This window comes from Dawidia cretensis (genome assembly GCF_018598175.1).
Taxonomy (GTDB): Bacteria; Bacteroidota; Bacteroidia; order Cytophagales; family Cyclobacteriaceae; genus Ohtaekwangia; species Ohtaekwangia cretensis.
Window position 1 is genome coordinate 115343 of sequence record NZ_JAHESE010000004.1, and the last position, 57671, is coordinate 173013.

53 protein-coding genes (1 of these 53 cut by a window edge) are annotated in these 57671 nt (G+C 52.2%); 37 read left to right on the forward strand and 16 right to left on the reverse strand.

Annotation, left to right across the window (positions count from 1 at the left end; all coding sequences use genetic code 11):
• The 4 genes from KK062_RS06800 to KK062_RS06815 form a co-directional block, all read left to right on the forward strand.
• Positions 1-1492: the 3' portion of a PAS domain-containing sensor histidine kinase gene (locus KK062_RS06800; protein ID WP_254083511.1), read on the forward strand. Its footprint begins 470 nt before the window's first position; 1492 of the gene's 1962 nt are visible here — the last part of the coding sequence; its start codon lies off the left edge, out of view; the stop codon is at positions 1490-1492.
• A 68-nt stretch (positions 1493-1560) separates the two neighbouring features.
• Complete coding sequence (locus tag KK062_RS06805; RefSeq protein WP_254083512.1) at positions 1561-1968, forward strand: hypothetical protein; 408 nt, start codon at positions 1561-1563, stop codon at positions 1966-1968.
• Positions 1962-3023, forward strand: coding sequence for an SDR family NAD(P)-dependent oxidoreductase (locus KK062_RS06810; protein ID WP_254083513.1), 1062 nt, complete (start codon positions 1962-1964; stop codon positions 3021-3023). Before KK062_RS06805 ends, KK062_RS06810 begins: the two co-directional genes overlap by 7 nt.
• A gap of 375 nt (positions 3024-3398) precedes the next feature.
• A complete protein-coding gene (locus KK062_RS06815) occupies positions 3399-5489 on the forward strand; it encodes a PAS domain-containing sensor histidine kinase (RefSeq protein ID WP_254083514.1) in 2091 nt (696 codons plus the stop codon).
• A 56-nt stretch (positions 5490-5545) separates the two neighbouring features.
• On the opposite strand, the gene KK062_RS06820 is transcribed toward KK062_RS06815, so the two are convergent.
• On the reverse strand, positions 5546-6097 hold the full coding sequence (locus KK062_RS06820) for a sugar O-acetyltransferase (RefSeq protein WP_254083515.1): 552 nt from the start codon (positions 6095-6097) through the stop codon (positions 5546-5548).
• Positions 6098-6117: 20 nt separating this feature from the next.
• A complete protein-coding gene (locus KK062_RS06825; RefSeq protein ID WP_254083516.1) occupies positions 6118-6999 on the reverse strand; it encodes a helix-turn-helix domain-containing protein in 882 nt (293 codons plus the stop codon).
• 341 nt (positions 7000-7340) lie between these two features.
• Between KK062_RS06825 and KK062_RS06830 the strand changes: the two genes are divergently transcribed.
• The 6 genes from KK062_RS06830 to KK062_RS06855 all read left to right on the forward strand — a co-directional run bounded on the left by KK062_RS06830 (position 7341) and on the right by KK062_RS06855 (position 11948).
• The gene (locus KK062_RS06830; protein ID WP_254083517.1) at positions 7341-8531 is read left to right on the forward strand and encodes an NAD(P)-dependent alcohol dehydrogenase; all 1191 of its coding nucleotides are present in this window, start codon (positions 7341-7343) and stop codon (positions 8529-8531) included.
• 9 nt (positions 8532-8540) lie between these two features.
• Positions 8541-8990, forward strand: coding sequence for a cyclophilin-like fold protein (locus KK062_RS06835; protein WP_254083518.1), 450 nt, complete (start codon positions 8541-8543; stop codon positions 8988-8990).
• Between the two features lie 53 nt (positions 8991-9043).
• Positions 9044-9526 (forward strand): cupin domain-containing protein, encoded by a 483-nt coding sequence (locus KK062_RS06840; protein ID WP_254083519.1) that lies wholly within the window; start codon positions 9044-9046, stop codon positions 9524-9526.
• Between the two features lie 653 nt (positions 9527-10179).
• Positions 10180-10671 (forward strand): RNA polymerase sigma factor, encoded by a 492-nt coding sequence (locus KK062_RS06845; RefSeq protein WP_254083520.1) that lies wholly within the window; start codon positions 10180-10182, stop codon positions 10669-10671.
• A complete protein-coding gene (locus KK062_RS06850) occupies positions 10668-11324 on the forward strand; it encodes a hypothetical protein (protein ID WP_254083521.1) in 657 nt (218 codons plus the stop codon). The genes KK062_RS06845 and KK062_RS06850 overlap by 4 nt, the downstream gene beginning before the upstream one ends.
• 63 nt (positions 11325-11387) lie before the next feature.
• Positions 11388-11948, forward strand: a complete 561-nt coding sequence (locus KK062_RS06855) for a hypothetical protein (protein WP_254083522.1) — start codon at positions 11388-11390, stop codon at positions 11946-11948.
• Between the two features lie 6 nt (positions 11949-11954).
• Here KK062_RS06855 and KK062_RS06860 read toward each other — a convergent pair whose 3' ends face one another.
• Positions 11955-13505: a sensor histidine kinase gene (locus tag KK062_RS06860; protein ID WP_254083523.1), complete on the reverse strand. Its 1551-nt coding sequence runs from the start codon at positions 13503-13505 to the stop codon at positions 11955-11957.
• A 259-nt stretch (positions 13506-13764) separates the two neighbouring features.
• Between KK062_RS06860 and KK062_RS06865 the strand changes: the two genes are divergently transcribed.
• The 3 genes from KK062_RS06865 (at position 13765) to KK062_RS06875 (ending at position 18497) form a co-directional block, all read left to right on the forward strand.
• Positions 13765-17571, forward strand: a complete 3807-nt coding sequence (locus KK062_RS06865) for an ATP-binding protein (RefSeq protein ID WP_254083524.1) — start codon at positions 13765-13767, stop codon at positions 17569-17571.
• Position 17572: 1 nt separating this feature from the next.
• Positions 17573-18022, forward strand: a complete 450-nt coding sequence (locus KK062_RS06870; protein ID WP_254083525.1) for a response regulator — start codon at positions 17573-17575, stop codon at positions 18020-18022.
• A 76-nt stretch (positions 18023-18098) separates the two neighbouring features.
• A complete protein-coding gene (locus tag KK062_RS06875; protein ID WP_254083526.1) occupies positions 18099-18497 on the forward strand; it encodes a response regulator in 399 nt (132 codons plus the stop codon).
• A gap of 84 nt (positions 18498-18581) precedes the next feature.
• Here the strand turns inward: KK062_RS06875 and KK062_RS06880 are convergent, their stop codons facing one another.
• The 4 genes from KK062_RS06880 to KK062_RS06895 all read right to left on the reverse strand — a co-directional run bounded on the left by KK062_RS06880 (position 18582) and on the right by KK062_RS06895 (position 21652).
• Positions 18582-19439 carry a nucleotidyl transferase AbiEii/AbiGii toxin family protein gene (locus tag KK062_RS06880; protein ID WP_254083527.1) on the reverse strand — a complete coding sequence of 286 codons (858 nt, stop codon included), beginning with the start codon at positions 19437-19439 and terminating at the stop codon, positions 18582-18584.
• Complete coding sequence (locus KK062_RS06885; RefSeq protein WP_254083528.1) at positions 19436-20074, reverse strand: type IV toxin-antitoxin system AbiEi family antitoxin domain-containing protein; 639 nt, start codon at positions 20072-20074, stop codon at positions 19436-19438. The genes KK062_RS06880 and KK062_RS06885 overlap by 4 nt, the downstream gene beginning before the upstream one ends.
• A gap of 186 nt (positions 20075-20260) precedes the next feature.
• Entirely contained in the window at positions 20261-21061 is an 801-nt protein-coding gene (locus KK062_RS06890) for a hypothetical protein (protein ID WP_254083529.1), read from the reverse strand.
• A gap of 393 nt (positions 21062-21454) precedes the next feature.
• Complete coding sequence (locus KK062_RS06895) at positions 21455-21652, reverse strand: hypothetical protein (protein ID WP_254083530.1); 198 nt, start codon at positions 21650-21652, stop codon at positions 21455-21457.
• A 217-nt stretch (positions 21653-21869) separates the two neighbouring features.
• On the opposite strand from KK062_RS06895, the gene KK062_RS06900 reads away from it, so the two are divergent.
• A complete protein-coding gene (locus KK062_RS06900; protein WP_254083531.1) occupies positions 21870-22631 on the forward strand; it encodes a hypothetical protein in 762 nt (253 codons plus the stop codon).
• Between the two features lie 154 nt (positions 22632-22785).
• Positions 22786-23037, forward strand: coding sequence for a hypothetical protein (locus KK062_RS06905; RefSeq protein ID WP_254083532.1), 252 nt, complete (start codon positions 22786-22788; stop codon positions 23035-23037).
• A gap of 41 nt (positions 23038-23078) precedes the next feature.
• On the opposite strand, the gene KK062_RS06910 is transcribed toward KK062_RS06905, so the two are convergent.
• Complete coding sequence (locus KK062_RS06910; RefSeq protein ID WP_254083533.1) at positions 23079-24062, reverse strand: NAD(P)H-dependent flavin oxidoreductase; 984 nt, start codon at positions 24060-24062, stop codon at positions 23079-23081.
• Between the two features lie 20 nt (positions 24063-24082).
• Positions 24083-25771: a CotH kinase family protein gene (locus tag KK062_RS06915; RefSeq protein WP_254083534.1), complete on the reverse strand. Its 1689-nt coding sequence runs from the start codon at positions 25769-25771 to the stop codon at positions 24083-24085.
• A gap of 217 nt (positions 25772-25988) precedes the next feature.
• Here KK062_RS06915 and KK062_RS06920 point away from each other — a divergent pair, with 217 nt between their 5' ends.
• From KK062_RS06920 to KK062_RS06930, 3 genes are all read left to right on the forward strand, one after another.
• On the forward strand, positions 25989-26843 hold the full coding sequence (locus KK062_RS06920; RefSeq protein ID WP_254083535.1) for an AraC family transcriptional regulator: 855 nt from the start codon (positions 25989-25991) through the stop codon (positions 26841-26843).
• A gap of 61 nt (positions 26844-26904) precedes the next feature.
• Positions 26905-27894: an aldo/keto reductase gene (locus tag KK062_RS06925; RefSeq protein ID WP_254083536.1), complete on the forward strand. Its 990-nt coding sequence runs from the start codon at positions 26905-26907 to the stop codon at positions 27892-27894.
• Positions 27895-28165: 271 nt separating this feature from the next.
• Positions 28166-29008, forward strand: coding sequence for an MBL fold metallo-hydrolase (locus KK062_RS06930; protein WP_254083537.1), 843 nt, complete (start codon positions 28166-28168; stop codon positions 29006-29008).
• Between the two features lie 77 nt (positions 29009-29085).
• On the opposite strand, the gene KK062_RS06935 is transcribed toward KK062_RS06930, so the two are convergent.
• The 3 genes from KK062_RS06935 to KK062_RS06945 form a co-directional block, all read right to left on the reverse strand.
• Entirely contained in the window at positions 29086-29694 is a 609-nt protein-coding gene (locus KK062_RS06935) for an ATPase (protein WP_254083538.1), read from the reverse strand.
• Positions 29695-29706: 12 nt separating this feature from the next.
• Positions 29707-30576, reverse strand: coding sequence for a hypothetical protein (locus KK062_RS06940; RefSeq protein WP_254083539.1), 870 nt, complete (start codon positions 30574-30576; stop codon positions 29707-29709).
• Positions 30577-30729: 153 nt separating this feature from the next.
• Positions 30730-31197 carry a hypothetical protein gene (locus KK062_RS06945; RefSeq protein WP_254083540.1) on the reverse strand — a complete coding sequence of 156 codons (468 nt, stop codon included), beginning with the start codon at positions 31195-31197 and terminating at the stop codon, positions 30730-30732.
• Between the two features lie 667 nt (positions 31198-31864).
• Between KK062_RS06945 and KK062_RS06950 the strand changes: the two genes are divergently transcribed.
• From KK062_RS06950 to KK062_RS06960, 3 genes are all read left to right on the forward strand, one after another.
• Positions 31865-32209, forward strand: coding sequence for a hypothetical protein (locus KK062_RS06950; RefSeq protein WP_254083541.1), 345 nt, complete (start codon positions 31865-31867; stop codon positions 32207-32209).
• 88 nt (positions 32210-32297) lie between these two features.
• The gene (locus KK062_RS06955) at positions 32298-34655 is read left to right on the forward strand and encodes a TonB-dependent receptor (protein ID WP_254083542.1); all 2358 of its coding nucleotides are present in this window, start codon (positions 32298-32300) and stop codon (positions 34653-34655) included.
• Between the two features lie 5 nt (positions 34656-34660).
• Complete coding sequence (locus KK062_RS06960) at positions 34661-36253, forward strand: PepSY domain-containing protein (protein WP_254083543.1); 1593 nt, start codon at positions 34661-34663, stop codon at positions 36251-36253.
• A gap of 5 nt (positions 36254-36258) precedes the next feature.
• Here KK062_RS06960 and KK062_RS06965 read toward each other — a convergent pair whose 3' ends face one another.
• Positions 36259-37146: a DNA-processing protein DprA gene (locus KK062_RS06965; protein ID WP_254083544.1), complete on the reverse strand. Its 888-nt coding sequence runs from the start codon at positions 37144-37146 to the stop codon at positions 36259-36261.
• Positions 37147-37507: 361 nt separating this feature from the next.
• Here KK062_RS06965 and KK062_RS30900 point away from each other — a divergent pair, with 361 nt between their 5' ends.
• The 3 genes from KK062_RS30900 to KK062_RS06980 all read left to right on the forward strand — a co-directional run bounded on the left by KK062_RS30900 (position 37508) and on the right by KK062_RS06980 (position 41435).
• Positions 37508-38191 carry a DUF421 domain-containing protein gene (locus KK062_RS30900; protein WP_254083545.1) on the forward strand — a complete coding sequence of 228 codons (684 nt, stop codon included), beginning with the start codon at positions 37508-37510 and terminating at the stop codon, positions 38189-38191.
• Positions 38192-38194: 3 nt separating this feature from the next.
• Complete coding sequence (locus KK062_RS06975; RefSeq protein WP_254083546.1) at positions 38195-38884, forward strand: DUF421 domain-containing protein; 690 nt, start codon at positions 38195-38197, stop codon at positions 38882-38884.
• A 67-nt stretch (positions 38885-38951) separates the two neighbouring features.
• On the forward strand, positions 38952-41435 hold the full coding sequence (locus KK062_RS06980; protein ID WP_254083547.1) for a hybrid sensor histidine kinase/response regulator: 2484 nt from the start codon (positions 38952-38954) through the stop codon (positions 41433-41435).
• On the opposite strand, the gene KK062_RS06985 is transcribed toward KK062_RS06980, so the two are convergent.
• A complete protein-coding gene (locus KK062_RS06985; RefSeq protein WP_254083548.1) occupies positions 41436-41783 on the reverse strand; it encodes a response regulator transcription factor in 348 nt (115 codons plus the stop codon).
• A 177-nt stretch (positions 41784-41960) separates the two neighbouring features.
• Between KK062_RS06985 and KK062_RS06990 the strand changes: the two genes are divergently transcribed.
• The 4 genes from KK062_RS06990 to KK062_RS07005 all read left to right on the forward strand — a co-directional run bounded on the left by KK062_RS06990 (position 41961) and on the right by KK062_RS07005 (position 47864).
• A complete protein-coding gene (locus tag KK062_RS06990; protein ID WP_254083549.1) occupies positions 41961-43004 on the forward strand; it encodes a chemotaxis protein CheB in 1044 nt (347 codons plus the stop codon).
• Between the two features lie 73 nt (positions 43005-43077).
• Entirely contained in the window at positions 43078-46704 is a 3627-nt protein-coding gene (locus KK062_RS06995; RefSeq protein ID WP_254083550.1) for a CheR family methyltransferase, read from the forward strand.
• Between the two features lie 300 nt (positions 46705-47004).
• Positions 47005-47400: an SPW repeat domain-containing protein gene (locus KK062_RS07000; protein WP_254083551.1), complete on the forward strand. Its 396-nt coding sequence runs from the start codon at positions 47005-47007 to the stop codon at positions 47398-47400.
• Between the two features lie 281 nt (positions 47401-47681).
• On the forward strand, positions 47682-47864 hold the full coding sequence (locus tag KK062_RS07005) for a hypothetical protein (RefSeq protein WP_254083552.1): 183 nt from the start codon (positions 47682-47684) through the stop codon (positions 47862-47864).
• Positions 47865-47968: 104 nt separating this feature from the next.
• Here KK062_RS07005 and KK062_RS07010 read toward each other — a convergent pair whose 3' ends face one another.
• Positions 47969-48505: a YciE/YciF ferroxidase family protein gene (locus tag KK062_RS07010; RefSeq protein WP_254083553.1), complete on the reverse strand. Its 537-nt coding sequence runs from the start codon at positions 48503-48505 to the stop codon at positions 47969-47971.
• 223 nt (positions 48506-48728) lie between these two features.
• Here KK062_RS07010 and KK062_RS07015 point away from each other — a divergent pair, with 223 nt between their 5' ends.
• From KK062_RS07015 to KK062_RS07055, 9 genes are all read left to right on the forward strand, one after another.
• The gene (locus tag KK062_RS07015; RefSeq protein WP_254083554.1) at positions 48729-49412 is read left to right on the forward strand and encodes a DUF2243 domain-containing protein; all 684 of its coding nucleotides are present in this window, start codon (positions 48729-48731) and stop codon (positions 49410-49412) included.
• A 44-nt stretch (positions 49413-49456) separates the two neighbouring features.
• Positions 49457-50119 (forward strand): DUF6766 family protein, encoded by a 663-nt coding sequence (locus KK062_RS07020; RefSeq protein ID WP_254083555.1) that lies wholly within the window; start codon positions 49457-49459, stop codon positions 50117-50119.
• Between the two features lie 84 nt (positions 50120-50203).
• On the forward strand, positions 50204-50971 hold the full coding sequence (locus KK062_RS07025; protein WP_254083556.1) for a hypothetical protein: 768 nt from the start codon (positions 50204-50206) through the stop codon (positions 50969-50971).
• A 19-nt stretch (positions 50972-50990) separates the two neighbouring features.
• Entirely contained in the window at positions 50991-51953 is a 963-nt protein-coding gene (locus KK062_RS07030; protein ID WP_254083557.1) for a TIGR03885 family FMN-dependent LLM class oxidoreductase, read from the forward strand.
• Positions 51954-52049: 96 nt separating this feature from the next.
• Positions 52050-52478, forward strand: coding sequence for a response regulator (locus KK062_RS07035; protein WP_254083558.1), 429 nt, complete (start codon positions 52050-52052; stop codon positions 52476-52478).
• A 57-nt stretch (positions 52479-52535) separates the two neighbouring features.
• Positions 52536-54440 (forward strand): PAS domain-containing sensor histidine kinase, encoded by a 1905-nt coding sequence (locus KK062_RS07040; RefSeq protein WP_254083559.1) that lies wholly within the window; start codon positions 52536-52538, stop codon positions 54438-54440.
• A gap of 66 nt (positions 54441-54506) precedes the next feature.
• Positions 54507-54992 carry a DinB family protein gene (locus KK062_RS07045; RefSeq protein ID WP_254083560.1) on the forward strand — a complete coding sequence of 162 codons (486 nt, stop codon included), beginning with the start codon at positions 54507-54509 and terminating at the stop codon, positions 54990-54992.
• A 248-nt stretch (positions 54993-55240) separates the two neighbouring features.
• Positions 55241-55585: a hypothetical protein gene (locus KK062_RS07050; RefSeq protein WP_254083561.1), complete on the forward strand. Its 345-nt coding sequence runs from the start codon at positions 55241-55243 to the stop codon at positions 55583-55585.
• A 5-nt stretch (positions 55586-55590) separates the two neighbouring features.
• On the forward strand, positions 55591-56601 hold the full coding sequence (locus KK062_RS07055) for a type II toxin-antitoxin system antitoxin SocA domain-containing protein (protein ID WP_254083562.1): 1011 nt from the start codon (positions 55591-55593) through the stop codon (positions 56599-56601).
• A gap of 8 nt (positions 56602-56609) precedes the next feature.
• Here the strand turns inward: KK062_RS07055 and KK062_RS07060 are convergent, their stop codons facing one another.
• Positions 56610-57527: a bifunctional helix-turn-helix transcriptional regulator/GNAT family N-acetyltransferase gene (locus KK062_RS07060; protein WP_254083563.1), complete on the reverse strand. Its 918-nt coding sequence runs from the start codon at positions 57525-57527 to the stop codon at positions 56610-56612.
• Positions 57528-57671 lie beyond the last annotated feature (144 nt).

Here is a 57671-nt window from a genome sequence, read left to right on the forward strand (position 1 = left end):
CGGCGACGTTGCTGCGGACTTTCTGCATCCCGAGGATGGCAAACCCACGCTGGAAGCATTTATGCGTGCAAGCAAAACGCATACTACTTTTCGTGTAGAGCATCGCATTAAAGCTGCCGACGGGACGTACCGGTGGTTTGATGTGCGTGCAGAGCCGCACATCGACGCGCGCACCGGGAAAATAAAAAGATGGTATGGCGCCTCCGTTGATATAACCGAAAAGAAGCAGGCTCAACAGCAACTGCAAGAATTCAACTCACGGCTCGAGCGGCAAGTGGAAGAACGCATGCACGCCATCCGGGAACAAGCACATTTTATAGTCTCCGTGGCGGAAACAATTCCGGATATGCTGAGTGTTCGCAACCTGTCAACCGGCGCAATGGAGTACGTGAACCATGCGCCGTTCACAGCGAATGGTTATGATAGCGAAAAATTGCGCCGCATGACCTCCAGCCAGCGACGGGCCATGGTGCATCCCGACGATTTGAAAGCCGTCTCGGATTATTTTCACGGGTTTCACGAAATGAGCGATGAAGACATCAGTAATGTCGAGTACCGCAGTGAGAATGAAAAAGGGGAGTGGTTGTGGTTCAATGCGCGGGGAAAAGTCTTCAAACGCGATGTCCACGGGCGGGCTACCCACTCGGTGAGTGTAGTGCAAAACATTTCGGCGATGAAGAAGTCCGAGACAGCGCGCATTCAATCGCAGGAAGCCCTGGTGAAGGCAAACGATTCGTTGCTACAGAAAAACCGGGAATTGAAAGCGATGAATGGCGAGCTCAACAACTTCGCTTTTATTGCCAGCCACGATTTACGGGAACCGCTACGGAAGATCCAGTTGTTTGCAAACCTTTTAGTCTCTAAGGAAGGCGATCAGCTTTCGGAAAAGGGAAAAGAACATGCTAAGACAATTGTAGCGTCGGCCGCGCGTATGAATGCGCTGATAGAGGACGTTCTCTCCTTTTCAAAAATCAATACCGGCGTTCCGGGCAAACCGGTCGACGTTGATCTGAATGAAATTCTGCAAACAGTCCTGGACGACCTTCAGCCTGTCATACAGGAAAAAAACGCCATCGTCCGGTTTGATGCGCTGCCGAAAATTAAAGCATACTCCGTGCAGCTTATACAGCTGTTTCAGAACCTCGTCAGCAACGGCATTAAGTTTCAACCCGAAGGCCAGATCCCACACATAGGGATCACGGCAGCGTACGTTTCGGGGCAAGACATTGGGTTGGACTCCGCTGTGAAAGATTTTGAATATCTGAGAATAACGGTAGAGGATGACGGTATAGGCTTTCATCAGGAGTACGCGGACAAGATCTTTGACATGTTTCAGCGGTTGCACGACCATCGTGAGTATCCGGGCACCGGCATGGGGCTTGCCATCTGCCGGAAAGTATTAAAAAACCACGGAGGTTTTATGACAGCAGCCGGAAAGCCAGGCCAGGGTGCGTCCTTCTTTTGCTTTTTTCCCGTAGCTGATTCCGACTAATTATTCAGGCATAATTCTTTCCCTGACATTAGAAGAAAAGTCGGACGAAGGCATCAAACTTTATCGACATGAACAAGCTATTCAATACGGTCGTCGTGGCGCAGGCTGCTTATATTTTTATCACGGGCATCTGGCCGCTGATAGACATCAACAGCTTTATGGCAGTCACGGGCAAAAAGACAGATCTCTGGCTGGTGAAGACGGTAGGAGCGCTGCTGTTGCCGGTAGCAAGCTGTCTGGGCATGTATCGATATTTAAATGCCGACAAACGTCCGGCGATCCTGCTGGGCGGCGCCATCGCAGTCGCCTTTATAAGCATTGACTTTTATTATGCGCTCACAGATGTGATCTCAGACATCTACCTGGTGGATGGGATAATAGAGGTCGGTTTTCTTCTGGTGTGGATAATAGTAGCGATCAACGTTAAACGTCCGGCAGGGAGTGAATCGCATAGTATATCAAATCCTGTTTGTTAACTATATTCTTCATGAAAAAGAGCAACAAGTTGGAGCGCATGGCCGGGTGGCTCGCGGCAATGCTGATAATCGCGGGCATGTCCGGATGTGCGACGGGCAAGCTGAGCAAGCGCGGTCAGGCAAAGGTCTCGCAAAAAACCTTTGTCATAGTCGGTGCGTCCAGTGGTTTAGGGCGCGGCGTTGCCGAGCAGCTCGGCGCCTACCATGCACAGGTGGTTATTGCCGCGCGCCGCACGGAGCTCATGGAAGACGTCGCCCGGCGCATTACTGCCGCCGGCGGAAAAGCTGTCGTCGTAACGATGGATATAAGCCGGCCGGAAGACGTGCAGCGGCTCGCGGACGAGGCAGTGAAACATTTCGGTAAGGTTGATGTTTGGATCAACAACGCGGGTGTCGGTGTCATTGGAAGATTCTGGGAAATACCGCAACAAGATATGGCTCGTTTGATTGACATCAATTTAAAAGGCTTCATCTACGGGACACATACTGCGCTGAAGTTGTTCCTGGCGCAGGGGCATGGCACCATCATCAACCTGGGATCCGTGGAAAGTGAGGTACCACAGGCATATCACTCCGCCTACGCGGCCTCCAAGGCAGCGATCAGAAGCCTGGGCATAGCGATCAACCAGGAGTTGAGACTCCATGATAAAAAGAAGATCAAGGTAGTAACCGTCGAGCCCTGGGCAACAGATACTCCATGGTTCGCGCATGCCGCCAACTACAGCGGGGGCACGCCCCAGATGATTGCGATCGATGGCCCCGAAAAGGTCGTAAATGCCATAATCTGGTCGAGCTTACATCGTCGCAAGGAACTGCCCGTGGGCGGCAAGGGAAAACTGGCCCACCGCATGCATCAGCTTTTTCCCCGCACCGTTGAACGTCTTACGGCCAACGTCGCCCATAGACGTCAAATGAAGCTGGCGCCGCCCGCGCCGGATACAGAAGGATCGTTATATAAATCGACCGACAAAGGCAGCGGCATCAGTGGTGGAATGCGGCAACGTTTAAAGCAGGAAAGAGCCGACCGTAGGGAGCAAAGACGCAAGGACAAATAGACGCCCGGTATAAACGGAATCGGGCCGCGTTTGCCGGGCGTCAAGGATGTTTGCAACGTTGATGTATAGCGAAAAGCGCTAAAAACGTGAATGTCAAACGAAGAATGCGCACACATGCAGATTCGTAATTTCTTGAAATCGATGGATTTTTATGCGGCTGCGGGATAGCCGCGACGAAAAATAATCTATTCTACTTGCTTGGCTGTTAGCTGGTTATCAAAATGCCGAATATCGTCCCGCCATAAAATCCCGCGCAAAGGCCGGGGCTGGAACGACTTTTTAGCCTGAGAAATATAATCAAGGCAATCTTGCCAGTCGTTCTTAATGCAAATATCTCAAGCGAATAAACCCCCGTTCTTTAAAGGGGGTGGTAAAATGGGTGAGCAAACCCGCAATTTCAACTGGTCAACAAGTTCTCTGGGCGTGATTGAACAATGGCCATACAGTCTCCGCACAACGGTAAGCAATATGCTTTGGAGCGGTCATCCGACCCTCGCTTTTTGGGGACAAGATTTCATCTGTTTTTACAACGATGCTGTTATGTCTAGCCTCAGCGGCGATATACATCCTTCGGTAGGGCGAAAGGCAAAGGATGTTTGGAAAAATGGGTGGGACACCGTTGGCCCATTACTCCAATCCGTATTGGCGACAGGTACAGGCGTCACCGTGAAAGATCAACCGGTATTTTTTATCCCAAACAGCGATATAGAAGATGTTTGCTGGACCTTCATTTTTAGTTTGATAGAGGACGATGACGGCGAACCAGGCGGAGTCTTGGTATCCTGTATAGAAACCATGAAGGCTGTCGCTGCGCGGAAAGCAACCGAGATAAGTGAAGCCAAGCTGCGGTCGATCATTGCTGCGGCTCCTGTCGCCATAGGTCTGTTTGTGGGACGCGACCTCATCATTGAAAATCCGAACCAGGCTTTTATTGACATTGTCGGAAAAGGACCGACGATCGTTGGAAAGCCCCTTCGGGAAGCAATGCCCGAGCTGATTACAGAGGGGCAGCCATTCCTGAAAATCCTCGATGATATATTTACAAATGGAAAACCTTTTACATCTCCGGCTTCCCTTGTAAGGATTACCCAGAACGGAGTTTTAAATGACAACTATTACAATATCTCCTACGTGCCCCTTTTCAACGCGGAGGATGACGTATATGCCATTCTCGACATTGCAGTGGATGTTACCGGGCAGGTGAAGGCTCAACAAGCCGTAAGTGAAAGTGAGTCGCGGTTCCGTAATTTGGTTATGCAAGCGCCCGCAGCCATGGCAGTGTTTCGGGGCGAGCATTATATCACCGAGATTGCAAATGATAGTTATCTTCAGCTTGTCGATAAAAAGGCATCCGATTTCGTGGGTGTTCCACTGTTCGAGAGCCTTCCTCATGTGCGACCTTTCATAGAGTCGATCGTGCGGGATGTAGTAAGAACCGGCAAACCGTTTTATGGTCGCGAGTTCGAGGTGATACTCGAACGGAACGGGGTAAAGGAGTCTGGCTTCTTTAACTTCGTGTACTCATCCCTCTACGAGTCGGACGGAAAAGCACATGGATTCATCGTCGTGGCGCACGAAGTGACCGAGCAAGTCCATGCCCGGCATGAGCTGGCCGAAAGCCGCGCTGCGTTGGAAATTCAGGTACAGTTGCGTACCGAGGAACTGGCTGCCACAAATGAAGAGCTTCAGGCAACAAACGAAGAGCTTGCGGTCATAAATGAAGAACTATCGGATTCCACCAAACGGCTGTCGCTTAGTAATGACGAGCTGCGGCAATTTGCCTATGCCGCCAGCCATGACCTTCAGGAGCCGCTGCGTAAAATCCGGACGTTTGCAGATCGTCTGTTGCACGTCGACGGGATACCGGAGATGGGCCGGAATTTGTCGCTGAAAATTGCCGAATCATCGGAGAGAATGAGTTCGCTTGTTAACAGCCTGCTGGAGTTTTCGCACATTGCCGAGTCGCAGCGTCCCTTTGAACGGGTGGATCTGACAACGCTGGTAGGCGATATCTTGAAAGATTTTGAATATACAATGGAGGAGAAAAATGCAACGATCCAGTGCAACGATCTTCCTGTAATCGACGCGTCAAGGCTCCAAATGCAACAGCTTTTCGGAAACCTCATTAGCAACGCACTGAAGTTTTCCCGCCCCGACGTACGTCCCAATATTATAATTCAAGGAAAGCTGGTGGATGCGAAGAATGTCAAAGAATATATAGATCGTCCGAACCAGCTGCAGTACGTACATCTTTCTGTTGCAGACAATGGGATAGGTTTGGAAATGCAATATGTCAATCAGATCTTCGAGATTTTCAGAAGGCTTCATACCCAGGATAAATACAAAGGCTCCGGCATAGGCCTGGCGCTTTGCAAAAAAATTGTTCTGAACCATAAGGGACATATCAAAGTGCAATCAGTCGTTGGCGAGGGAACCACTTTTCATATTATTTTGCCGGTAGCGTAGCGAAAGTCCACCTGCCAATCTACGCCTTCTGCAGCCTTCCGGTCTGCGTGGGTCACCTAAGAAATCGTTTTTAAAAGCCTTGCGGGAACACCGCCCACAACGGCATTCGCGGGAACATCTTTATTGACCACCGCCCCCGCAGCCACGATCGAGTTTTCCCCCACCGTAACACCCGGCAAAATGACTGCACCAGCTCCGATCCAGACGTTTTTCTGTATAACAATCGGCTTCAGATCGAGGAATTTCCGCTTCGATGGATCAGCCGGGTGATTTTCCGTAATGAGACTCACCTTCGGCCCTATCAGTACATCATCTTCGATCGTGATGCCGCCCATATCGAGAAACGAGCACGCATGATTGATGAACACATTTTTACCGAGCTTTATATGCTTTCCGAAGTTGGTGTGAAAAGGAACAAATATCGTCGTGCTCCTGTCGATCTCACATTCAATGATCTCACTCAGGCGTTCACGCATCTCGTCGATTGTCGTTGACGCATTAAGCGCCGGCGATAACCGTAGTGCGCGGAAGACAACGTCCCAGGCTTCGCCCATTTCATCATTCCGGATTATCTCCCCGGCAAGCATTTTTTGGAAAATATTGGCCATGGCTAAACGTGCTATTTATCCTATGCTCCTGCAGGTCGCAGTGACATCGGGTTTGTTCCTGTGATACGCTTAAAGAAATTATTAAAATACGTTGGATACTCGAATCCGAGTGCATACGCTATATCTGCGACATTCCAGTCTGTATGAAGCAGTAATGCTCTCGCTTCGCTTACGACGCGCTCACTGATATGTGTAGTAGTTGCCTTGCCAGTTATTTCCTTCACCGCCTTGTTCAGGTAGTTAACGTGTATATTCAAACTGCTGGCATAATCCTGCGCCGTACGTAGCTGAAGCGGACAGTCTTTGCTTTCTATCGGGAATTGCCTCTCCAGTAACTCCAGGAAGACATTGGTTATCCGGTGGGCGGCATTTTTTACCTGATCAAAATTCTCCGCCGGCTGAAGTTTCAAAGCCTCGTGAATAATGAGATTAATATAATTCCGAATAAGATCATCTTTAAAAGTATAGTTGCTGGTTTGTTCCACCATCATGTTTTTGAAGATCCCGTTCAGGAACTCCCGCTTCTCTTCTGAAATGTGAAATATTGGTGTACCGCCAATCCGAAAGAGCGGTGAATGTTGCAGGCTTTCCGTTCGATCGGCGGGTTTATAAAAGTCTTCGGAAAACAGGCATGTATAACCGACATAACTTCTTGAAATGGTTTCCCAGGAATACGGAACGTTCGGGTTAGCAAAAAAGAGAATCGTCCCGGTCATCTCAAAACTACGGTCAGCATAGTTAATGATACTTTCGCCCGTCGTCAGGCATATCTTGTAAAAATCTTTCCGACTATATGCGCGAACCGCACTTGAGTCATCCTCGATCTGGAAAACGTTGAATCCTTTCAGCTTGAGTTCTGTGTTGAAATTCGAAACCGATCGATCATGGCTTTTCTTTTGCATAATTCTCACGTTACGGATACAAACTTACCTAACATAACCACGCGCTGCCTTAAGAAATTCAAACTGATCCTTAAGAAAATCAAATACTCCCTTTGGCAGAAGGTAAGGCTATTGAACCCAACACGTGAGCCAAACCCTTGCCTCCGATTCTTTCAACCAGTAAGCACTTTAAATACCAATAGGCTCATGAAAGGTCATTTTTTATCCGTTTTAAGGACACTTACCGTTTAATGGCGAACCCCGGTTGATTTGAAAGTCTTAAGGATCGGTTTGAAAGTCTTAATCCCCCGACTGCCCAGGTCGATACCTTTGTATTCAACAAATCAACACAAAGCCACAATATGAAACCTAACGATAAAACGCCCAACAACGGAAGACGGGAGTTCATCCAGAAAAGCGCTTTGGCCGGAGCCGGCCTGGCGTTTTTGAGCACCGGCGGCGTACTGGCCGGTCAAAATAGAGAGAAGCCCGCAGCGCCAAATATCAAATCAAAAGGCTATGCTGCAAAAGATGCTTCTGGCAAACTCAGCCCCTGGCAATTTGAGCGCCGGCCGCTTGGTGACAACGACATTCTCATTGACATTAAATATGCAAGCATCTGTCACTCCGACATCCATCAAATGAAAGGAGACTGGGGTCAGCAAAAATATCCACAAGTCCCCGGCCACGAGATTGCAGGCATCGTTGCCGCTGTCGGCAAAAACGTAACCAGGTTTAACGTTGGTGACCGCGCCGGTGTAGGCTGTATGGTTGACAGTTGCATGACCTGCGAAAGCTGCAAACATGGCGAAGAGCAGTTTTGCGACAACGGTGCCACGCTGTTTACCTACGGCTATCCCGACAAGACATCTCCATCGGGCATCACCCAGGGGGGATACTCCAATAATATAGTCGTAAGAGATCACTTTGCTGTACACATCCCGGATCACCTCAGCCTGCAGGAGGCAGCGCCATTACTCTGCGCAGGGATCACCACCTATTCACCGTTAATGAACGCAAACTTCAGAAGAGGTGATAAAGTAGGTGTTGCCGGTATCGGGGGACTCGGGCACCTGGCGATCAAGCTGGCCGTATCGAAGGGTGCGGATGTATATGCCTTTACAACATCGGCGGACAAAGTAACAGACATCCTGTCATTCGGCGCCAAAGAAGCAATAGTGGTCAATGATCTTTCTAAACTCAAACCCTACAAAGGCAAGCTTGATTACCTGATTTCAACCATTCCCGCGCAGTTCGACGTAGCCGCGTATGCATCGGTGGTGAAACGAAACGGCTTTTTTACGCAGGTCGGTATGCCCGCAGGATTCCAGCTTACCGTGAGCAACATTGCCCTGGCCAACACGCATGTCAATTTCAACGCATCGCTGATCGGCGGAATTCCAGAAACCCAGGAAGTGGTTTATTATTGTGCGGACAACAAGGTCACTCCCAAAATCGAGATTATCAAAGCAGAAGAGATCAACGATGCCTGGACAAAGGTGATGAACAAACAAGCGAGATATCGGTTTGTAGTTGACGCCGCCACATTTTAATTCAACACCATGAGATACTCATTTGCCATCGTGCTATTGATTTCGCCGTTATTGTTTGGGGCAGCCTGTAATGCAGAAAATCCAGAACCCGCTATCATCGATCCCGTGAAAAATTCCATAACCATTAAGATCGGAGAGAAGGTCTTCACAGCCACACTCTTTGATAATTCCACCGCAACAGCATTCAAAGCCATGTTGCCATTAACGCTTTCCATGACGGAGCTAAATGGAAATGAAAAACATTTCCGGTTGGCTCAAAATCTCCCCACCCGTGCGTCCAATCCTGGAACAATCCATTCCGGAGATTTGATGCTTTGGGGAGCCAACACATTGGTGCTGTTCTACGAAACATTCTCCACTTCGTACGGCTATACACCACTTGGAAAAATTGATGATCCGACCGGCTTGGCCGCAGCAGTGGGATCGGGCGACGTAACGGTGAACATCGACTTACAATAGGGGCGTGGTCCGGCACAGAATATGAACCGAAGCATTACACGAAAGTATAAACTATGAAGAGTGTTCAGAAAATTATAACCGTAGGTATCGTCGGGTTCCTCCTGACGTCGCTCTCAAGCGCTGGCCAATCAATTAAACCCGCAGAACATCTGATCTTCCCTCGGGGCGACGCTGGCCCATCAACGACGTTTACAGGCAAAGCCTACAACTACAACCTTGTGGCAACCGATTCAACCTACAGCACACTGGTTGGTAATGTGTACTTTGAACCCGGTGCCCGTTCACACTGGCATATCCACCCTGCAGGGCAAATTTTGATCGTTACCGATGGAGATGGCTATCATCAAATTGAAGGACAACCGAAGCACATTGTGAAAAAGGGTGATGTAGTGAAATGTCCTCCAAATGTCAAACATTGGCACGGAGCAACCGAATACAGCAGTATGTCGCAGTTATACATCATTCCGAATACAGAGAAGGGCATAGTCAACTGGATGGACAAGGTGACGGATGAACAATACAAGTCGAAAAAGTAACATTGCATTATCGACGAATTCTGCATTCGCGGCGTCGCTCCCGGGAGTTCTGTGATAAACGCTGTCCTTTCTTGTGACCCCATTTACCGTTATGACATTATCATACGGTAACATAAATCGCGGATACCGTCTTGTTCGTATGACACGCGAAACCTCACCATTTTCCTTACTCCTTTGGGCGCTTCTCAGCATTTTTACGGCGTTCGATCTTTCCGGGCAATCGCGGGAGAGCAGTCGATATCTTTCCCGACAGTACAATCGGCAGGTTAAAAAGAGAGTTCGCCGGCGTACTCGCTGAACAGGAACACCCGCCGCGGGAATCGCGCTCGTGCATAGATCCGGGAGGATATTGGTAGAAGGGTTTGGCAAGGCTGACATGGAGCACGACGTCGACGCTGATGCCGCGACCGTTTTCCACTGGTCACAGCGTACCTGATCTTCTTCAAGGTAATTCCAGTCATAACCTGGCCAAAACCGACCGACTACTCGCTCCTCGAATTCCTGGCAGGATCTTCAAGCGCGGCACGCCATGTTTGAGAGAGAATCGTAACCAGGCCAATCGTTAGACCGGCCGGCTATTTTTGAACAGTATTTAAAATAAACTGGTTTGGCTCGTAAGATTTTGAACATCGCAGGCGACTGATCTGGCAACTATGGAAAAAGACTTTATCGCCCTGGTCAATCAAAATCGTGGCCTTCTTTATAAGGTTTGCCATGTTTATGAGCGGGAGCGCGAATACCAGCAGGATCTCTTCCAGGAGATCGTGCTCCAGCTGTGGCGTGCCTACCCTACGTTCCGAGGGGAGGCGCGCGTCACAACATGGATGTACAGAATCGCATTGAACACGGCCATTTCGTACGTCCGGCAGATCCTGCGGCGCCCTGCATTACAGGCATTGACTTCCGACGAAGCGCTGGTGCCTGCATGGGAAAGCCTGGAGGATGAAAGCGATTCAGTCGCCATGTTGAAGGAGGCCATTCAACGGCTCACCAACATTGAAAAGGCGCTCATGATGCTGTACCTCGAAGAGAAGAGCTATCGGGAGATTGCCGACATCCTGGGCATCACCACATCGAACGTGGGGGTAAAACTCAATCGTATCAAATCAAAACTCGAACAAATCATCAAAACATTACCGTCATGAATCTCGAAGAAATAAAAACAGCCTGGAAAGCTTATGACACGCGACTGCAATCATCGAAGGCACTCAGCGACAGGCTTATTGTAAGTATGATTACCGAGCGCTCCGGTTCGCGCTTCGCGACGGTCAAGCGCAATTACCTCGCAGGCTTCGCGTGGATGACCGTATGCCTTGCATTCGGGATTGCCATCATCACGGGGAACCCATTCGATTATGTGTACACGTCACAATACATTCCCGCATGGATCTATTGCGTCTGCCTGCTCATGATGACCATCACCACCGCAAGACACTATAGAAGTCTCGATAATATTACCCTATCGCAGGCAACCCTAAGCAGCGCGTTGAAAGACATCATAGCCGTGTATGAAAGGCCTCGTAAGTTTATCACGTATATTATACGTGTGTTTGTGTTTTCACAGCTTGTCCTTTTTCCGCTATCATTTCTTCCCAAGAATATCGAACGTTTGGGCGTATGGCCCGCCCTGGCGGAACGTCTTATCCCGATAAGCATTGCCGTGGCCTTATTTTACATTGCGCACAGGGTAGGAGCCTTTAAGCAACGCCATGTGCAGAAATTCAAGGCAGACCTGACAGAGCTCGAACAGCTGCAGGCTATGAACGATGAACTGAACGCCGATTCAGAGGTTTCTTAACTAAGCCGGGGGGAGGTTTTTATAGAAAGATCGTTTAGTTTTGACCTGATTATGATTAAGTGCTTGCCTGAATTTCTATTCCATTATTACGAGATCGACCATGGACCATTCCGAAATATTACTGAACATGGGTACGAAAAAGCAGAAAATATCCAGCGTCGTATCTCGAAAGGATGGAATAGTAAAAGGCCGGCCAACTATATCGATTTAAGATTTTCATTGGAATCCAGAATTAAAGAGCAGTTTATCCTGAAAGGTGGGAGGCCAGGCAGAAATGACCCTTTCTATTTTACGCTGGGAGAATGTGATTGGGCAAAATCATGGTATGTAAATCCCGGCGTAATAAAAATTCCGTTAGCGGACTTTCAACCCGATCATATAAGTTTTACGTATCCCGATAGCATGGTGTCGTTTCAGTTTTACGATGAGCCAAAACTTGCAACGTATAGAAAAGATTGTAACGGACGGGTTTTTTTGTTAAGTGAAATAAAGGATCTGATCGATGAATACGGACTGCCGTCAGAGGAAAAATCACATGCAGTGGAAGAATGTAAATATGATAAATACATAGAAGCCCAGGTATGGGATGACGCAGTAATAAACCAATATAAGAGCAAAGCCTGAGTATACTCACGTCTGCTGATCCTTCGCCATAAGTGGAAGCAATAGATGAAACACAGCGCCTTGCCCAAGCTCGCTTTCAGACCAGATATAACCGTCATGCGATTCGACTACCTTTCGTACAATCGACAGGCCAATACCTGACCCGCGGTATTGCTCAGACGAATGAAGCCGGGTAAATACCATAAAGATCTTGTCGGCATCCTTTTGGTCGAAACCAATGCCGTTGTCAGTTACCTTGATGTGATGAAATACCTTTTCATAATCGCCTGCCGCACAATACGCCTGAAACTCGCCGCCGGTAACCACGGTGGACGTTACGGAGATCGACGGCGCCACGGCCGTCTTGCTATATTTCAATGCGTTGCCGATTAAATTCTGAAACAATTGATGCATCTGGCGTTTGCTTGCAAGGAGTATAGGGAGCGGATGGATATCGACCGTGGCGCTTCTCGTTTCAATTTCCAGCTCCAGGTCCTCCAGCACTGTCTGAAGAACCTTGTTTAAATCAACCTGTTCTTTTTGCGATGTGCCTTTTGCAGCTTGTGAGTAGTCCAGCAGATCTTCAATTAAGTTCTGCATCCGCCGTTGCGAATTTTCGAGACGCTCGAATAGTTGCAGCTGATTTTCGTTCAGCTGCGACCTCAGCCCTTCTTTTAAGCGATCGAGATAGAATTGGGATTTGCGAAGCGGCTCGCGTAAATCATGTGACGCAGCATAGGCAAACTGTTCAAGGTTCGCATTGGAATACTGCAGCTCCTCGAGTGTCTTTTCAAGTTTTAATGTTCTGCCTGTTACAAGCGCGTCGAGTCGTTGTTCGGTATCTTTTTGGTCAGTAATGTCGGTGCTGGTGCCATACCAGCTTATCAGGTTCCCATCTTCGATCACCGGCAGGCCACGTGTCAGGAACCATTTGTAGTCGCCTTCTTTTGTCCTGTAGCGAGCTTCCATGGCGTAGGGAGTATGGCGAGCCAGCGCATGGTGCCAGGCATCCACGCATTTATCCAGATCGTCCGGATGCAACACGCTCATCCACCCAAAGCCGTGCGTTTCTTCCGGGGTGAGCCCCGTGGTGCGGTACCACAGCTCATTGCAAAAGTCGATGCGGCCTTGCTCATCGGCCGTCCAAACGATCACCGGCATAGAGTTGGCAAGCTCCGTCCATCTCTTTTCTCCACGCTGTGCGGATTGCTTCGCAACAACTTTCTCCGTCACGTCGTATCCCACGGCGATGACGCCCGTTATTTCACCGGCTTCATAAAAGGGTTGATAGATGAAATCAAAATAATAGATGTCAACGACATCACGCCGTTCAAATTGAATGGGGTACTCATAGGCACTGAAAGGGTTGCCGGTTTTCCGAACATTGTCCAAAAGATGGCGGAAACCCTGCCTTTCCAGCTCCGGGAACACTGCGAAAAGCGATTTGCCAAACACCGTTGCGTCTACCTTCCAAACTTTCAATAACGCATCGTTTGCGAATTCTAACACATACTCCTCACCCCGCACAAAACCGATGACGACAGGTGCCTGATCAAAGATTTTATAAATGCTTTCCATAGTGAGCTCCTCTTCATCTTTCAGGCTCCGACTTCTGCTGAAAAATAGTATGCCATACTCCAAAAGACTGCCGTCGGATCGATCGAATTGTTACCAGAGAAGACGGTACTGCCGAAAGAACTAACCTACCGTTGCCAGCTTCTTGCGAATGCAGAAGAACTTTCCTGAGGCGGTCCGATGCCATCGGGCATCCGTTGTATTTAAAATATTTATTGGCCATCTTACCGCACTCAATTTTTCAGGCCCTTACCATAAACGCATGGACTCTCCAACTTCGGCCAGGCCAAATGTCACCCCCGAATTTTTGGCAGGCGGGGGTGAGATGGGCCAGCGAATTCGTGAATATAATTGGGCGAACACGCCACTCGGCCCCGTAGAATCGTGGCCACAAAGTCTTCGCACCTGCGTGCGGATCATGCTGACCTCTCGTCAGCCTATCTGGATCGGCTGGGGAAGGGACCTTATCAAGCTTTACAACGACCCCTATAAGGATATCGTCCGCGGCAAACATCCGTGGGCCCTCGGCACACCGGCGTCTGAAGTTTGGAAAGACATCTGGAAGGACATCGGACCGATGCTCCGGCAGGTAATGGAAGAAGACGAAGGGACGTACGTGGAATGCCAGCTGCTGATCATGGAACGCAACGGGTATCCGGAAGAGACCTATTATACATTCTCCTATACACCCATTCCCGGCGACCAGGGCGGCACAGCCGGCATGATCTGTGCCAATACCGATGACACGGAGCGCATAATAGGCGAGCGCCAGCTGGCAACACTGACCCAGCTTGCAAAGAACCTGGCCGATTGCGGTTCGGTCGCAGAAGTCATTTCGAACAGTATCAAAACCTTCGAGCAGAATCCCCACGACTTTCCCTTTGCGCTGTTCCGCACGGTTTCCAACGACAGGGCAACGCTGGCCGGCTCGACAAACCTGGGCGAAGCGGCGTCCATTGTACAAGCGGAAATCGACCTGCGTGCTGATCATGAGATCGCGAATACCTTGCGCCACGCCCTGGGTACACGGCAACTGCAGCTGTTTGAAGATGTTACCCGGAAAGTGGGTGCCCTGCCCAGGGGCGCCTGGGCCGTGAGCCCGGAAAAATTAATAGTCCTTCCGATCGCACAACCTTCTGCACCGGATCCCTATGGCCTGCTAATCATCGGGCTGAACCCCTACCGTCTGCTGGACGACAAGTACCGCGGTTTTTTTATGCTGGTGGCCGACCAGATTGCCAGTAGCTTCGCCAATGTTCACTCGCTCATCCAGGAGCGTAAAAGGGCCGAGGCGCTCGCGGCGCTGGACAAGGCCAAGACGACATTCTTCGCCAACATCAGCCACGAGTTCCGCACGCCGCTCACGTTGTTGCTGGCGCCTGTAGAGGATGCACTGGGGGACCCCAATCTCGATCCCGAGAACAAAGCCAGAATGGACGTGGCCTACCGCAACGCGCTGCGCATGCAGAAGCTGGTCAATACGCTGCTGGAATTCTCACGCATCGAGGCGGGTCGGATAGAGGGTAAATTCCGGCAGGTCAATATCGCTGCGCTCACCACAGATCTGGCCAGCACGTTCCGGTCGGCGGTCGAGCGGGCCGGCATGCACCTGAACATGGTATGCCATCCGGTAACGGGCCCGGTATATGTAGACCCCGACATGTGGGAGCGCATTATTCTTAACCTCGTATCAAACGCATTTAAATACAGCAAGCAAGGCGAAATTACCGTCTCCGTCGGTCAGCGCGGCGATGCCGTCGAAGTGTCGGTAGCCGATATGGGCATTGGCATACCCGCCGGGCAGCTGGATAAGATCTTCAGCCGGTTCCACCGTGTGGATAACCCGGGCGGCCGCAGCGAGGAGGGATCCGGCATCGGGCTAGCCATGGTGAAGGAGCTCGTCAAACTACATTTCGGTAAGATCACCGTAACGAGCACCCCGGGTGAGGGGTCCGTCTTTACCGTGTCCGTCCCCGTTGGAAAGAGCCACCTGAACAGTGAGCAAATTGAGGAATCATTTAACCAAAGCGATCTTTTTAACCACTCTACGGCATTTGTCGAAGAAGCGCTGAAGTGGCTTCCCGCTGAACAGTCACGCGAGCACCAACCGAACAATCGCAGCCAGGTGCAGGGCGACAGAAGCAAAGTACTGCTGGCCGACGACAACGCCGATATGCGAAGTTACCTGGCGCGGCTCCTGTCCGAGCAGTTTGACGTGGCAACCGCCGTCGACGGCGAAGATGCTTTTCGTAAAGTCCTCGAATTCCGACCCGACCTCGTGCTCTCCGATATCATGATGCCGCGGCTCGACGGATTTGGATTGCTGAAGAAAGTGCGTAGCCACGCCGAAGTAAAAAATACCCCTCTGATCTTTCTGTCCGCGCGTGCCGGTGAAGAGGCAAAGGTCGAGGGGCTCGATGCCGGCGCGGATGATTACCTGGTCAAACCGTTCTCCGCGCGCGAGCTGATGGTACGGGTGAGCAACCATATCCGGATTAACCAGGTCCGGCGCGAAACGGAGCTGCAGTTTTACCGGCTCTTCCTGGAGGCGCCAGCCATCATAAACGTGTTCAGAGGCAAGGATTTTCGGTACGAATTATTTCATCCGAAGAACAAGGAAGTCTTCGGCGATGTGGACTTCACAGGCATGGCTATACTGGAGGCCCTTCCCGAGCTGAAAGACCAGCCCATCATGCAACAGCTCAACCAAGTATATTACGAGGGCAAGACCATCTATGAAAATGAAAGGCACGTGACATTCGCGGGCCATGGCGGACCGCCCAAAGAGTGCTACTTCAACTATATTTACCAGCCATGGTACGACCTGAAAGGCAACATCCAGGGCGTGCTGAATTTCGCCATCGACGTTACCGAGCAGGTTCTGACCAGGAAGAAGATCGAAGACAGTGAAAGGCTGTTCCGCCTGGTGCTGACGGGCTCTCCCAGTATTTTCCTGTTTCTGCAGGGCCGCGAGATGCGCATCACGTTTGTGAACGAGCCGCTGCTGGCCTCGTGGGGAAAAACGGAAGAGATCGTGGGAAAAACGTTACTGGAGGTGCTGCCCGAGCTGGCCGGTCAACGCTTTCCCCGCATCCTCGACGATGTGTTCACCTCGGGCAAGGCCTACCACGGAAAGGAGGAGAAAGCGGTTATCTATAAAGATGGCGTTGCCCACGAAGTGTATTACAACTATCTCTACCAACCCATCCAGGAGCCTAACGGCCCGGTTACCGGCGTGAACGTTATGGCCACCGACATTACGGCGCAGGTCGTTGCCCGCCGGGAGATTGAAGACAGCGAGCGAAAATATCGTGAGCTGTCAGCGCACCTGGAAGCGATTGTGGAAGAACGAACGGTCGAGCTGCGCCGGTCGAATGAAGACCTTCAGCAGTTTGCGCACGTTGCCAGCCACGACCTCAAGGAACCGGTGCGGAAGATGAAGACGTTCATCAACCGGCTCGATGACGAATATGGCGAGTTGCTGCCTGGGAAAGGCCGGGCCTATCTCGACAAAATGCGCACGGCATCGACGCGCATGTACGACATGATCGATGGCGTTTTGAAATACTCCTCGGTCAACGAAGGCGGCCAGGAGATTGAGTCGGTCGATCTGAACGACGTTATCGCCAGCATCGAATCCGACCTGGAAATGTTGCTCCAGCAAAAGCAGGCCATCCTGGAGAAAGGTAAATTGCCGATCATTGACGGTGCCGGCGTCCTTATTTACCAGCTTTTCTACAACCTGATCAACAACGCGCTGAAGTTCTCAAAAGACACGCCTCACATTATCGTTTCCGCCAAAGTCAACGGTAGCGCCGCCGCCCCGATGGCAGAGGTAACGGTACAAGACAACGGAATCGGTTTCAACGAAGTGTATGCCGAAAAAATCTTCGACGCTTTTTCCAGGCTGCATCCCAAAGACCGGTACGAAGGAACCGGTTTGGGATTGGCACTATGCAAAAAAATAACCGAACGTCACCACGGCACCATCCGTGGAACCAGTGAAGAAAATAAGGGAAGCGCTTTTATCGTAACGTTGCCCATCAAACAACAAAACAGCATACTATAATATGTCCAAAGCTACTAAGATTCTTCTTGCCGACGATGATAAAGACGACCGCGAAATTTTTTCCGAGGCGTTGGCCTCGGTCGACGCCAACGTGCTGTACGAAGGTGTCGAAGACGGCGAAGAGGCGATAGAAGCGCTCTCGGATGCCCCGAATAGACCCAATATAATTTTTCTCGATATCAATATGCCGGTCATGAATGGCTGGGATGTGCTGAAAAAGCTGAAGGGTGACAGTACATATGGTGATATACCGGTCATTGTATATTCGACATCATCCGGCGAAAAAGAAAAACGAACTGCCTTCGACCTGGGCGCTCTTTGTTTTGTTACAAAACCGGATAGCGTGAAGTTGATAAAAGCAATGCTGGAGATCGTGATCTTGAAGGTGAAAAGTAATGATGTATCGCCCCAGCTGTGCAGGGAAATTCAACGTTTGCTCAGACAAGCCTGACGTTTACACCGGCGTTCCGAGACCTATGGTACTTCGCTCAAAAAAGTAGTTCATCCAAGACATATAAATTCCTCGTATGACAATTTTTTATGCTGATGACGATCAGGAAGACCAGGAGATTTTTCGCGAAGTCGTTTTAGCGTTAGATCCAAACGCGACGATCATTTTTGCCAACACTGCGTTTGACGCTTTGCGAATTTTGGAGGAGCTACCGACCCCGCCAGACGCCATGTTTTTTGACCTCAATATGCCGATGATGACGGGAATTGAGTGCGTCAAAAGCGTACGCGCTACAAGTCGCTATAAACACACTCCGATCGTAATATTCTCCACTACGTCGAATGCTGTTGAAGTGAAGGCGGCAATTGACGCCGGGGCTGACAAATTCCTCGTGAAACCAAATTCTTATGTTGAGCTCCAGGACGAGCTCCGGCAGATCTTAGGCTTTCGTATGCATTTGTATGGATGTTGCTGAATTTTCGGGAGTCCAGGAAGCGCGGTGTGAAATCCTGCAGCGCATGTTGGACTAAAAACGGCTACGTGTCAGTGACTGCCGTTCTTACGCGTGCACAACCAGCTGCCTGGAAAGATCGTGAAAATACTTAGGCGACCATATTTCCAGCTTCCTGCCATCTGGAATAAACCGGATTATATCGCCTTTCACTTTCTCCATATTCACCGCGTCGATCTTCCTGGCCAGGAGCGCTCTAAAATCCTTTTCCGTAAAAGCTTCGTCGGGTAAATCTCCACTAGCCTTCGCACGTTCGACGAAGTGCCCCAGGTGCAACGATGTCTTGTTTTTTATATACCACTCAAGGTCATACCAGTCACGCCCCTTCACATTATTTTTCCATTTTCTAAACAACAACGCGTGCATTTTTCCGGCATACAAAAATGGAAGAGAAAAACACCGCACATAGAATGAAAACGGCTTTAGTAATAACTTTTCTTCTGTTTCAAAACCCGGGGGTGGGAGGGTATCTACTTCGATCTTGATTTTAATGTTTACAGGCTGACTCAAACCGGCTTGAGGAAGCACTCCTTCCAGGATAAGTTCTTTCCATATCGTCTCGGCTTTAAGAAATGCAGATTCAACCTGACTTTCAATCGTTTTCTTTTTGTCCCGGATGGAAACCTTCATGCCCAACGATTCAAATTCAGCATGGACAGCGTCCAGGTATCGATCAAGGGAAAATTCGGTATTCACTTCCAGCAGTGAGAAGTCAAGATCCTCGGAAAAACGATCGAGGTTGTAAAAAATTCGCAGCGCTGTCCCACCGTAAAAGGCTGCTTTCTCAAAGAAGCCCGCACGGTACAATCCTGCCAGGGCCACCTCCTGCATGATCTCACGAAGGGCAGCATGGGCTTCATCTTTGTTTTGAGGTTTATATTCGGCGAGCCAATCTTTTATCATCATAAATCGCGGATAGCATCAATCAACATTTGTAAACTTTCTTCCTTGATCGAGTGTCCGACCCAGGTAGACATTTTTTCCGTATTGAGCTCGCTTAACTTATCTTCATCCATGCGCATGTTTTCCAACAAAAACTCCCGGGCACTTTTCTTGCTCCGCAGTAGTAGGCCCGCCGTGGTAATGACTTTGTCACAGATAGCCTTTTCGGGTGACGCCACCATGGCATACTGGTCTTCCGACAGCATCTCCCGTTGTATGCCGAAGGCATAGTATGGCAAAGCGATCCTGGTATAGGTAAATGTCCCTACGGCAGTTACAAATTTGCGAGATGTTTTTGTTGTTGCCGAGGCTATTTCATAAACGCGTTCGGGGATGAAACCGTGGTATGCCAGCGCGGTCTCCATGGAAACATAACTCGGCCCCAGAATATGGTTAGCCAATAAAAAAGGCTCAGGCTTTCCGGAGTTTAGCCGCGGTCCAGCTACGTAAAGCCCTTTTTTGACTGGTTCAATAAACCCATCACGCATCAGTTTATGAATTTTGTCGTTGGGTTGCTTGAAAGACTTCAATACAGACAGAAGCAGTTGATGCGTCAGTGGCTGATGAGCATATTGCCTGATCCGGTCTACAAAATCCATAACAAATGTATTTTTTTTACAAGATAATCTGTTTTTCGCAGATTATCTTATAATAATATTACAATTTATAAGCCGAATTAGAATACAACTCCTGTCCAAGTTGCAAAAAAATGGTACCAACCTCCTGTTAAGTGATTTGTGTGATGAGCGTAATGCTTTGAATATCAGCCGCTAATTCGTACGGCATCACATTGCTCCCAAAATTTTAGCGGCACCCATGTAGTCCAACAACTCGATCTTGTCGTTTGCGTAGAGCGCGCCAAAGCGCACAGCAATCGAGAGCACGAGCGTATACGCGTCGTCGGGTGGCGTCATGTTCGCGCTTAGTTCCAGCGTAATCGGCGGTGCTCCGCTTTTAGCAGGATACCACGGGCTCGATACCGACACCGGCGTATACATGCCATCGAACCATTCGGGTGGGCCATAGGCTGTCCGGGCTTCGCTATAAAGGATGTCGGGCACGATGCCGAGTACAGCCGTAACGCAAAAGAACGGTTGCTGATTAGACGGATTGAAATTAGTACCGCGAATCAGCTCCGGCAGCTCGATGTGCGCCGAGCGCGTTTCGCGCGCGATAGACCAACGTACCGTGGGAGGCATGATCGTGTCAAAGGTGTTTTGTTTGTTTAAGGGAAAGCCCTGCAATAAGGTCGGAACGGAAGACAGCCTCAACGCTCGCTTGCCCAGCTCGCCTTCGGTGTCCTGTCGCTTGACGTGTTTTAATATACTATTCAATCGCGCCGTAATGTTATAGTTTGATATCGTGCGGTTAGCGCCGAGCATAAAGCGTACATATTTGCCCAGCGTGGCGCTGCCACCGAACTCCTGCCGATGCAAGCGATTCAGCGCATAGGATTTTGCGTTGTTGACCGTTTCTTTTTTAGGGCCGCCTTTTCGGCGCAGAATGATTTTGTCGGAGCCCTTCATTTTATAAGCGCTAAAATCGCCAAGGCTGCCGGTGAAGGTGATGTCTTTCAGAAATGCCATATCGTTTTTTTAAAGTTGGTTACAAAGTTCTGCGCGCGTGCCGGATAGTGCCCGCCTCCTGTTGTCCCGGCACACGCCAGGTCTACGGATGGTCCATGGATGTTCTTACCTTTTAAAGGGTAAGAACATCCGTAGGACATCTATGGGACATTTATAGGATATCCGTTTGGATCACTCGAAGTATACGGGAAGTAGCCGGCCATTTTTCGGCAACTCCCTGGCCGCTATTAACGCCCGATCAGCCATGTTGTAAACTAACGGAAAAATATTTCAAAGAGATGTGCCAAAGACCTGTCAAAAGTGATACTACAGGTGGTTATCAGGTGTACCGGAAGTGATCGGCACGTGACAGCGAATAATATTCAGGTATATACCGCCGGGTGGCGCTGTACACTATTTACTCAGATGGCGTATAACCTCGTCTTCGGAGATGCCGGTGTACTGGCAGTATTCCTGAACGGTGATAGGCTGGCCGGGTGCTTTGCCTATATCCAGGCGAATCCGGGCAATCATCGTTCGTGCCTGGCGTTCACTTCTTCCGGTCAGACGTGCGACGTCCGTTGAGTATAACATGATTCGGTCGAATTTCATATTCAAATATACGGATGTATACTATTTAAGATACATCCACTGAAACGCGTTGCGGAAGTTTTATACCATTTCCGGAAGTTTTAGGAAGTTTCGGCTATCCGCGGAAGTGTCGCTTTCAAAATGAAAATATACATCGCTCTTTTGTGCTGTTGTTGCAACGACGGCTTAACCGAAGTGTGCCAGACACGACGGATCAGAAACAAGAAAATTAGTATATATGGCAAGACAAGACGGAGTACTTTTATTGAAAGGCAAGCTGGGTGGTTTGTCCTTTTACAAAACCGCGCAGGATGGACACCTGGCGCGTCAAAAGGGTGGCGTGGATGCAAAGCGCATTCGTACCGAGCCGGGCTTTGCCCGTACTCGCGAGCTCGGACCTGAATTCGGTCGCGCCGGCCAGGCGGGGCGGCTGTTGCGCACAGCGTTTCGCGCATTGGTTAGAAACTCGTCCGATAGCCGGGTGGCTAGCCGATTGACGCAAAAGTTCGTGGAGGTGATCCACGCCGACACCACGAGCCTGCGCGGTGCGCGCAACGTAGTGGACGGCGACATGAGCAAGCTGCAGGGCTTCGAGTTTAACATCGACGGCAAGCTTCGGCAGACGTTGCTGGCGCAGTATAGCGTGGCAGTTGACCGTGCCGCAGGATCGGTGACGATCAACGTGCCGCAGTTTGTGCCGGCCGAGCTGATCGCCGCGCCCGTAGGCGCTACAAACTTCCGCCTGGTGGCAAGCGTATCGGGGCTGGACTTTGCCGGCGACCGCTACACCAGCGTGGTGGCCGAGAGCGAAGAGACCCTGACGACGCTGGAAGTGCCCGTGGCGATCAACCTGCCGCTGGAAGTCGCCGTCGGCGGCGTAAACCCGCTGGTAGTGGTGCTGGGCATCGAGTTCTCGCAGGTATGTAACGGCGCGATGTACGCGCTCAACGACGGCGCCTTCAACGCGCTGGCCGTGGTCGCGGTGGATGCAGACGCGTAAGTGTAATGGAGCTGGAACTGTTCAGGACCTATTACCCTGACGGAACCAATGGGGAGATTCGACACGTAGGCACACCGGTGTGCCACACGATCGAGCTCCCCTCGCTCCAGAACGCCGACAGTATTGTAGTAACATGTATAACCAATAAAAAAACATGAACATAGTAGACAGAGTAAAAGCGCCCACGCCAAAGTTCTTCCGCGTGCTGCGCGCAATCGGGCTGTCGCTGGTGGCCGCCAGTGGAGCGATCATCGCCGCACCCATCGCCGTGCCGGCGGTGCTGGTGACCGTGGCCGGATATCTCACCGTAGCGGGTACGGTGTTGACAGCGGTGAGTCAGACGGCCGTGGAGAAAGAGGAAGGTGCGCCAGCGCCAGACGACGATCCGGAGGAGGATGTGGAGTAGGATGAATAGTTAGGCCAGGGCCCCGCGAAGGGGCCCTGGCTTTAGCGACGCGACACGTTCGGTGGCTCGTTCGAAACTTCATCAAATTGTCGTGTGACCGTATGTATAATGTCCGCTATCGGCTGTATACTCTTTACGTGCTCAATGGCAGGGCCGGCGCACCACACGGTTTTATAGGTAGCTCCGAACGCAGCTTTTTCAACCGCTTTCATCCCACGGAAGGCGATGAGCATTTTAGCATACTTCTTTAAGGTCTTGTTGCTATTGAGGATTAACTCTAAAAGATTAGCTTTTGTACCGAGCTGTTGAACGTAGGGTGTGTTGATGACCGTGAGCGGTGAGCCGGAGAGCTTCGTTGTCATGACAATATCTTTTTCTCCATAATCGATCATCGCCTGTTTGTATTCAGGTGTGATATCCGATTCTTCGCACGCGATAAAAATAGTTCCGATCGACGCTCCCGCGGCACCCCAGTCGAGCACTTGTTTAAGATCTTTCCCTGTCGCAACACCACCGGCAGAAATTACGGGAATGCCGCAGTTGTTCTTTAACAGTGTCACAAGCTCATACGGCGACATTGCCCCGGCATGTCCTCCGGCCCGGTTGTTGACCGCAATCACCGCGTCTGCACCCATGGCCTCCACTTTTTTCGCGTATTTCAAGTCAACAACATCACAAAAGACTTTTATTCCTAACGGCTTGCATTGCTCAATCACTTCCTGGGGGCTACCCAGGGAAGTTATAATGAAATCAATTTTTAACTCCAGCAACGTTTTGAGTTGTGCTTTGTACTTAAGATTGGAGCGGTTTACGATGAGATTCACACCAAACGGTTTATCGGATGCTTGCCTGATCTCACGAATGGCTGCTCTAAGCTCCTCGTCCGTTCTATAATTAAGCGCCGGAAACGCCGCCGTTATGCCACTGCGCAAGGCGGCAATAACCATGCGACTATTAGAGATGAGGAACATCGGTGCTAAAATGATGGGATACCGGATTCCCAGCAGCTTGTCAAGGGTTGTCATTTGCCAAATATAGCAAAGCTTTAGTCATGTCTTTTTATGATACGACGAATAACCGTGCTGTGATCCTGGGATGTACCCGCTTTGAAGTAGTATACGCCAGCTCCCATGCCGGCGGGGTTAAATACAGCAAGATGGGTGCCCGGGGTGACATGATCCTGTTCAATGAGCGCCACGCGCTGCCCGAGCGAATTGAAGAGCTCCAGGGTGACCTGGCATGGATTGCGTACCGTATACTCCAACGTCAATTCGCTGGTAAACGGATTGGGGTATGCCGACAGGGAGAAACTCTTCTCCCGAGCTTCATCGCCTATCGCCGTGACGACAGATGGCATATTGGCGTCCAGCCAGGAAGTACGCTGACGCACCCAGTCTTTCAGCCAGTCGACTTCTTGCTGGTACGTAGCCCCCACGTAAAAGTTAGGCCAGATCTTCACGCCCAGTACAGGCCACTTCGTGAAATTGCGCCCCACGGCTTCATCATCGAGTACATTGGCAACAGAATCGATGTAACGGTGTATAGACGATGTACTGAAAACACCGGCGCGCAACTCCGCCCACCGCAGGGAGAGGCGTTCCCTGAAATTCGGATCAGCCAACAGACGCTTCCACCAGAACGGAATGAGAAACCCGTCATCGCCGCAAACGCTGTTGAAATTGTACATCCATCCCGATACCGGCGCTCCCTGGCAGTAGTCGGCGTTACCAAAGGCAAGATTAAAATCCCATACAGGGCCCATCACCATTTTACCTCCGTTGGAATCCTTATCCTTGTACATGAATGTGCTCAGCCTGTATCCATCTACATTCTTGCTGAGCTCGTTTATGATCAGGAAATCGACAAAAGAATTGACGTCGATATACTTCGCATAACCATTGGTCTCGTCCTGATAGGTGCTGCCGTTTAACGTGGTTTCAAAATTCCGGATGAACGTTTGAATATACTGCCGCTGTTCACTCACGATCTCATCGTGTTCAGGGTATTCGTACTGGAAAGAAATTGACTGGTTGCCACTGCGGTTAGGCGGAGCGATCTGCGAGGAGAAACCGGTTCCGCTGTCGCCGGTGTATTTATCGATCTTCAGAATATAGCCGCCGGTAAGATCATCTCCGCTAATCTCTTCCGGGTCGAGCTTGCTGATATCAACGCGGTTCTTGTCGCGCTTGATCTTTTCGGTAAGCATGTAAATTCCCATGTAAACGTTCTCTTTTGCAGGAACTCCCTCGATCACAACATCTTTTTTCATCACCAGCTCGCAAAAGCGTGTACGCGCGGCATAACGCCCGAGGTCGCGGCCGAGCTTATAGGCTAACGCATCGCGCAGTAAGCTTTTGTCGTTGTATGTGGCGACGAGCGCCCAGTCCTCTTCCGCAGGCATGCCCAGCAAGGACGCGCTGACGCCCTCGCCAGCATCATCGCGTAACTCCAAACCATACGGTTTCTTGGGAAAGTCCTGGGAGGTGGAGCCGCGAAGCTCGATGCCGATCTTGCCAACATATCCATGGAAGGCATCGCTCATGTTATTACGTTGCCCGGGGCCGTTATCTATAATGCCCAGATCGGCCGTGATCTTGGGATCATCGAGAATAGCCTGGCCATGCGTATCGATTACCAGAATGGGGAGATTGGAAGAGGTAAAATCAACCTGTCCGTATACGGAAAAACCAAAAACACAGGAGGCATACGTTAGAAAGCGTAAATAACAAAGCATAGACTGTAAATTGAATTCAGTACAACTTACGCTTTTGTCGTCAGCTTTTAACATGCTTCACGTTACTATGCTTCTTTTCAACATGTCCAATCTTTTGCCATTGCCAGGCCGCGTCAATTGATTTGATAACCTTCGCAGGCTGTTTAGAGAATCAACTTGGGAGTGCCCCGCGATAACCGGCGCTAAATTCATATCTTCGGACCACTGTATGGAAAGTATGGAGCGTTTTCTGGACCGCTTTAAGCAAAACCGCAAGCTGGCTATTCGCATGGTGTCGCCGGGCTTTGGCCACCTGTCGTCGCAGGTGGTGTCTGCATTTGGTCCCACGCACCGGAATGCGCATTACTTTTTTCTCCTGATGCTGCAGGGCAGTGCCCGCCACGTGATCGACCTGCAGCCGTACGATGTTGGTAACAACGAATTGCTTTTTATTCTGCCGAACCAGATTCATGAGCTGCCCAAAGCGAAAAGGGGAGGAGACTATTTTAAGATCGGGTTTGATGAGAACTGCCTTGCGTTGTTGCCCCGGCAATATCCTTTCCTGGTCAACCCGCTAAACAGTCAAAAGATTCACCTGACACCCGCTGCGGTCGCCAGGCTAAAACCGATCGCGGAGATCTTGCTCGGTTTATTAAGCACGATGGACGGTGATCCCGAGTTGATCGTGGCACATTTGAACAGCCTGTTAACAGAGATCAACACCGCGTATTTTGCGGCCGACAAAAGCCCTGCAGACAGCAAGCTCTCTAAATACATTGCGTTTAAAGTCTTTGTCGAAAACAACCTGACCGACCACCCGAAAGTGGAAGCCATTGCGGAAGAGCTTGCGCTGAATCCGAACAGCTTATATACCATCGTAAAACACTACTCCGGTCAATCGCCGAAAGAATTTATGACCCACCGCCTGATCCTCGAGGCCCGGCGCCGGTTGTATTATGGTGAAAGTACTTCGGTTAAAGAGCTTGCCTTCGAGCTGGGCTTCAGCGATCCCGATTATTTCTCCCGCTTATTTAAAAAGGTCACGGGCCAGACCGTGGCGGCCTTCTTCCAGGATTTGTCCAGCAACGAATAGATTTTGTCCGGCGCTTCTGTGCCTGTTCTGTCAACCTTTGGGGCATAAAAAACTCGAAGCTATGAACAGAACATTAGGAACAAACGGCCCGCAGGTATCCGCGGTAGGGTTAGGCTGTATGGGCATGTCCGGTGCCTACGGTCAGTCGGACGAGCGGGAAGCAATCGCCACGCTGGAGCGGGCGCTGGAGCTTGGCCACAATTTTTTAGATACTGCCGACTACTACGCCATCGGCCACAATGAACAACTGATTGGCCGGGCGATCGAAGGTAAACGCGACAAGGCATTCCTTTCCGTCAAGACGGGTCAGCTTGTTACCGCTGCGCCCAACGGCGGCATGGCACCTGGTCCGGTGCATACACATCCCGACTATCTTCGTCATGCCGTGTTCTATAGCCTGCGGCGGCTGAAGACAGACTACATTGATCTATATACACCGGCCCGGGTCGATCCGAAGATCCCCATCGAAGAGACCGTCGGTGCGCTGGCGGATCTTGTGCAGAAGGGTATCATCCGGTATATCGGCCTCTCGGAAGCTTCTGCTGAATCCATCCGGAAGGCTGCCGCGGTGCATCCCATTGCCGCCCTGCAAATTGAATACTCGCTGTGGAGCCGTGACATTGAAGCGGACGTGTTACCGGCACTTCGCGAGCTGGGCATTGGTCTGGTAGCGTATGCGCCACTGAGTCGGGGCTTCTTAAGCGGCGAGTTTCAGAAGCCGGAAGATCTTACCGATAGCCGGGTGAACATGCCGCGTTTTCAAGCTGAAAATTTTTATAAGAACCTGGAGCTGGTGAACCAGATAAAGAGCATGGCTGCTGAGAAAGGCTGTACACCGGCGCAGCTGGCGATTGCCTGGGTGCTGGCGCAAGGTGAAGATGTCATCACGATTCCCGGCTCGAAACGGATTAAACACCTGGAAGAGAACATAGCTTCTGAAAATATACCGCTAAGCAAAGCGGACTTACAGCGCCTGGAAGCGATCATGCCGGCGGGCGTTGTTTCGGGTACACGTTACCCTGAAAGATTTCTGAGTGCATTGAACCGGTAATACGTGTCAGTGCTGCCGGCAGGAGTAATAGAATATTGGTGGAACCAATGTTGAATCGATGAAACACTTCCCCGCTTTGTTGTGGAACCGTTTGATCGCATGGTGAGGTGAATATACCGGGAAACCCGGATCTGAAAAGCCATTACGCGTCGTAAGACAACACGGCCATGGCAGTGGATATGCGGGAACGGATTTATAGCGATTATCTATGGCGCATAGTTTTCCACTGAACTCACGGTTGGGGGATTTTGCGCTATAAACCAAAACGACTATGCATCCTGGTAGCGACAGCAAATATATTCCGATGACATCCCGTGCGAGTGGCGTGGGAAGACTCGTTCGTGATGATGTATATTATTATACAAATCAGATTGTAAACATTGTGCTGGTAGGGCATCCTGACAACGGTCACTGGGTACTCGTGGATGCGGGCATGCCCAAAAGCGCCGAGGAGATTTTGAAGGTCTGCAGGGAGCGCTTCGGCGATACGCCGCCGGCAGCGATCGTACTTACCCATGGCCATTTCGACCATGTAGGAAGCCTTGTAGCGTTGCTGAACACCTGGCGTGTGCCGGTGTATGCGCATCCGTTGGAATTTCCGTATCTCACCGGCAAGACAGCGTATCCGGAACCCGACGTTACCGTCGAAGGGGGGCTACTGGCAAAATTATCGTTTTTATATCCCATCGAGCCGGTCGATATCCAGGAAGTACTTCAGCCGCTACCCTCTGAAGGAAGCGTTCCGAACATGCCGGGCTGGGAATGGATCCATACACCCGGCCACTCTCCCGGCCACGTGTCGTTGTTTCGTGAATCCGATCGAACGTTGCTCAGCGGCGACGCTGTTGTTACCGTTCGGCAGGACTCACTGTATAAAGTGTTGTTTCAAAAGACAGAAGTAAATGGTCCGCCGCGGTACCTGACAACCAATTGGCCGGCTGCGCGTGACGCCGTGATTCGACTCGCAGCGCTTCATCCGGAGCTGGTTGTTGCGGGACATGGGCATTATATGGAAGGGGTTGAATTACGCGAAGGACTTGAGCGGCTGGTAGAGCACTTTGAGGCACTGGCGATACCGAGCCATGGAAAATATGTACACGCGGCTACAGCGTAGTACAGAAAAAAGATACTCTGAGAAGATAAAAATGACCAGACAAATCGCACGATGCGAGTTTGTCTGGTCGGGTTGTGTTACCGTTTATCGAACGTCTCGGGTGAGAATATAAACAAGTTGAACTGCTGGCGGAAGCGAGAGCGCATGCGGTCGCCGTAGGCGGCTTCCAGGTCGTTGGCGTGGTAGTTGGTGGTGATGTGTGTGATCATGCCTTGCGCGACGTAGAGCTCGTTGCGGCTTAGCATGATCTCGCCGAGTACATTGCATTCATTGCCAAAATATTTCAGGTTGCGTTCCGAGCCGAGGTCGTCGAAGCAATAGATCCTGGGGCGGTCGCGGTAATAGGACAAGCGACTATATCGTTGAATGACGGTGTAGCCTTCTTCCATAAACTCGAAGCCGATATCGCGGCAGCCACGCAGGATGAAGTTGCGCTCGGGACCGGGAATGTACGTCATCAGCGTCATGAGGGCGGTCTTGCCGCAGCCGACCGGTCCCGACAACAGGAGGCCTTTGTCGAGGTCGATTTCGAGGCGGCAGGCTTGTTTTTCGTACTTCAGGAAATAGATTAGCAACTTGTAGATCAGGGGATGGTCTACAGCGTGCAGGCGGAATTTTGGACCGTAAAGTTCCTGGCCTCGTTTCTCAAGGAAACTCAGGCACCAGGTGAAGTCGGAGGATGACATAGGTGTAGCGTGTTAGAGTTTGATATCATAGTTTTTTGTAACGCCGGGTGTACCGGGTGTTTGCAATGAACCGGGTGTAGGGCCGCCAGGTTGTGAGGACTTGAAGCGGGGGGAATTGCGAAGCCACGCTTCGGCGGTGGAGTGCCAGTTTTTTACGGGCAGGTTGTTGCCCTTGACCCAGTCGACGGCATTGTAGTGGTGGAAAAAATGCGCCGCTTCGCTTTCGTTCGAGTTGATCGAAAGAAAAAATGCTGTGACCTCTTCCAGGCTCTCCGGCTTACCCCGGCCGACCCCCGCGCCCGCTTTTTTTTTCGTGACCGCTTGTGGGGTACTAAGATTTTCAACATCCTCTTGTCCTGTGTGATTCTGGGTGTGTGCTGTCGTTCCGTTTACAGAGCTTACATTGCTTACATCGCTTATAGAGTTTATACTATAAGGTATCACCTCTGGTACAGGGGCTATACCACCTGCACTTTCACTTTTGACAGTGGGTTCGTCAGGAGCGCTATCGCTTTTGACAGGTAACTTGCCAGGACCCGTATCACTTTTGACAGCCGAATCAATGGACGTAACCTTATCATACCGGTGCAGTACGACCATACTCGGCACACTTTGACTGGACGATGGGAAGTAATCGATATAGCCCCATTCGTTTAAGTCTTTCATGCACCGGTAGTAGGTGTTTAAGGAACCGATCTTGGAGAGCTTCATGATCTTGGGGCGGAAGATATCAAATGGATTTTCCCACCGGGCTTTATTCCAGTGGATAAACAATGCCGTGTACAGGCAGAGGTGGGTGGGGCGCAGGAGGCGATCTTTGTAGAACGCCTGGAACACGTTTAGGAAATGATGAATGAAATTCACGTCGGATGTAGCAGACATAGTTGGATTAATTAGATTTCTGTAAATGAAATAAACATTTACATGCGGCGATAGGTCACAGATGGGTAGAATTGGGTAGAAAAGGGGAGGTTTCCCTCCCCCGGCTTCTATCGCCTTCGCCGGCAATATTATATACCTCGGTATTAGTACTATTTACTCAGCCAGGCGATTAGCTTTTATATAATCGATTATTTTCGTGCAGAGAGTCAGTACTCTGCGGAATGCGGCCGCTGTCGGATAGCGGAACGCCCGCAACAGGCTTTCAGGCTGCAGGCTGTCCAGGCCGAGCGTCGATACCCCGGGCGCTATACGGCGGCATAGATCTGGCGGATTTTTGAACGCAATGATGTCCTGCGCGGCGGCCACATGCAGCAGCGCGCCAAGTACGACCCGTGTCATGCGCACGCTGATCGCACGCTGTGTGCGGCCCTTGTCTACGTTCACGGGGCGCATGGGCTTGGGGGGCGCCTCCTGGTAAAATTCCTGCACCAGCGTAGCGACGGCATCGCTGAGATCCTCGGACGAAAGTTGTTTCGGCGCAACCGTTGCCCGAAGGGTTTGTACAGCGTGCCGCAAAATGTTGCGCACGTCATTTGGTTCTGCATTCCGCAGTGTTTCCATAAGAAATAGGATTTAACGTTGGGAACATATCGTTCCCGTATGGCAATGGAACAGCTTCCCATGCAGATGCCACCTGCAGGAGAAGGGAGGGAGTTTTTAAGAGTATGGATCGGTAGTTTTTACCCGTGCGTAATGCGATACGCAGCAGAGAAAGTATGCTGATTACTCAGGGCATTCACGGGTGTAACAAGAAGAACGAACATAGAAGTCATCGGTTAATAGCGCATGTATATAAAAAGAAACATGCAGCTTTAGTACGTCAAAACGGAGTATCCAGACGGAGGGTTGTAAGAATCGGATATATTTATTTTCTGTTTATTGAAACATTTTATAGTATACCGGATATTTCCGGTGTGTATATCTACTATAGTATAAGTATTTCAATGGTGTTTATAGTGCAACTGCTCGGGATTGCTGGCGCAAGTCTGAGCGCGCAGCGCGGGACTTGTGACTGAAACTGTATGGCCGCAGTTTCAGTCACAAGTTCCGCACCCGCGCTAACGCTTGGTGCTGAAACTTGCGCCGGCAAGCGGGACGCTTGCAAGCCCGTAGCGATAGCCAATTAGTTGTAAGACAGTGTCTTACAACCGTCGTTTGATTGTCAGGTTTCGGCCGCTATCTTTGCGGCATGTTTAGGAAAGGGATGGTTATGCTGATTTTGACGTGCATGATGCTGCATTGTGCGAGTCGCGTTGGTTTCCTTTCTTACCTGCAACAACAACGTCATGAGATCGCTTTTGCCCTGGGCCTGATTACCGAAGTGCCCATTGCGATGTGTAGCAGTGAGTACGATTTCAGTGACGGCCTGTCTATACACGTTTCGGAGAATGACGATGCTGCCCGGCAAACCTTGCCGATGGCTTTTGAAATTAACCTGTTCTGCGTTGCGGCAGAGATTCCCGATCTCGCGGCGAAAGAAGTAGGTAACAACGCAACCCATACCTCCTGTTGGAGCAGCCCTTTACAAGGGTGCCTCCGGTCTATCTTCCATCCGCCCGCCATCCTGGCATAAGCTCCAGGCGCTATTCGCCTGACCAGCCTTCCGTGCATTGACGCGGAAGCGACCCTTATGTATTTCATTTTATTTATGCACAGGATTCATGAATCGAACATTTTATACCCTTTTAGGGCTCTGCCTTTTTAGTATATCGACCTTCGGTCAAAACGTTATTCGCGGAAAAATTTACGATGCCGAGACCAAAGAGTCCAGCATCGGCGCTACGGTACAGCTGGTGTCAAACGCACAGGTGGGCACTTTCACCAACGCTGCGGGCCAATTTGAATTGACCAGCACGGAAGAAACCCCGCTCGTCAGGATCTCCATGGTGGGCTATGACACGCAGGAGCTACAGGCCGGTAACGGGCCACTTACCATTGCCCTGGTGCCCAACGCGCAGGAGATGCAAAGCGTGGTGGTGACGGCCAACCGCGAGGCTACCCTGCGCACGGAAACCCCCGTTGCCATTTCCAAGCTGTCGCCGAAGCTCCTGGACGAGACCAAACCCACCCAGTTGGTGGAAGCGCTCAACAAAGTGCCGGGTGTGCTGATGGTGAACTATAACAACGAGCAACACGCCATGGCCATCCGACAGCCGATGACCACCAACGGCTATTTTCTGTACCTGGAGGACGGTGTGCCGATTCGGCCGCTGGGCGTATTTAACCACAACGCCTTGCTGGAGATCAACCAGTTTGCGCTGAGCTCCGTGGAGGTAATCAAAGGCCCTGCCTCTTCCATCTACGGTGCGGAGGCCATCGGCGGCGCCATCAACTTCATCATGCAACGGCCCACTGCCGTGCCTACGGCGAAGGTGGGTATTCAATTCGACAACTTCGGTTACCGCCGCCTGCAAGTAAGCGCGGGGGCTCGCACGGGTAAATTTGGTTTCTATATCGCGGGTATGCGTAGTGAACAGACTAACTCCTGGATGGCCAACTCCGACTATGACAAGACCACGGTGAATGCGCGCCTGGAATATCATTTTACTTCCCGCACGCGCCTGATCGGAAACTTTATCTATGGTAAGTACTTCTCGAATACCGCCGGAAGCGTAGACAGCGTGGCCTTCTTCAGCCGGCAATATGTCAGCACCACGGACTTTACATACCGGAAGTCCGATGCCAACCGGTCGCGGCTTACCCTCGAGCACGATTGGCATCGTGGCTCGAAGACCTTTGTCACCCTCTTTAACCGCAACAATGAGCACGGTCAAAATCCATCGTATGGCATTCGCTGGAATCCGACACCGAGTGCGACCAACGACCCGACAAAGGCGCGCGGTGAGATCAATTCCAATAACTTCAAGAGCTACGGGATCCTGGCGCAGCACAGCCAGCAGTTTTTATTCCTGGACGCGCGGCTGATTGCCGGCGGTATGTACGACTATTCACCCAATGACTATTGGTCGTACCAGATCGACCTGAACGCGCAGCTGCGTGCCGACGGCAAATCGGTGGAGCACTATACCCTCGCGCAGGAGCGCCCCGACATTCAACTTGCCGACTACGCGGCGAAGATCCGGAATGCCGCCGGCTATGTGCAATACGATTTTTCGCCGATCAAGAGTCTGCGATTCTCGGCAGGCGCACGGTATGACCGTATGTCTTTTACGTACGACAACTACCTGGAGAGCTCCGACGGTAGCAAGTCGTATAGCAAAGTGACGCCGAAAATCGGACTGACCTATGAGCTTGCGAAAGACAAGGGATTATATGCCAATTACTCACAAGGTTTTTCGCCCCCCGCGTTGACGTCCATCTTCCGTCGCAAGCCCAATACGGAGCCGGCGGAGTTTTATTACAACCTGAAGCCCGCGCAGTTTCAAAACTACGAGGTCGGTGGCTGGGCCGCATGGTGGGAGAACAAGGTATACGTGGATGTAGCACTGTACCAAATGAACGGTACTAACGAGCTGTTGAGCATCCGTCAGCCCGACAACTCAACCGACTATCAATCGGCCGGCAAGACGTTGCACCGCGGCGTGGAGCTGGGCCTTACGGTGAAGCCGACTCAACAGTTTTTCTTCCGCTTTGGCGGTACCCATGCGCTGCACCGGTTTGAAGATTTTCAGATCAGCACGCGGTCGACCGACCAGTATCAGAATCTCGGCGGTTTCGACATGCCTACGGCGCCAAGGTGGAGCTGGAATACCGAGTTCTATTATTACCCGGCGTTTGTGAAAAACCTCCGTACGTCGATCGAGTGGCAACACGTGGGCAGCTATTATCAGAATCAGATCAATACGGTTCGATATGATGGGTTTGACGTTGTCAACTATCGCATAGGCTATCAGTGGAAGGGCGTGGAGGTCTATAGCAATGTGATGAACATAGGCGATGTGCTGTATTCGCCCAGTGCGTCCCGTGGCAACAACGCGACCGACCGCACAACCTACACGCCGGCGGCGCCGCGTACGTTCGTGTTTGGCATTCAATACAATTTTACCGGTAAAAAATAAGGGCAATGGAAAACAAATCAATGGCCGCTTTTCAACAGGCAGACGCCGCGCCCAACACATCCGGGGCATCCGCCACGGCGGGTAATCTCACCGCAACGCTTCGGCGTAAGATCTATACATGGCATCGCACGATCGGCCTGGTGACGATCATACCCGTCATTTTCTGGTGCCTATCGGGGTTGATGCACCCGTTTCTGTCGCATTGGTTCAAGCCGACGATCGCACGCGAATTTATGCCGCCGAAGGTGCTGGAGAAGACGCAGATCACGCTGTCCCTGCAAGAGGTGCTGACGAAGAATAAGGTCGCCGACTTCAAGAACTTTCGCATAATCGCCTTCAATGGCCAGACGTTTTACCAGGTGAAGGGGATCGACGGATACCTGCGGTATTTCCATGCGGCCACCGGCGAGCTGTTGCAGGACGGGGATAAAAAATACGCGGAGTTTATGGCGCGTTATTTCCTCGATGATCAAACGAGCGCCGCTACATCTATTACTGTTCAAAAACAATTCGACCAGCAATACAAGTATGTAAACCGGTACCTGCCGGTTTGGAAGGTTAGCTTCGACCGGCCGGATGGCATGGATGTATACGTAGAAACGGCGTCGGGCCGGTTGGGTACTTTTAATACAACATCGCGCAAGGCATTTCTGTGGGTGTTTGATAATTTTCACAACTGGTCGTTCCTTGGCAATATCACCAATAATACATGGCGGATTACAATCATGGTATTGTTGCTGGGTGTGATTCTGGCGTCGGCCGTTACGGGGATCGTGATCTATGGGTTGTTCTGGGACCGGTTTAAAAAGCTCTCCAGCACGAATGAGAAGAAGGGCATCCGAAAGTATCACCGGCAGATCGGTATTGCCACGGCCTTTATCACGCTGACGTTTACCTTCAGCGGTGCATTTCACGCTACGCGCAAGCTGGAGCCGAATGTTCTACCCGAGATGATATACGAGCCGGCGATCCTCACGCGTGAGCTCGCCACCGCATCGCTTGCGCTGGACGTTGACTGGGAGCGGCTGCACAATCTGTCTATCGTCAGAAAGAGCAAACACGATTATTTCCAGGCGTTTTATCTACCCAATGACGACGAGCCCGCACAAACTATCTACCTGGATGCGGCCGATGGCAAGGTGTGGGAAAACGGCAATATCGCGTATGCTAAATTTTTGGGTAAGAAGTTCCTGGCTGTGCTGAGCGGTGCCACGAGCATGACGGCTGCCTGTTGTGAAGAAATGGGGGATGTGCAAAGCTCGGGTGTTGATCAGGATGCAACGCTGTTGAAGGCAGAGGTTGTGCCGAAGTTTGAAAGCCGGGAGTATGGATTTGTGTTCAAGCGGCTGCCGGTGGTGCGCCTGCAATATGATACGCCGGATGACCTTGCGCTCTATGTGGAGACGGCTACGTCGCGGTTGGCGGCGAGTATTGATGCTACGGATCGTATAGAGGGTTATTCGTTTGCGATCTTTCATAAGTTCCTGCTGATGGATTGGGCCGGGAAGAATGTGCGGGATAGTATGATGCTGCTGTCTGCTTTCGGGGTGTTGACGGTGTCAGTGTTGGGAGTGTTGGTGTTTTTGAAGAGGGCGTAGCGCAATTACAATCCAAGCGCTTTCCGAATATCATCATAGCTTCTGACGATAATCGCGCCCATTGCCTCGAATTGCTTCGGCCAGTGGAGCGAGGGATCGGAGAGGCTGCTCTCCAGGACAAACAACTTCCGTTTCTGATATAGCGCCGCGCGGCCCAATCCCAACGTTCCCGACAGATCGCCGGCTTCGACGATAATAGAGGCTTCACTTAGCGCGGCGCTTACCTTGTTCCGTTCCGGAAAAAACTTACTGTTCTGTTTATAGTCCTGCTGGCGGTGGCGCCAGTAGGGCACGGGGCTGATCAGCAGGTGTTGTTGGGCGATAGTCTCTTGCAGGGCGGCATGCTCGGCGGGGTAGGCTCGGTTGAGCGGCGTGCCGATGATACCGATCGTCCGGCCGTTGTTTTCCAATGCAACGCGGTGCGCCGCCGCATCGATGCCTGCCGCCAGACCGGAGACGATCGTGACACCGTCGTGGACGAGCTGTGTAACGAGCTTTGTCGTGCGCGCGAGGCCGGCCGGCGTAGGGTGTCGTGTGCCGACCACGGTAACCATACGCGTGTGTAACAGGCTTAGGTCACCACGATAGTACAGCAGCTCGACCGGGTGCTCAGCATCGCGCAGGCGTTGTGGATAGGACGCCATGCCGTGCAGTAGTATATCACCTCGTTGGGAAGGGTTGGTGATCGTTTGCAGGTAATCCATATAGCGGGCTACATCCGACTGTGCTACGAACGACGATGGTCGATGCCCCGGGTGACGGGCAAAGAGCGCCGCCAGTTTTTTCATCGACATGCCGGGCCGGTCCCAAAGTGCCTCGTAGGCGGCCTGCTCGCGCTGTGGGTTCAGGGCGTTTTCAGACGAGGCAATGGAGGTGTCGAAGCTCAGTTGCATGAAGTAGTATGCTATAGGTGCTCGTCAATGACAGTGATCCGGGTTAACCCGGACACGGTCGGTCGATGGATATCCTAAAAATTGTGCCCTTGCGGCGGCCCTGTACTAGGGTAAGTATTCCGATTGGGGCCGACAGAATTTATCCGTCAAGTGTTTGTAGATATTTTTGTGCGTTTGCTCCAGTTGTTTTTGTTAGCGATGTGGTGCTGATTGTTGAACATGCAGGAGGGAAATTGCGGCAAATCAAGATGTAAAAATTGTGCCATGCTGAATTTTGGACAGCCATTGTGTGGATAACACCTGCGGCATTCTCTTTTCTTGCGCATTTCCCGGAACGGATATACATAAAAGGTGTTGGGCAGTGAAAAAGGAAGAGATATATTTAGAGGACATACGGCGGATCCTGATCGGAAACGCGCCGCCGGAATTTTTGCTGGAGGTGCTGGTGCGGACACTGATCATCTACGCTGTGGTATTGATTGTGATGCGATTGCTGGGCAAACGCATGAGCGGCCAGGTGACGCTGGTAGAAATGGCGTTGCTGGTAATGTTGGGTGCTATCATCGGATCGCCGATTCAGATTCCGGACCGGGGGATTTTAACGGCATTGATCATCCTGGTCAGCGCGATGTTTTTCCACCGGCTGATGAACAAGCTGGCCTACCGCTTTCCGGCATTTGAGCGCCTGACACAAGGTAGCTCGAGCTTGTTGGTAAAGAATGGTGTACTACAACTCGAACAGATGAGAAAAGAGCGCGTATCGACGCAGCAGCTGTTTGCCTTGCTGCGAGGCCACCAGATCCGCCAGTTGGGCCAGGTGAAACGTGTATACCTGGAGGCCGGCGGGATTTTCAGCGTATTCCGGGCCACCGACGCGCAGCCGGGACTGGCGGTTTTTCCGCCGGAGGACACGGCATTGTTCGAGCAGCATAAGGCCTCGGCGGAAGGTGCTACCGTTTGCCAGACCTGCGGCCATGTACCCCACGATGCGCGGACGGTGTGCTCCGTATGTGGTAATAATACATTTGTTCACGCTATACGATGACCTATGCAGCCTGAAGAGATACATCTATACGACGCCTGGCGGATCTTTATAGGCCAGGTGCCGGGGGCATTTTTGATCGAAGCAGTGATCCGTGCTGTCTTCGTTTTTACGGTGCTGATCACCAGTATGCGCCTGCTGGGCAAGCGCATGGCCGGCCAGCTGAGCCGCAACGAGATGATTGCCATGACCAGCCTGGCGGCAGCCACGGGCGTACCCATTCAGGCGCCCGACCGCGGCCTGCTGCCGGCGTTGATCATCGCCATCATTGTGGTCATGCTGGGCCGGCTCATCTCACGGTGGGCCTGCCGGAGCGAGCGGTTCGAGAGCCTGTCGCAGGACAAGCTGGGTACGCTCGTGCAAGACTCGGTGCTACAGCTGCCGGAGCTTTCGCGGACAAGCATTACCCGCGAGCGGCTCTTCGCCCACCTGCGGTCGGAGGGCCTGACGCACCTGGGCCAGGTAAAACGGGTATATTTCGAGGCAGGCGGATTTTTTACGCTGATCCGTAACGAGTTTGCGCGCCCCGGGCTTACCCTGATCCCTACCTGGGACACTGAGTTTATCGCCGAGCAGGGCGTCTCCGCCGACGTGCAGGTATGCGCGCGGTGTGGGAACACACGCACCGCGGAGCGCTGTAGCAACTGTCACGCCACGGAATGGCAAAATGCCATCACCGGCGAGGAAATAAAATAAAGTACCATACATACTGCGGCTCGGGACATGGGTTTTCCGGCGGCACAGGGTAACGAACCCAACGTGTATGAAAACGCTAGACAAAAAAGAGATGGAACCAGCCCCCTATTCCAACAACACCTTTGTAACCGACCGCGCCATGCTGCGCTTTGTTGTGCCTTCCGGTATACGGTATTTCGGCGGCCCCTGGCAGGTCACTGAACCCTCGGCGCAATGTATTTCGCCGTTCGGGTTGCCGGTCAGCTTCGATTACCTGGTGCAGGTAGACGACAGCAATCACCTGATCTATCCCGACGACCTGGAAGCGTTCCAGGCAATCATGGAGTATAGTGATGACACGCCTTGCGAGACTGACATTCGGTTGATCGCCGCCGACGGCCAGGTAAAATCGCTGCAGCTGCGCGGCATGTTTAAGGAGACCGGTCCGGACGTGTATGGGGCGCCTGTGGATACAGATGGCGCACACCACGCATTACCGGTCAGGTCCATGCAGGAGCAGCAGCGTTTGATGGAGGCCGTGATCCAGTCGGATATCGTCGCGCTCAGCGTGGTACGGGCGGTGCCGGGCCCGGGGGGCACAGTGGAAGATTTTGAGTGGGTCATGGCCAACAAGTTGCTGATGGCGCTGGCGCAAGGCCAGTACGTAGTAGGCAGGCGGTATACGGAGGTCTTTCCGTCGGCGGCCGGCAACGGTGTGCTGGAGGTGATGCGGCGGGTGCTGGCCACGGGCGAGCGGGAAAGCAACGAAGTATATTACGAGAACCACAACCTGCGCGGCTGGTTTCGGCAGGTATACGTGCGCTCGCTGAACTATATCATTGTGAGCGCGGAAGACATCACGCTGGCGAAGAAAAAACAGGAGCAGATCATCAGCATGAACCGACAGCTGGCGCAGCGCGCGCAAGAACAGTATAACGTGCTGTTCCGCTCGATCGACCAGGGCTTTGCCATTGTCAGGATGCTCTACGACGAGGCGGGCGCGCCGGTGGATTTTGTATACCTGCAGGTGAACCCCGCGTTTGAAAAATTGACGGGCCTTGCCAACGTGGCGGGCATGAGCATGCGCAGCCTGTGGCACACGGATCCACAGCCGTGGATCCGCGCGTACGCGCAGATCATCGCCACGCAAACGTCGATGCGGTTTGTCATGCCGGAGGGTAGGGAAGACCCCCGGTACTACGAAGTATATGCGTTCGCCATGGGCGGGTCCGAAGGGCGCGAAGTGGCGATGCTGCTGAGCGATGTGACGGCGCGCCAGGCCAGCGAGCGGCAGCTGCACGCTCTCAATGAGCGGCTTCAAGAAGCGGATCGCGCCAAGACCCGCTTCTTTGGAAACGTAAGCCATGAATTTCGTACACCGCTGACATTGATCGTCGGCCCGTTGCGCGATGTGATCGGGCAGGGTACCAACCTGACGCCGGAGCAGCGTCAGCGGTTAACCATTGCCGAACGCAATGTGGTGCGCCTGCAGAAGCTGGTAAACAGCCTGCTGGACTTTTCGCGTGTCGAGGCCGGTCGCCTGGACGCGGTCTATCAGCCTACCCGGCTGGCTGAATTTACGGCCGAGATTGCCGCCAACTTTCGGCCGCTGATCGAGCAGGCGGGGCTCAAGCTCGTCATCAAGACCGACCCGCTGCCCGAACCTGCCTACGTGAACCGCGACATGTGGGAAAAGATTGTGCTGAACCTGCTGTCGAACGCTTTCAAGTTTACACACCAGGGCAAGATCGACGTGCGGGTCCGCGCAAAGAAATTTTATATACAGCTGATCGTGCGCGACACGGGCATCGGCATCGCGACCCGTAACGTGAGCCGCATCTTTGAACGGTTCGCCCGCTTCGACAATGCGCGCGGCCGCGCCTACGAAGGTTCAGGTATAGGCCTGGCGCTGGTCAAAGAGCTTGTCGAGATGCACGGCGGCACCATTAAAGTGGACAGCGAAGAAGGACAGGGCACGACTTTTACGGTTACGATCCGCAAGGGCAAAGCGCACTTACGGCCCCGGCAGGTGTTCGAGACCACCGGGCCGCTGGAAGGAGGCACTTCGTCGTCGCTTTTTGTAGAAGAGGCGAGCGGCTGGTTGCCCGAGGATAACCGGCTAAGCGCGCGCGCGCAGACAGGAAACAGTGATGATGCCCGGCCGCTGATCCTGGTCGCGGAAGACAATGCCGATATGCGTACTTACCTCGAAGATATACTATCACCGCAGTACCGCGTGGTGACTACCGGCAATGGGAAGACGGCGCTTGAAAAAATGAATGCAGGAGTGATCCCCGCGCTGATCCTGTCGGATGTGATGATGCCCGTGGTGGATGGTTATGGCCTGGTGAGCGCGGTGCGTAACACCCCGGCCTTGAAAGATATACCGGTGATCCTGCTGTCGGCGTATACGGGGGAGGATGCTTCGGTCGAGGGCCTGGAACGCGGCGCCACCGATTTCCTGGAGAAACCGTTTTCGGCGCGCAGGCTGCGGACGTTTATCGACGCCCGCCTGAAGGCCGCGGCATCCCGGGCACCCGCTGACGACGGGGCGCACGCCGCGAGACCGTGACTATAAATGGCTGGCGATCATTTGCCGCAGCTCCTGGATCAGAAAGGGCTTTTCGATCACGCTGTCAGCGCCGGCCGAGTGCGCCAGCGCAGTAATGTTAGGCGAAGCGGAGATGATGATGATGGGTATGTTTTTCGTGGCGCTCTGCTTTTTAAGATGCCGGCAGAGATCAAGACCGTCGACGTCCGACAATTGCCGGTCGAGCAAAAACAGATCGGGCACTTCAAACTCGTTCTTCATCAACGGTTCGCCGCGGGTGAAGGTGGTCACCTGGTAATCGTCATCGAGAATGAGGTGGATGACGTCACGGATGGTGGGATCATCGTCGGCGAAGAGTATTTTTTTCATGTGGCCTTCTATCGGGTTGTGAGGCAAGTTATGGAAAATAAAAAAGAAGCGTGTGATATGCGCGGGTAATAATCCGGTAATAGGGAGATAAAAATCGAGCCACGCGACGCGCCGGACAATTTTTGTCGGGGTTTATACGCATATCCACGCAGGCATTGGTATTGCAGAGAGCATTCCATGGATAAACGTAACATCATTGTGATTGGCGCCTCGGCCGGTGGCTTTGACGCCATTCGCACGTTGGTTGCAGGCTTACCGGCAGACTTTGATGCCGTAGTATTAATTGTCTGGCATATCTCGGCCGATGCGCCCGGTGTGATGCCACAGACACTAAACAAGCATCAGACCTTGCCGGCCGCGCATGCGCGCGACGGAGAGCCGCTCCGATTCGGGCGGATCTATGTTGCACCGCCCGATCACCACCTGCTCGTGGAAGAGGGCGTGCTGCGCGTGACGCGGGGACCGAAGGAAAACCGGTTCCGGCCGGCCATCGACCCGCTGTTCCGTTCGGCCGCGCAGGCATATGGCTCCCGTGTGATCGGTATCATTCTTTCGGGTGCGCTGGACGATGGATCAGCGGGCCTGTGGACGATCAAGCAATACGGAGGCGTGGCCATGGTGCAGGATCCTGCCGACGCCCACGTGTCATCCATGCCGCAAAATGCGCTGAACGCTGTAGACGCAGACTATGTGCTGCCCGTGCGCGACATGGCGCCCGTGCTGGTGCGTATAGCGTCTGAGGAGGCGCCCGTCCGCCCGTCACCCGCTGATAAAGACCGTACAACACTGGAGATTAATATTGCGATGGAGAATACAAACACAAGCGCTGATATATTACACGAAGGCACCTTGTCGCCCTATACCTGCCCCGAATGTCATGGCGTACTCACGGCACTGGTGGAAGGAGGCAGGGTCCGTTTCCGGTGTCATACGGGCCATGCTTTTTCGGCCGACAGCTTGCTGACGAGCATCGGCGAGAACATCGAGGAAAACCTGTGGGCGGCGGTGCGCAGCATACAGGAAAATGTCATGCTGCTCAACCACATGGGCGACCACTTTGCCGAGGCGAACCAGCCCAAGGTCGCGGCCATGTATTTCAAGAAGGCGCAGGAGGCGGGGGCACGTGCGGACTCGCTGCGGAGGGTAGCCGAGAGTCACGAGCAGCTATCGAACGATAGGATCACGTCGCAGGCCCTGCAGGACGAAGACCAGAATCCATAGTATCGTTTAAAGCGCTATCTTTCCCGCGGAAAGTTTCGGTGCAAAAGGCGCGGACGCATTTCCAGATTACACTATGGAACAATCAACACCCAAAGCCGCTCCCGGCGAGGTGCAGCCTGTCAATCACAAGGACTTATACATTGTTGGTATCGGCGCCTCGGCCGGCGGCGTGCAGGCGCTGCAAAGTTTTTTTCAGCGGGTGCCGCCCACTTCGGGTATGGCCTATGTCGTGATCCTTCATCTTTCGCCTGATCATGAAAGTAAGCTGCCAGAGATTCTGCAACAAGTGTCTGCTATACCCGTGTTTAGAGTCGCGGAACGCGCGCACGTGCGTCCCGACCATGTATATGTGATATCCCCCAACCAGCACCTGAAGATGGACGACGGGCATATCACGGCCTCGCGCAATCTGCAGGAAGCCGATCGCCGCGCGCCGGTCGATATATTCTTCCGGACGCTGGCCGAAAGCCACGGAGCGCGTGCGATCTGTGTCGTGCTGTCGGGCACCGGCTCTAACGGTTCTATGGGCTTGAAACGCGTCAAGGAAATGGGTGGCGCAGCGTTTGTGCAAAATCCACGGGAGGCGGAATACAACGAGATGCCCCGCCATGCGATCGCCACCGACCTGGTGGACGAAGTGTTGCCGGTGGCGGAACTGCCTGCCAAGATCGTGGCGTACAAAAACAACCTGGGCACCATCCATATACCGGTCGACGCCGAGAAACGCGCGGAAGACCAACAGCACGCGTTGCGCGAGATATTTTCGCAGCTGCGCCTGCGCACCGGCCATGACTTTTCCAACTACAAACGCCCGACGCTGCTGCGGCGTATCGAGCGGCGCATCAACATGCGCAACCTGCCAGACCTGCCTGCCTATGCCGCCTTCATTACGCAACAACCCGACGAGGTTACGGCGTTGCTGAAAGACCTGCTCATTTCGGTCACGAACTTCTTTCGCGACAGGGCTGCTTTCGAGGTTGTCGAGCAGCAGGTCATGACTGCGATCATGCAACGCAAAAAACCCGACGACCAGGTGCGAATCTGGGTGGCAGGCTGCGCCACCGGCGAGGAGGCGTATTCGCTGGCCATGCTGTGCGCCGAGAAGATACCCAACGTCATCGAAGGCCCCAAGATCCAGATCTTCGCCACCGACATCGACGAGGCGGCGATCACCTTTGCCCGCGACGGTCTATACTCCATAAACGACGCGGCGGACGTTTCGCCCGAGCGGCTGCGCCGGTTCTTCAATAAGGAAGGCGACGGCTATCGCGTTCGCCGTGAAATACGCGAGACGATCCTCTTCGCCAACCACAACTTCATTAAAGATCCGCCGTTCTCGCACCTCGATATGATCTCCTGCCGCAACGTGCTGATCTATCTCAATCAAACGGCGCAGGAGCGTGTGATGGAGACGTTTCATTTCGCTTTGCGGCAGGGTGGCTTCCTGTTTCTGGGCTTGTCGGAGTCGGCGGACAGCGCTACGGATCTATATACATCCTTTAGCCGCGAGTTTCATATTTTTCAGTCGCGTCCGGCGCCTAAGCGCGTCTATCCCGTGCCGGACTCCACGCCGCGCTTTAACTACAGCCAGCCGATTACCGTGCCGAGCGCGATCGTTACACCACAAGAGTACCGTGTACGCGAGCGCATGACGCTGGGCGACCTGCACCAGCAGCTGTTAGAGCAATATGCGCCGCCCTCGCTGGTGGTCAACGAAGAATACGAGATCATTCACTTGTCGGAGCGTGCCGGGCGTTACCTGCAGATCACCGGCGGTGAGCCTACCCAGAATCTGTTGAAGATGGTCCGTCATGACCTGCGGCTGGAACTTCGCTCAGCCCTGTACCAGGCTGTACAACGCAAGGCGGCCGTAGATGCCCGCGGGCTGAAGGTGACGCTCGACGACCGCACGGAGACGCTCGACATTCACATTCGCCCGGTATTCCGCGCAGGCGATATTGCGAACGGTATCATCCTGGTGGTGTTCGAGCCTACCTCCGTTGAGACGGAGCCGTCCGAAGTCGTGCTGAGCGCCGACGAGCCTGTAGCCCGGCAGTTGGAGGACGAGCTTATGCGCCTCAAATCACAGCTGCGGGGGTCGATCGAGCACCACGAATTTCAGGCCGAGGAGCTGAAGGCCTCCAACGAAGAGTTGCAAGCCATGAACGAAGAGTTGCGCTCGGCTGCCGAAGAGCTGGAAACGAGCAAGGAAGAATTGCAGTCGATCAACGAGGAGCTGAGCACGGTGAACCAGGAGCTGAAGGTGAAGGTGGAAGAGATCACGCTGGCCAACAACAACCTGCAGAACCTGATCAACTCGGTAGACATCGGTACGATCTTTCTTGACAGGAGCTTTCGCGTGGCGCTGTTTACACCGCCGGCACGCGTGCTGTTCAACCTCATTCCGAACGACATTGGCAGGCCCCTGTCGGACATCACCAATAAGCTGCATTACCCGGACATCATTGCCGATGCGGAGGTGGTGCTGGAGCGGCTTCAAACGGTCGAGAAGGAAGTATCGTCGCAGAACGACCGGCTATATATGATGCGTGTGCTGCCCTACCGCACGGAGGAGGACCGCATCAACGGCGTGGTGATCACATTCTTCGACATCACCGAGCGTAAACGTTCGGAGATAGCGCTTCGCGCGTCGGAGGAGCGGCTGCGGGCGATGATCGCCCAAACGGCCGCCGGCATCGTGCAGGCGGATCTGTCGGGGAAGATTACGCTGGCGAACCGGAAGTTCTGCGAGCTGCTGGGCTTTGACGAATCGGAGCTGCTGACCAAATCATTGCTGGACATTACGTACGAAGGTGACAGGAGAAACAGCGACGAGCAGTTCGGGCGCCTGCGCACGAACGGCGCGCCCTTCGATGTCGAAAAACAGCTGGTCTGCAAGGACAAGTCGTTGCGCTGGGTAAACGTGAGCGTGTCGGCCATCCGAAACGCGGCGGGCAGGCCCGAGTCGGCTGTGGCCGTGTACCAGGACATCACCGAGCGCAAGGCGCTGGAAGAGCAGAAGGATGAGTTTATGGCCATTGCCAGCCATGAGCTGAAGACTCCCGTGACGAGTATCCGGGCTTTTGGCGAGGTGTTACAAGAGAAGTTTGAGCATGCGAAAGATACCCGCAATGCCGGACTGATGCGGAAAATGAACGGACAGATAGACCGGCTGACGGTGCTCATCCGCGACCTGCTGGATTCGACCAAGATCACAGCAGGCAAGCTGTCGATGCAGTTCGAGAAGCTCGACATCAACGCGCTGATCGCCGAGCGCCTGGAGGAGCTGCAGCGGCTCACCGATAAGCACACGATCGTATTTCAGCGCGGCGACGTGCGGGAGGTCCCGGCCGACAAAGAACGGATTGGCCAGGTGCTGACAAACCTGGTGACCAATGCGGTAAAATACTCGCCCGACGGTGGAGACATCAACGTCTCTACAGAGCCCGACAAAGATAAAGGTGGCGTCAGGGTGACCGTGACGGACTACGGCATCGGGATCGAAGAGGCGAATAAAGCGAAGATATTCGATCGCTTCTTTCGCGTCAACGACCCTCGCGTGAAGGCCTTTCCCGGGATGGGGCTTGGATTGTATATCAGTACGATCATCGTTCAGCGGCATGGGGGCACCATCGGGTTGAGCAGCCGGCCCGGAAAGGGGTCTGTATTTCATTTTACACTGCCGTATGGTCAGGCATAAGTTACGGCGGCCTGCGCCGGGATGCCCGTCGGGCTGTGGAGGCGGGTATATGTGAGCCGGCGGCGGCTGGATGTAGATATTCGTCGACAGGCGTGCGTAATAATCCCAACGAAAGTAAAGGCTTTCCCGGCACTCCTTTCGACGCCGTTTTCCAAAGCATCCTGAAAATCCCGGAATGTTGAATCCGAATCTTGTAAAAGATTGCTGTTAAAAATTGTACCGTGCCATATACTGCGCAGGGTTTGAATTCTACGTGGCGGCGTGGCATTTGTTTTGAACGTGTGTCGGCAAAACTTGCGTATGAGAATTATACCGACCCGCATTCACGGGATATTGGATTATCTCGTGGGAGCTTTCCTGGTTGTTACACCGTGGGCGTTCGGTTTTTGGCGCAACGGCGCCGAGAGCTGGACACCGATCTGGTTAGGAGCAGCCGCTATTCTATATAGCCTGTTGACGAACTACGAGCTGGGGGTTGCCAAGCTGCTGTCCATGCGTACGCACCTGTGGCTGGATTTCGCGTCGGGTGTGCTGTTGGCGCTCTCACCCTGGATCTTCCGGTTTAGCGATCATGTGTATATACCGCACGTCGTGCTGGGCCTGACGGAGATCGTGGTGGTGTTCATGACCGATCTCCATCCGTATGCCAGGGTGGAGCGCGGACGTCCGCATGCGGTGCATCCGCCCATTCGCTAAGAGACCATATTTGTTTTTTTTCCATGTTCATTGCTGTATTAGTACCCTGTAAACAGTAAGGCCGGCCCTCGCCGGCCTTACGCTTGTGGGCTGCGCACACGTGTCGACAACTCCCATTGTTATGACGAAGATTATACCGACGTTGTTTAAAAGTGGTGTCGTATTGGATGATACAGTTCAGCCGGAAATCAAACTGTTCAGAAGGTGGCGATTGGCGCCGCTGTTACCGCAGCCGTAGTAACCCGAATGATCATGTGCAAGGAAGGTAAAAAGATAAGTATATGGGTAAGAAGAAACTTATTCACAAACGGACCGGCACGGCAATGGCAGTGTTTGCCATCGTGCTGGTGATTGTGGTGCTCATTCTGACAATACGGGAGGGGCGCGAATTGTTGAACCAGGACAGACCCGACACGACGGAGCCCGTGCCTTATGACAGTCGGGAAAGTGGTGAGAACCCTTGAGCTTGAGACGAGCGTGATAAAATGAAACAGCCCATCGGACGGATGGGCTGTTATTAACCTCAGAGGATACAACGCAAACAAACACAAAACAAAAGGTCTGAAGGTTATTCTGCCGGTTCCCACGCCGCTTCGTTGTTGACATTCGACACCGCTACTTCGGTGAGCAGCGTGTCTGCTTTTTTCTCTTCCTCCAGCGTGCCTTCGAGAATGGTGACGGCCTCGTCGAGCTGCAGGGTCTGTGCAAAGGTGCGCAGGGTGCCGTAAGATGAGATCTCGTAGTGCTCCACCTTTTGTGCCGAGGAAATAATGGCGGCGTCACGCATGGCACCTTCATCGGCTTCACCCATTACCTCTTCGGCTTCTTTCAGCAGGCCCTCCATCGCTTCGCATTTTTTTGCGCGCGGTGTTTTGTCGAGCAATTCGAAGATGCGCTCGACGCGCGATACATGCTCTTCTGTTTCGGCGAGGTGATCTTCCAGGGCCGTGATCAGCTCTTGCGATGTGGCGTTTTTGGCCATTTTCGGCAGGGCTTTGAGCAATGCTTTTTCAACCCAGTAGATGTCGCGAAGTTCTTGCTCGAAAAGTTTGCCCAGCTTCGAGGACATGTCTTCTGATACCGCAGATTTTTCTGACTTTTTCATATTGATGCAGTGTTGGTTATGGAATGTTGCTGTACAAATACGAGGCCCGCGCGATAGGCGCTATAAAAAGAGCTTGTCGGCATATAGGAGTCTACACAATGGGGAGCGGTGGCAACATGGGCACTATGTTTTAGTGGATATCACGGCGTCGCCGTGCGTCGCACCGATAAGTATATATCCGGAAATACCCGTACATGAAATCGCTATCCAAAATATATAAAGCATGAATACAAACCTGTATACCGATGGTGAAACGATTTGCTGTGTGACGTGTAACAAAGCTCTGCAGGCCGATCTGTGGAATGATAGCTTTTATCATTACCTGGCGATCTTGCTTGTCATCGTCGCGCTGTGCGCGGCCGCGGTATTGGGGATGCGCTATGCATACCGACGGCGTTTCAAGAAGTACCGCGCCATATTGAACCCGGCTCCGCTTATTACTGCCTCGCTGGTGCTGGGTATCGGTATGGGTGGCTTTGTGGACGGGATTGTGTTTCACCAGCTGTTGCAGTGGCACCAGATGCTCTCTGCCAAGGTGCCGCCCGACACGCTTACTGCAAAAGGTGTGAATATGTTCTGGGATGGTGTGTTTCATATGTTGATGCTGGTAGCGGTAGGCGTGGGGGTCATATTACTCTGGCGCGTGGCACAGCGCCGCGAGGTAGACAAATCGGGGTGGCTGCTGGCCGGTGGCCTGCTGGCGGGCTGGGGGATCTTTAATATTATCGAAGGACTGATCGACCATCAGTTGATGGGTTTGCACAACGTGCGCGAAGCGGCGGCATCGCCCGCGTGGTGGAACTATGGTTTCCTGCTGGCGTCGGTTGCCATGCTGCTGGGCGGCATCGTGGCGATGCGTCACCGCGGCTATAAGCCCGTGACGCATGTGCCGGAAAGTATTCACTGATGCGCACGGCATGGTTTTAGTCCTTTTGGGAATAGTGTCAGAACATGAAAAAACATTCATTCTTTTACCGCAATAGTTTAACGATCGTACTGATCGTATTTTTCTTCGCCTGCATTGCCGGACAAATCTTTACAGGTTGGAACGAACATAACGAAGAGCTGAAGGAATATGGTGCCGCGCCGGTGCATTTGTCGCAATATCTGCTCACAGGCCACTTTTATCAGGTGACCTTTGAAAACTGGGAGAGTGAATTTTTACAGATGGCGATGTATGTTATACTCACGATCTTTTTGCGGCAGCAGGGCTCCAGTGAGTCCAAGCCTCTGGATGAGGAGGAAGAAGTGGATCGCGAGCCGGATCCGACGCGCAAAGATGCGCCGTGGCCGGTGCGTAAAGGCGGGATTTATTTAGCGTTTTATAAACATTCGCTTTCGCTGGCGTTTGCACTGCTGTTTTTGATAAGCTTTGCGTTGCATGCTTACGGCAGCTTAAAGAACTTTAATGAAGAACAGGTGCTGCAGGCAAAGCCGGTGGCAAGCTTTTCCGAGTATATGGGAAAGACGAGGTTCTGGTTCGAGTCGTTTCAAAACTGGCAAAGCGAATTTGTGGCCGTGATCTCGATCGTGGTGCTGTCGATCTTCTTGCGGCAACACGGCTCGCCGGAGTCCAAGCCCGTCGATGCGCCGGACAGCGAAACCGGAGAATAATTTCCGTATAAACCCGCAGACGTCAGGCATGTGGCTGGCATAGTCTTTTCGAGCACGTGACCGATGCCAACGTTAGAGGAGTCTATGAGTGCAAGAAGCAACAACAGGGTGTTACAAAGTGTACACGCCTTACCGCAGCCTGTGTATTATTGCTTGTCGGAAGACAAGCTGAAAACGCTCTGTCTCTATCGGTATACGACACAGGAATTTATCGACCTGTTCTTCGACACGGGACGGTTACGGCTCAACAGCCTTCGTATATACCGCGCGGAACGAAAGCCCGATCATAAGCTGAATGTAGAAGTGGAAGACCGGCAGGAGGGGAAGGGGCTGATTGTGACGAACCCAACACACGCCGACGAAAAAGATTTCTCGCATGGTTTTCTCAACCTGAGTACGTCGCTCACATGTTCCGACGAATTGCGACGCACATTCGAGCGGGCTTCCGGCGGTAAAAAGAAGTATGGGATGTTTGAGATACAAGAACCGATTCCCTTTGGTCAGGCGATTGCCGCGCGCATTCATGCGCACTACCCGTTGCAACATATACTGGCCGGAAAATGCGACTATGCCGAACGGCGGGATAAGCTGTTGGAAACACATGACCCGGACTTTTTGCGTGACGTGCTCGGTGACCTGGAAGATAAAGACCTGGTTTCTTATCTGGCGGCGCCCAGCGATTACAAAGGGCGCTCTGTACAAGATGTGGTGAAGGTTTTTTTTCTAAAAGAGAAGCAGCTCGAACATCAATCTGAATTTCGTTACCTGTGGAAAAGTGAAGCTCTGGCCGTACGCGACTACCTCGACATCGAGGTGCCGGAAGCTGTTCAATATTGTCGCTTTGTTCGTTAACCATAGTATCCACTAAAAGATGATTGCATACCACGCATCGCATGAACAATTTTCGCCGCGCGATTTGCTGCGGTTTGCCAAACTGGCGGAACGTGCCGGCTTTGAGGCTATACATTCTTCCGATCATTTTCATCCCTGGAGCGAACGGCAGGGGCAAAGCGGTTTTTCATTTGCCTGGCTGGGCGCGGCCATGCAGGCGACGCATGTACCCTTCGGGATGATTTGCGCGCCCGGCCCCCGGTATCATCCCACGCTTATTGCGCAGGCGTGTGCCACGTTGCAGCAAATGTTTCCGCGGCGGCTGTGGGTAACGCTGGGCAGTGGCGAAGCGCTGAATGAAGTGATTACGGGTAGTAGCTGGCCGGATAAACAGACACGGAACGAACGCCTGCTGGAGGCCGCCACCATTATCCGCAGGTTGTTTACCGGAGAAGAGGTATCGCATGAAGGGCATTTCGTCACGCATAAGGCTAAGCTGTACTCCCTGCCCGGCACGCCGCCCGGGTTGCTCGGCGCGGCGTTGTCGCCTGAGACGGCGGCGCTTCACGGCCGGTGGGCTGACGGTCTGCTCACGACCGGACATGATCCCGCCGCGGTGGGCAAGATCGTCCAGGCATTCCGTGACAACGGCGGTGCCGGCAAACCTATATACCTGAAGTTTCAGTTGTCGTACGCGCGTGACCAGGCCGTGGCGGAAGACGAGGCGTACGACCAATGGCGAAACAACGTGCTGCCGCGCGAGATGCTGGCCACGCTGCAATACGTTTCTGATTTCGACGTCGCCGGCCAGGCCGTGACCCGCGAGGACCTCCGCCGGCAGCTGCCGATCTCCAACGACGTGGCGTTCTTCCAGGCGCGGATCAACGAATATCAAAGTGTAGGCTGTGATCATATTATTCTGCACAATGTCAATCGCTGCCAGGAGGAATTTATGAAGGATTTTGGTCGCGTAGTGCTAAAAGCCAACCTGCAAGTGACATAAATTGCCTGCATGGTATAGCGATCACTGCGTGACCGGCTATCATGTTTTTCTGGGTGTTGGCAAATAGAAAAACTATATTGCGTGACAACGCACCCTATGCCCCTACATACTATTTGGCTGGTCGATGATGATACGGATGACTGCATGTTGTTTGAAGACGCCATTGCGGAGCTCGGCGTTGCGCTGTCAATTGTGTGTGTAGCCGATGGTGCAGATTTATTAAACAAATTGCGACAGGCCACGCGCCCACCCGATCTTGTATTTCTCGATGTCAACATGCCGATCAAAAATGGGATGGACTGTTTAGCCGAAATCAAACGCGACGAGCAATTTATCCGGCTGCCCGTGGTGATGTGGTCCACGTCCGGGCAACCTGATATTGTTGAAAAGGCGTATCGCCTGGGGGCAAGATTGTTTATGAAAAAGCCCCATAACTTCAACAATCTGAAATCGTTATTGCACGGAATTTTGCAGTTGGATTTCCAGCTGCACGGATCGTTGGAAGACTTTGTCGTGGGGAAATAAAACCTCATGCTCCTTGCGGGGCATATTAGTGTGAAAGCGTATTTTTACTCTTTCGCTATGGTAGTTATTCAAACAGACTTTCTTAACGCGATCCCTTTTCCGGTCATGTATGTCGACCGGGAGTTTCGTTTTCAATTCTCGAACAACGCCTTCAACGCATGGATCGGTCAGGAGTATAAGGTTACGAGCGGGGAGCCGCTGTCAGTCATTTTTGGTGACCAGTTTTTCGACCGCGTTCGGTTTACCGTGATGGCTACGGGTCAAACAGGAGAGGCGTTTCCCTATCGCCTACGGCGGAATGGCACGTATAGCCCGGTGGAAGTTTTTGTTACGGCCGATGTGCATGAACAGCACGAAGTAAAAGGCTATACGCTCGTCATCCAGGATGTGTCGCATCGCCGTCAGCGGGAGCGCCATTTACAAGATTATGTCGATACAGCGCCCGTTGGGCTGCATTGGGTAAACGCGGAAGGTATCATTATTTGGGCGAACCAGGCCGAGCTCGATATGCTGGGCTATCGCGCCGATGAATACATCGGTCGCCATATCGGCGAGTTTCACGCCACACAGGAGGGTGCGACCGAGATACTACGCCGCCTGGCGGAGAACGACGTGTTGCAGCAATACGAGGCAGCGATGGTGCACCGGGACGGATCGATTCGAGACGTATTGATCAGCTCCAGCGTTTTATGGGAGAACGGCAAGTTTGTACATACGCGCTGCTTTACGCAAGATATTACCGGCCACCGGCCGCCGCTCGAGAACATGGCCTTTCAGCGAGGCCTGGAACGCCTCGTAGCAGAGCGTACGCGCGAGCTTTCGATGCGGAACCAAGAGCTGAAAACCAGCGAAGCGCGGTATCATCGCATGATTGAAGAAGTCGAGGACTACGCTATTCTTTTATTGAGCCCCGAAGGAATTATCGAGAACTGGAATAAGGGTGCTGAAAAGATCAAAGGCTATACCGCCGAGGAAGCTATCGGGCGGAGCTTCCGGATGTTTTATACCCCGACAGACCAGGAGCAGAAGTTGCCTGGCCGCCTTCTACAGCAAGCGGTACTGGAAGGCAAAGCAACGCACGAAGGCTATCGTGTGCGGAAGGATGGCACGATGTTCTGGGGCAGTATCCTGATCACAACGCTGCACGACGACGACGGCCGCGTGATCGGTTTTTCAAAAGTTACGCGTGACCTGAGCGAGCGAAAGAAGGCACAGGACGCCATCCAACGCAAGAACGAAGAGCTGGAGAAGATGAACCAGGAGCTGTCGTCGTTTGCCTACGTATCGAGCCACGACTTGCAGGAGCCTCTGCGCAAGATCAGGGCCTTCTCGTCGCGCATCCTGGAGCTCGACTATGACCGGCTGTCGGCAAAAGGACGCGATCACTTCCAGCGGATACAGCGCTCTGCCGAGCGCATGCAGGCGCTGATTGAAGACCTGCTGAGCTATTCGCGCACCAGCACGTCCGAGCGCACACTGGAGGAGATTAACCTGCAGGCTGCGGTAACGCAGGTGGTAGACGAACTGGCAGATCGCATCGAAGAGAAGCAGGCCACCGTAGCGTACGACGACTTGCCGGTGATCAGAGGTATACCCTTCCAGCTGCACCAGTTGCTGGTGAACCTGGTCAGCAACGCCCTGAAATTTTCCAAGCCTCAGGAGCCGCCGCGTATTGAAATTCGCGCCACGCTGGTGCCCGGCTCGCTGATGCCCTTTGCCGAAGGGGATGTTACCCGGCAATACCACTGCATCGCGGTGGCCGACAATGGCATAGGCTTCGAACCGGAATTCCGCAAAAAGATATTTGACATCTTTCAACGGCTGCACCACCGCGACCGGTATGAAGGCACGGGGGTAGGGCTGGCAATCTGCCGCCGCATTGCCGAGAACCACGAAGGGTTTATCGAAGCACAGAGTGTGCCGGGTCAGGGCGCTGTGTTCCAGGTATATATACCAGTCTGATACAGGATTTTCGACACCGTCGAACTTTAGCCTGCCGGCAGGTGTTGACCGTGAAAATCATTTTGTATGGAAACCACCGCTACAGACACACGCTTCATCATCAACCTGGCCTTAAGTGCCTGGGAAACACAACTGGAACGCTTCGACAAGCACCTCGAAAAACTGACCGACCAACAACTGGAGTCCGAAATCGCTCCCGGCCGCAACCGCGGCGTATACATCCTGGGACACCTGACAGCCGTCAACGACAACTTCTTTCCCTTGTTCGGCCTTGGCGAAAAAGTCCATCCTCCACTACAAGACCTGTTCATTCGCACACCGGATCGCACTGTACCCATCCCAACAACGGCAGAATTACGCCAGTGCTGGCATGACGTCAATGCCAAGCTCACACCGGCGCTGCGCAACCTGACACCGGAAGAGTGGCTGGGTAAGCATACTTCGGTATCAGCAGAAGACTTTGCCAAGGAGCCGCACCGGAATAAGCTGAATGTATTGCTGAACAGGACGTCGCATCAGGCGTATCATTACGGGCAGATTGTGTTGTTGTAGGGCGCAATAAAGGAATTAATAGCCCGTGGAACATTTTCTGCTGGGAAAAGTATAGCAGATTGGACGAATGTTCAACCTGCTATTTTTTTTATAGGCGCCAGCCGCTGCCGACATCGATCCAAATCCTTGATTCATAATATTATATTAACTAATTAGTTGAATAATTAAAAAATTATTGAATGATGTTCAATTAATTGGTGCGGTTTTGTATATTTGAGGTGTCAAGTTACCAGTAATCGTACAACGCTATGACAACGTTATCTGAAGTCGACGCCTTTTTGAGGGCGTTTAAAACCAAAATGGAAATATTCACGGTAATCTATCTAGATAGGGAGAAAAACAAGCAGGCGCTTCTTGCGTTGGAAATTATGCCGAGAACCCGGGATAAGATACTGAAAGAACTAACCGCTGAAAATTATTACTGGGGACCGACGAAAGATTATGACAGCGGCCCCGACCTATGGGAGTTTGGGGTAAACTTCAAAGAAGAAGAAGTATACATTAAGATTACCATGGGGGCCATGGGTAAACCGGTTATTTGTATTTCATTTCATTGTGCCGAAAGAGCTATTGAATACAGATTTAAGAAATGATGATCATGAAAAGTCCATTTACAGATGGAGAGGCGACTCTCCACTATGAAAAAAAGAACATTGAATTTCGGAAAGACATGTTTTCGGCTATTCAATTTTACTATAAGTGTAACGATACCGGCGAAGAATTTACTACTACTGATTTGGATGAAATCAATATAAGCCAGGTGTATAACCAGTATCGCGAGAAATATTGCGTACCGTTTCCTGATGAAATTCGGGAGATTCGGGAGCAATATGAAATTTCCGCAGCAAAGATGTCGGAGATATTGGGCTTTGGTGCAAACAGCTATCGGCAATATGAAGCAGGGGATATCCCCACGGTAGCTAGCGGACGTTTGATACTGGCAGCTAAAGACCCTGAGGAATTTAAGAAATTTCTGGATGCCAGTAAGACAATAATAGGGGACAAAGAACATGAGCGATTTACGCATCGTGTGGATAAACTGATTAAAGGGAGGCTGGAAAATCCCTGGGATGATCTATTTACGGAACATATTTTCAACAACGCCAGGCCAACAGAATATACAGGCTTCCGTAAGCCTTCTCTCGAGCGTATTGCCATGATCATCGCGTTCTTTTCGGAACATGTCAATCGTCTGTGGAAGACGAAATTGAATAAGCTTTTATTCTATAGCGACTTTTTGCACTATAAACGTTCAGGATATTCTATAAGTGGTATTACCTACCGGGCCATCCCTTTAGGACCTGTACCCTCTGAGTACGAGAAGCTTTATATAAAGTTAAATGACGATAAGTTCGCAAACATTGAACTTATTGAATTTAATGACGGCAATTATGGAGAGGCTATTTGCGCTGTCGAGAAATTTGATAGCTCCCTTTTTGCTAAGGGAGAACTGGAGACGCTGGAGGCCGTTGTGCGGAAATTTGGCAAGTTCAATACTAAACAGATTGTAGAGATTAGCCACCAGGAGAAAGCGTGGGTCGAGAATGAACCTAGCCGTGGCTTCATTAGCTATCAGAAATATGCGTTCGAATTGAGTGCCATGGAATAAAAAGTATGCTACAACACTGCCTCCATTTGAATATTACACCGCTCATACGGCGACGGCACGCCCGTAATCTTTTTAAAGCCCAGCTTATGGTATAGCTGAATGGCCGGTTTGAGAATGGTGTTGCTCTCCAGGTATAGTTTAGTTGCCCCCAGCGCGCGGGCTTTTTCAAATACGGTTTGTCCTAGCAGCCAGCCGATGTGACGGCCTTGCATCTCTGGCGCTACGGCCATCTTGGCGAGCTCGAAGGTAGTGGCGTCCATGGGAATGAGTGCACAGGCGCCCACCGGTGCATCGGCATAGAGCGCGATGAAGATGTGACCACCTTTATCGAGTATATATTCTTGTGGATGGTCGAGCGACTTATAGTCGGTCTCTTCCATTTTGAAATACGTCGTGATCCACTGCTCGTTTAATTTTCGGAACGCTTGCTGATACTGTGGGGTATAATCGACGATCGTGACGCGGTTGCCTTCGCGTGTGTGCCGCGCTTCCTGTACGCGGCGGAGCAGGCTCTTTTGGGCGAGCAGGAATTCCCACTCCTCTAAGGCCTTCCATAAATTATGCTGTGTTTCTTCCAGCGCTTTCTCGACCGCGGCATTTACATCGTCATACTGGGCCTGGATCTTCTCTTGAATCTGCTGGCCTTGCGGCGACAGCGTAATGAAGTTTTTGCGGCCATCGTCCTTGCCCTTCTTTTCTTTTACGTAGCCCTGCTGCACCATTTCCTGGACGATCTTGCTGACGGAAGGGTGGGAGTGACCGATCTCCTGGGCGATCTCGGTGATCGTGCGCGGGCCGCCTTCGGATAGGGCATAGAATACCGGAAACCACTTGGGCTGCATCTCGATATTATACAATCTATAGACGTCGGCCGCTTCTTCGGTGATCATTTCACTGAGCCGGCGAAGGCGGCTCCCCAAAGCCATTTTGCCGGTTTTATTGTAGAATTCCATGGTAGATAAATTACGTAACCAATTACGTAATTAACTACATAATGTGTCAAGTAATTTACTGTATTTCTAAAAGATGGTCGATTCCGGCCTGAAAACACCGTGTCTGTGTGCTTTTGA

Bases quoted from the DNA above. Each gene is read 5' to 3' on its own strand.
- KK062_RS06865 (WP_254083524.1), top strand. From the start codon at position 13,765: ATGGACTCTCCAACTTCGGCCAGGCCAAATGTCACCCCCGAATTTTTG.
- KK062_RS06880 (WP_254083527.1), bottom strand. From the start codon at position 19,439: ATGATGATAAAAGATTGGCTCGCCGAATATAAACCTCAAAACAAAGAT.
- KK062_RS06845 (WP_254083520.1), top strand. From the start codon at position 10,180: ATGGAAAAAGACTTTATCGCCCTGGTCAATCAAAATCGTGGCCTTCTT.
- KK062_RS06860 (WP_254083523.1), bottom strand. From the start codon at position 13,505: ATGGAAAGCATTTATAAAATCTTTGATCAGGCACCTGTCGTCATCGGT.
- KK062_RS06990 (WP_254083549.1), top strand. From the start codon at position 41,961: ATGGATAAACGTAACATCATTGTGATTGGCGCCTCGGCCGGTGGCTTT.
- KK062_RS06870 (WP_254083525.1), top strand. From the start codon at position 17,573: ATGTCCAAAGCTACTAAGATTCTTCTTGCCGACGATGATAAAGACGAC.
- KK062_RS06965 (WP_254083544.1), bottom strand. From the start codon at position 37,146: ATGCAACTGAGCTTCGACACCTCCATTGCCTCGTCTGAAAACGCCCTG.
- KK062_RS07025 (WP_254083556.1), top strand. From the start codon at position 50,204: ATGAGTGCAAGAAGCAACAACAGGGTGTTACAAAGTGTACACGCCTTA.
- KK062_RS06955 (WP_254083542.1), top strand. From the start codon at position 32,298: ATGAATCGAACATTTTATACCCTTTTAGGGCTCTGCCTTTTTAGTATA.
- KK062_RS06885 (WP_254083528.1), bottom strand. From the start codon at position 20,074: ATGGATTTTGTAGACCGGATCAGGCAATATGCTCATCAGCCACTGACG.
- KK062_RS06905 (WP_254083532.1), top strand. From the start codon at position 22,786: ATGAACATAGTAGACAGAGTAAAAGCGCCCACGCCAAAGTTCTTCCGC.
- KK062_RS07005 (WP_254083552.1), top strand. From the start codon at position 47,682: ATGGGTAAGAAGAAACTTATTCACAAACGGACCGGCACGGCAATGGCA.
- KK062_RS06975 (WP_254083546.1), top strand. From the start codon at position 38,195: ATGCAGCCTGAAGAGATACATCTATACGACGCCTGGCGGATCTTTATA.
- KK062_RS07055 (WP_254083562.1), top strand. From the start codon at position 55,591: ATGAAAAGTCCATTTACAGATGGAGAGGCGACTCTCCACTATGAAAAA.
- KK062_RS06850 (WP_254083521.1), top strand. From the start codon at position 10,668: ATGAATCTCGAAGAAATAAAAACAGCCTGGAAAGCTTATGACACGCGA.
- KK062_RS06945 (WP_254083540.1), bottom strand. From the start codon at position 31,197: ATGGAAACACTGCGGAATGCAGAACCAAATGACGTGCGCAACATTTTG.
- KK062_RS06875 (WP_254083526.1), top strand. From the start codon at position 18,099: ATGACAATTTTTTATGCTGATGACGATCAGGAAGACCAGGAGATTTTT.
- KK062_RS07040 (WP_254083559.1), top strand. From the start codon at position 52,536: ATGGTAGTTATTCAAACAGACTTTCTTAACGCGATCCCTTTTCCGGTC.
- KK062_RS07010 (WP_254083553.1), bottom strand. From the start codon at position 48,505: ATGAAAAAGTCAGAAAAATCTGCGGTATCAGAAGACATGTCCTCGAAG.
- KK062_RS06840 (WP_254083519.1), top strand. From the start codon at position 9,044: ATGAAGAGTGTTCAGAAAATTATAACCGTAGGTATCGTCGGGTTCCTC.
- KK062_RS07030 (WP_254083557.1), top strand. From the start codon at position 50,991: ATGATTGCATACCACGCATCGCATGAACAATTTTCGCCGCGCGATTTG.
- KK062_RS06890 (WP_254083529.1), bottom strand. From the start codon at position 21,061: ATGGCATTTCTGAAAGACATCACCTTCACCGGCAGCCTTGGCGATTTT.
- KK062_RS07035 (WP_254083558.1), top strand. From the start codon at position 52,050: ATGCCCCTACATACTATTTGGCTGGTCGATGATGATACGGATGACTGC.
- KK062_RS06830 (WP_254083517.1), top strand. From the start codon at position 7,341: ATGAAACCTAACGATAAAACGCCCAACAACGGAAGACGGGAGTTCATC.
- KK062_RS06815 (WP_254083514.1), top strand. From the start codon at position 3,399: ATGGGTGAGCAAACCCGCAATTTCAACTGGTCAACAAGTTCTCTGGGC.
- KK062_RS06835 (WP_254083518.1), top strand. From the start codon at position 8,541: ATGAGATACTCATTTGCCATCGTGCTATTGATTTCGCCGTTATTGTTT.
- KK062_RS06925 (WP_254083536.1), top strand. From the start codon at position 26,905: ATGAACAGAACATTAGGAACAAACGGCCCGCAGGTATCCGCGGTAGGG.
- KK062_RS06900 (WP_254083531.1), top strand. From the start codon at position 21,870: ATGGCAAGACAAGACGGAGTACTTTTATTGAAAGGCAAGCTGGGTGGT.
- KK062_RS06950 (WP_254083541.1), top strand. From the start codon at position 31,865: ATGATGCTGCATTGTGCGAGTCGCGTTGGTTTCCTTTCTTACCTGCAA.
- KK062_RS06995 (WP_254083550.1), top strand. From the start codon at position 43,078: ATGGAACAATCAACACCCAAAGCCGCTCCCGGCGAGGTGCAGCCTGTC.
- KK062_RS07015 (WP_254083554.1), top strand. From the start codon at position 48,729: ATGAATACAAACCTGTATACCGATGGTGAAACGATTTGCTGTGTGACG.
- KK062_RS07050 (WP_254083561.1), top strand. From the start codon at position 55,241: ATGACAACGTTATCTGAAGTCGACGCCTTTTTGAGGGCGTTTAAAACC.
- KK062_RS06930 (WP_254083537.1), top strand. From the start codon at position 28,166: ATGCATCCTGGTAGCGACAGCAAATATATTCCGATGACATCCCGTGCG.
- KK062_RS07060 (WP_254083563.1), bottom strand. From the start codon at position 57,527: ATGGCTTTGGGGAGCCGCCTTCGCCGGCTCAGTGAAATGATCACCGAA.
- KK062_RS06805 (WP_254083512.1), top strand. From the start codon at position 1,561: ATGAACAAGCTATTCAATACGGTCGTCGTGGCGCAGGCTGCTTATATT.
- KK062_RS06910 (WP_254083533.1), bottom strand. From the start codon at position 24,062: ATGACAACCCTTGACAAGCTGCTGGGAATCCGGTATCCCATCATTTTA.
- KK062_RS06895 (WP_254083530.1), bottom strand. From the start codon at position 21,652: ATGAAATTCGACCGAATCATGTTATACTCAACGGACGTCGCACGTCTG.
- KK062_RS07045 (WP_254083560.1), top strand. From the start codon at position 54,507: ATGGAAACCACCGCTACAGACACACGCTTCATCATCAACCTGGCCTTA.
- KK062_RS06940 (WP_254083539.1), bottom strand. From the start codon at position 30,576: ATGTCTGCTACATCCGACGTGAATTTCATTCATCATTTCCTAAACGTG.
- KK062_RS06920 (WP_254083535.1), top strand. From the start codon at position 25,989: ATGGAGCGTTTTCTGGACCGCTTTAAGCAAAACCGCAAGCTGGCTATT.
- KK062_RS06820 (WP_254083515.1), bottom strand. From the start codon at position 6,097: ATGGCCAATATTTTCCAAAAAATGCTTGCCGGGGAGATAATCCGGAAT.
- KK062_RS07000 (WP_254083551.1), top strand. From the start codon at position 47,005: ATGAGAATTATACCGACCCGCATTCACGGGATATTGGATTATCTCGTG.
- KK062_RS07020 (WP_254083555.1), top strand. From the start codon at position 49,457: ATGAAAAAACATTCATTCTTTTACCGCAATAGTTTAACGATCGTACTG.
- KK062_RS06825 (WP_254083516.1), bottom strand. From the start codon at position 6,999: ATGCAAAAGAAAAGCCATGATCGATCGGTTTCGAATTTCAACACAGAA.
- KK062_RS06985 (WP_254083548.1), bottom strand. From the start codon at position 41,783: ATGAAAAAAATACTCTTCGCCGACGATGATCCCACCATCCGTGACGTC.
- KK062_RS06980 (WP_254083547.1), top strand. From the start codon at position 38,952: ATGAAAACGCTAGACAAAAAAGAGATGGAACCAGCCCCCTATTCCAAC.
- KK062_RS06935 (WP_254083538.1), bottom strand. From the start codon at position 29,694: ATGTCATCCTCCGACTTCACCTGGTGCCTGAGTTTCCTTGAGAAACGA.
- KK062_RS06960 (WP_254083543.1), top strand. From the start codon at position 34,661: ATGGAAAACAAATCAATGGCCGCTTTTCAACAGGCAGACGCCGCGCCC.
- KK062_RS06915 (WP_254083534.1), bottom strand. From the start codon at position 25,771: ATGCTTTGTTATTTACGCTTTCTAACGTATGCCTCCTGTGTTTTTGGT.